Here is a 57,671-nt window from a genome sequence, read left to right as displayed (position 1 = left end):
CGATTTTACATTTGCATCAAACTCAAAAACCTTCGCAGACTTTCTTGGGTCTAATCCTGGCTTTTCAAGCTCTTTTATGATGTCTTTTAAAGTTAATAAACCGATTTCTGGTGTAATATATTTTTCGGCTTTAATTAAGGCGGTTTTCTCTTTGTTTGCAATTAAGTCGTTTACCGAAAGATTTAAATCTTTTGCCATTTTCTCCACAACCGGATAAGCTTCAGGATGTACTGCCGAATTATCCAGCGGATTTTTGGCATTCGAAATTCTAATAAAAGCCGCACCTTGCTGATACGCTTTATCGCCTAATCTAGGCACTTTTTTTAGCTGTTTTCTATCTTCAAACGGACCGTTTTCAGAACGATATTGTACAATATTTTCTGCTAGCTTCTCTCCTATTCCACTCACATAACTTAGCAAATGTTTACTAGCCGTATTGATATTAATTCCAACCGAGTTCACGCAGCGAATTACCGTATTGTCTAATTCTTCTTTTAGTTTAGTTTGATCAACGTCGTGTTGGTATTGGCCTACGCCAATAGCTTTAGGGTCAATTTTTACCAATTCGGCCAAAGGATCTGAAAGTCGTCGACCGATAGAAACCGAACCACGAACGGTAACATCGTAATTTGGGAATTCTTCACGCGCAATTTTTGACGCCGAATATACCGAAGCTCCAGCCTCAGAAACGATGAAAACCTGCAACGGTTTGTCGAACGCGATTTTTTTTATGAAAAATTCAGTTTCTCTGGAGGCCGTACCGTTTCCGATAGAAATGGCATCAATCTGATACGCATTTACCATCGAACGAATTTTTTTAATCGCCATTGCTTCCTCATTTTGAGGTGCATGCGGATAAATGGTTTCGTTGTATAATAAATCGCCTTTTTCATCCAGACAAACTACTTTACAACCGCTTCTAAATCCCGGGTCTATTGCCAGAATTCGTTTTTCGCCCAAAGGCGGCGCCAATAATAATTGACCTAAATTGTTCGCAAAAACCTGAATTGAGTTGGCATCGGCTTTGGCCTTTGCTTCTTGTAAAGTTTCGTTTCCAATCGCCGGATTCAATAATCGTTTGTAGCTATCTTCAATGGCCAATTGCAAATGCGCCGTTGTACTATTTTGTTTTTTAATGATTATTTCGTCAATAATATCATAAGCCTCATCAATATCAACATCAACTTTCATTTTTACAAAACCTTCATTTTCTGCACGAAGCATTGCTAATAATCGGTGAGATGGTGCTTTTGTCAACGGTTCTTCCCAATCAAAATACTGACTGAATTTTTGGGCTCCTTCTTCTTCGCTTTTCTTTTTAACAACTTTAGTTCCTATTGTTGCTTTTCTACTAAATAATCGTCGCAGTTGTTTACGAACATAAATGTTTTCATTAATCCATTCGGCGATAATATCACGTGCACCCTGCATTGCGGCTTCTTCATTAATGACATTTTCATTTAAATATTGTGTCGAAATAAAATCAACATCAACATCATTCTCAGACATGATTATTTTTGCCAACGGCTCTAAACCAAATTCGCGAGCTACATCTGCTTTTGTTTTTTTCTTCTTTTTAAAAGGTAAATAAAAATCTTCAATCTCTTGTAAATCAAAACTTTGTTCTATTTTTTGCTTCAATTCAGGTGTAAGTGCTTTTTGCTCTTCGATCGATTTTAAAACTGCTTCTTTACGTTTTACAATCGCTTCATATTCTTTATGAAGTTTTGCTATCTGCTCAATCTGAACTTCGTCAAGATTTCCGGTTGTATCTTTTCGATAACGGGAAATAAACGGAATCGTACAATCTTCTTCTAACAGTTTTACCGTGTTTTGAATGTTAATCGCTGCTGTTTGAACAGTCTTGGCAATGAATTGAATATTAGTCATAACTTTTAATGAAATAATTCTTAATTACAAAATGATATAATTTACTTGTTAAAATAAAGAAGCAAATTAATCAATAATTCTGCTAAAATAATATCTTTGTTTTTAATTTTAAGCCTATGGAAGTTTTATTCGCGTATTTTTTAATTATAACTTGTCTAACCTTTGTCATTGCAGGATATGACAAATATTTAGCCATTAAAAACAGATACCGAATTCCTGAAAATACATTATTTACAATCGCTTTTTTTGGAGGTTCAATCGGATTATTGTTAGCAATGTTATTGTTTAGACATAAAACGAGTAAATCTTCTTTTATTGTTAAATTTGGGATAATTCTTTTGCTTCAAATTGTATTGGTTTATCTGAAATTAACCCATAAAATATAAACATTTCCATTGTTAACAACTCGACAAAAAACTATTTATCAGGTAGTTAATTTATAAATTTTAAGCTTTTTAAATATAAAAACCGGATGAATTAAAAATCCGCCCGGTGTGTTTATTTATAGGTGCGTAGCACCCGATTTTTTTGACTTTTTATGAACAGGCGATTTTATTCACTCTGTTTTGGTGTCTTCCTCCTTCAAATGCAGTTGTTAAAAACGTTTCAACAATTTCTACTGCTTGTGGGATCGAGGTAAAACGTGCCGGAATACTCACGATATTGGCATCATTATGTAAACGTGTTAAATAAGCTATTTCTTTAGTCCAGCATAAACCAGCTCTTACTTTTGGATGTTTGTTAACGGTCATGGCAATTCCGTTTCCGCTTCCGCAGATGACAATTCCAAAATCAGCTTTTCCTTCAGACACATCATTTGCTACCGGATGTCCAAAATCAGGATAATCAACAGAATCTTCAGAATCTGTTCCGTAATTTGTTACTTCATATCCTTTTGCTTTAAGCATTGCAACGATTGCTTTTTTATAATCCGGTCCTGCGTGGTCGTTTCCTATCGAAATTTTCATTTTAAATACTATTAAGTTGTGTATTGCAAATTTACTTAATTAATAAATGGTTGCCACTAATTCAGCTAATTTTCACTAAATATTTTTCTTTTAAACCTTTTTAGAACACAATTTAACAAATCAATATAATTCGTGTACATTCGTGAAATTAGCGGTAAAAAAACTGAATTTATAACTTACTTCATATCAAAATCTTATACGTTATCAACAATTTCAATAACTTGTAATTATCTGTAAATCAGTTAAGAATATTTTACTTTTTTGTTAAAATTTTAGAATGTTAATACCAAAACCTAATTCGTTGATATTCAGTTAACTTTAAATTAACATTATTTGTTAATAAGTTAAGATAGAAAATTAGAAGTATTTTTTGGTTGTGTCGAAAAAAAACCTAATCCAAAACCGGAATCAAAAAACCTAATAAAGTTTGATCAATTTTTAGAAAAGTTATCAATATCAAAAATGCCATTTTCAACAAAAATCAACATATGAACTTATCTACAAATTGAATGTGTTTTTGGTTGTCAACCGTTGTTAATTAAAATACAAAAAGTCTTATAAATTAATCATTTAGCAAAATATAAGTATGTTGATAACTCTATATAACTAAGAGAAACTTCATTTCAATACATTTAAAAATAAATTTATTCGACATATTAACAAGCTATAATAACCATCAAAAATTAATTAAATTTAAAATTTCTTTTTTGTTGTATTTAATATATGTTGACAACTTTGAAATTTGAAAAGAGAAAAAAAATTTTTAAACTGAAAAAAAGAAACTGTCTAAACGATTTTAAGTGGGTTATTAAGATTGTCCAGAATTTGCTGAACTTCTTCGAAATCGTTTGGATGAACTTTAAGTTTAATTCCGCCGAGTGCAGAAGTATACATGGGAACAACAGAAAGTGTTATTTCGTTCTCAAAAAAATACGGAATTTCTTCTTGCTCTAATAAGTGTTTCAGAACCACTGTTTCGTGCTGATAATTAAATATTGCGATGGTTTTAAAGCTTTCCATAAAGTGTCTTTTTATAAAGATACGAAAGTTATATTTTTAATAATTTATTTGTTAAAATCTATAATGTGGTATCTTATTTGTAATTTTAACTTTTTAAGAAAAAGATTTATGAGTAAGAAAATTAGAAAGCCGATAAAAAATGAGAAGGATTTCTCGAGCAAAATAGTAAAAATTTTATCGCAAAGCCCAAATAAAGCATTCAATTATAAACAGATAGGAGCAAAGTTAGAACTTGATGATACAAAAAGCAGAAATCAGATTATAAAAGATTTAAAGATTCTGGCTGCTTCAAAGAAAATAATAGAGACTGAACCTGGTAAATATTTAGTAAAAGTCGAAAGCCAGGATTATTACGAAGGAACAATTGATATGACGAGTAGAAAAACGGCATATTTTATTTGTCCTGATTTTACCGAAGATGTTTTTATTCCGACCAATAATTTAAATCGTGCATTAGATAAAGACAAAGTAAAAGTTTACGTTTATAACAGAAGAAAAGGAAAAAGACCTGAAGGCGAAGTAATTGAAGTTATAGAAAGAAACAAAACTGAATTTGTTGGAGTAATTGATATTCAGGCAAATTTTGCATTTGTGTCTACTGCAAATCCTAAAATGTATACGGATATTTTTATTCCGAAAGATAAAATTGGAGAAGCAGAAAATGGTGATGTTGTTTTAGTTACAATTGAAGATTGGCCAAAAAGAGCTGATAGTCCGTTTGGATCTGTAATCAGGGTTTTAGGAAAACCAGGAGAACATAATACAGAGATTCACGCTATTTTGGCAGAATATGGTTTACCTGCAGATTTTCCGGTAGAAGTAGAGGTGTATGCTCAAAAAATAGATACTTCGATTCAGGAATCTGAAATTGCAAAACGTCGTGATATGCGTGATACGCTTACGTTTACGATAGATCCAAAAGATGCAAAAGATTTTGATGATGCCTTGTCTTTCAAAAAGTTAGAAAACGGAAACTACGAAATTGGTATTCATATTGCCGATGTTTCTTATTATTTAGAAGAAGGAACAATTTTAGATGATGAAGCTTATCAACGTGCAACTTCTGTTTATTTAGTAGATAGAGTAGTGCCGATGCTTCCTGAAGTTTTATCCAATTTTGCTTGTTCGCTGCGTCCAAATGAAGAGAAATATACATTCTCTGCCATATTTGAAGTTTCAGAAAATGCTCAGGTTATTAACCAATGGTTTGGAAGAACTGTAATTTATTCTGATCAGCGTTTTGCTTATGAAGAAGCACAATATATCATTGAAACAAAAGATAGTACGATTCCAGTTGATGTTTCTATTACAGGAGAATCTTATACAGTTTCGGATGAAATAAAAAATGCAACTCTAAAATTAGATGAATTAGCAAAGATTTTAAGAAAGAAAAGAATGGCCAATGGTGCTATTTCTTTTGATAAAGTAGAAGTAAAATTCAACTTAGATGCCGAAGGAGAACCAGAAGGAGTTTACTTTAAAGTTTCTAAAGATGCCAATCATTTGATTGAAGAATTCATGCTTTTGGCTAATAGAAAAGTGGCAGAATACATTGGAAAACAAAAGAAAACATTTGTTTACAGAATTCACGATGAACCAAACGAAGACAAATTAATTGCGATGCAAACTGTAATTGCTAAATTTGGTTATAAAATTGATTTCCGTAACAAAGGTGATATTTCGAAGTCTTTGAATGCATTGATGGAAGAAGTAAATGGTAAAAAAGAACAAAACTTAATTGATACTCTTGCAATTAGAAGTATGAGTAAAGCCAAATATTCAACAGATAATATTGGTCATTATGGTTTAGCTTTTGATTATTACAGTCATTTTACTTCGCCAATTCGTCGTTATCCTGACGTTATGGTACATCGTTTGCTACAATATTATCTGAATAATGGAGCTTCTGTAGATGATGAAGTTTATGAAACAAAATGTTTGCATTGTTCTAATATGGAAAGTTTAGCAACAAATGCTGAACGTGATAGTATTAAATACATGCAGGTTAAATATATGCAGGATCACCAGGACGAAGAATTTTTGGGAGTTATCTCAGGAGTTACAGAATGGGGAATTTATGTTGAAATTGTTTCTAACAAATGTGAAGGAATGGTAAGAATCAGAGAAATTAAAGATGATTATTATACTTTCGATGAAAAGCAATATGCTTTAGTTGGCGCAACTTCAAATAGTATATTGCAATTGGGAGATGAAATTTATGTTAAAGTAAAAAATGCAGATTTGGTTAAAAAACAACTGGATTTCCATTTTTTAAGAAGAGCAGAATAGTTGTTAAATTAAAAAAATAGAGAGATGAAAAAGTTATTAATAGGAGCTGCAATTTTTATTGCACAAATGTCTTTTGGTCAGGTTACTAAAGAATTAGGCGATTTTGATACAGTGAAAGTTTATGATAAATTAAGTGTAAAACTAGTTCAGTCTTCTGAAAATAAAGTTGTTATAAAAGGAGCAAGAGAAACAGAATTAGAAGCTGTTAATAAAAATGGTATTTTAAAAATAAGAATGCCTTTTCCAAAACTTCTTTCAGGAAATGATCTTGAAGTGACTTTGTATTATAAACACATTGAATTAATCGATGTGAATGAAGGTGCAGAAGTTACCAGCAAGGAAACATTGAAAGCAACTTCATTTAAAGTAAGTGCTCAGGAAGGTGGTAAAATTAATGTAGATTTGAATGTTGATAAGTTGAAAGTAAGTTCTGTTTCTGGCGGCGAAATCACTGCAACCGGTAAAGCAGATAACCTTGATGCAAGTTTAGGAGCCGGCGGATATTTCCTAGGAAGTAAATTAGCTACCTCTCAAACTAAAGTAAGCGTTTCTGCGGGAGGAAAAGCAGATGTGAATGCTTCTACTCTTGTTGATGCAAAAGTTAGCGCAGGAGGCTCTATTTACATTTACGGAAAACCAAAACAAATCAATCAAAAAACTGTTCTTGGTGGTAAGATTGAAGAAGTAAAATAAATCAATTTGTATTTGAATGATAAATGATATTTTAGCTGGGCTGCCATGGGGAATTTTCCTGAGTTTTATGGTAGGCCCGGTATTTTTTATACTATTAGAGACCAGTATTACAAAAGGGTTCAGAGCTGCAATTGTCTTTGATTTTGGTGTAGTATTAGGTGATATTTTTTTTATAGCAATTGCTTATTTAGGGAGTTACAGATTAATTCAGAGTTTAAAAGATAAACCGGCACTCTTTATTTTTGGTGGAATTATAATGGTGGCTTATGGAATTATTTCTTTCGTAAGATTAAGAAATGAAGAAAAAATTGACGACGAAGAAATAGATCGTGATATTATAAAAAGAAATTATGGTAGTTTGTTTATAAAAGGTTTTTTACTCAACGTTATTAACATTGGAGTTTTGGGTTTTTGGCTGGCAGTTATCATTTCTGTGGGACCAAAATTAGAAATGCAAAACTCAAGAATGTTTACTTTTTTTACTTCAGTTATTATTACTTATTTGCTAGTTGATTGTATTAAAATACTATTAGCCAAACAATTAAAATCTAAAATGACACCAAGAAATATTCTAAAAATTAAAAAAGTAATTAGTATTGTTTTAATGATTTTTGGATTGGTTTTAATAACACAAGGCTGGTTTCCAGGTGAAAAAGAAATGGTTAGAAATGCTTTTGAGAAGATTGAGAAGAAGTAGTTGTTAATAACTTAAAATATAAAATTAAACCTCTGAATTTCAGAGGTTTTTTTGTGTTCTAAATCTTTGTCAAAGTTTCAAACTTTGACAAAGATAATTGCGGGTTTGACGCAATCTTGTCATTTCTGAAATGACATAAAATGCGAAAAAAATAAGCACAAAAAAACTCCAAGTTTCCTTGAAGGTTTTAGAGGATTGTCCGGATTCGAACGTAAATCTTTATCTAATTTTTTCTAAAAATTAACCACAAAAAAACCTCCAAGTTTCCTTGAAGGTTTTAGAGGAATGTCCGGATTCGAACGTAAATCTTTATCTTATTTTTTCTAAAAAATAAGCACAAAAAACCTCCAAGTTTCCTTGAAGGTTTTAGAGGAATGTCCGGATTCGAACGTAAATCTTTATCTAATTTTTTCTAAAAATTAATCATAAAAAAACCTCCAAGTTTCCTTGAAGGTTTTAGAGGCATCGTCCGGATTCGAACCGGAGTAGGAGCTTTTGCAGAGCCCAGCCTAGCCGCTCGGCCACGACGCCGTAGTTGAACGGATGGCAAAAGTAACTAAAATCTTTAAAATTCAAAACTTTAAAAGTAACTATTTTAAAAAATTAGTTTTTTTGTCTGATAGAATTACTTTCTAATTTCAGTCATTTTTATAGTAACTGATTCAACATCACCACCAATAGGGGGATTTATTTTAGAAACCCAAACCGTTGTTTTTTCTATCATTTCTATTTCTGCAAGCACGCGAATATTGATTCTTTTGGCCACATGTTCTAATAAATGCGAACGAATTGCCATTTCTTCAGTAACAATTCTGTTCAAATGTACATAATCAACTGTGTCAGCTAAATGATCTGTTTGTGCTGATTTTTGTAAATTGGTTTTAATTTTTAGATCGACAGTGTAATCAGATCCAATTTTTCCTTCTTCAATTAAACATCCGTGGTAGGAGAAAGTTCGAATGTTTTTAAGTTTTATAACTCCCATTTTTATTATTTTATTCTTGTAATATTTGGATCTTGGTAATTGGATGTTAACGCTAGAATGAAAACTATTTTTTTGTTCTCATCAACTGTAAAATGAATAGTGTAAGGAAATTTTCTTAATGGTAATGTACGAACTGTTTTATATTTTTCCTCGAAAAAAGGAAATGTTATTAAAGTGTCTACATAATCTTGATATTCATTAAAGAATTTTGTTCCCAAGCCATTTGATAAAGATTCGTAATATTCAGCAGTCTCATCTACTTCTTGCTCAGCGCGTATGAGAATAATTATTTCATACATTTATTTATTCCATTTAGTGTTGAGTCTTTTTTTAGATTCTTCCCAGCTAATATAATCTTCTGGTTTAGCATTTTTCAATCGTTCTAAAACCATTTCCTGTTGCCATAGCGGAATTTCATTCGCAGTGTTTTCATCAATAGAAACATCAGGAACATGTTTAAAAAAACTAATAAAAGTTTCGTAAAAATCGTCTGGAATTGTAACAGTTAATTGTCTCATAACGCTTAATATTTATACAAAAATACTAATAAATTTAATTCAAAGTCTATGAACACTAAGTCCCTATCTATCATCTATTTTTTTATCTTTGCTAAAATTACTATAAAATAATGGCATCAGAAGAGAAATCACTCAATTTTATTGAACAAATCATAGAGGAAGATTTGAAATCAGGTCTTTCCAAAACTAAACTTCATTTTCGTTTTCCACCAGAACCAAATGGTTATTTGCATATTGGACATGCAAGTTCTATTGCTTTAAATTTTGGTTTAGGACTTGATTATCAGTCACCTGTAAATTTACGTTTTGACGATACGAATCCGGAAAAAGAAGAACAGGAATTTGTCGATGCTATTAAAAAAGATGTCGAATGGCTAGGGTATTCCTGGTCAGAAGAGCGTTATGCCTCTGATTATTTTCAACAATTGTATGACTGGGCAGTTTTATTAATTAAAAAGGATAAAGCCTATGTTGATAGTCAGTCTTCTGAAGATATGGCAATTCAAAAAGGAACTCCGTCTACTGTTGGAACTGATAGTCCATACAGAAATCGTTCTGTTGAAGAAAATTTAGATTTATTCGAAAGAATGAAAAATGGTGAATTTGAGGCTGGAACACATATTCTTCGCGCAAAAATAGACATGAAATCTACCAATATGCTGATGCGTGATCCTATCATGTACAGGATTTTACACAAACATCATCATAGAACAGGAGACGATTGGAAAATCTATCCAATGTACGATTGGGCACACGGGCAAAGTGATTATTTAGAAGAAATCTCACACTCATTTTGTACACTTGAATTTTTGCCTCACCGTGAATTATACGATTGGTTTTTAGACCAGATTATTGATGAAAATCAGATTCGTCCAAAGCAAAGAGAATTTGCAAGACGTAACCTTTCACATACTGTTGTTAGTAAAAGAAAATTACAGCAACTAGTTAAGGAAAAGCATGTTAACGGTTGGGATGATCCTAGAATGTCAACAATTTCAGGGTTAAGAAGACGTGGTTATACCGCTGCATCTTTACGGAATTTTGCCAACACAATTGGTATTGCAAAACGTGATAATTTGATAAATGTATCGGTTTTAGAATTTTGTATTCGTGAAGATTTAAACAAAATTGCACCTCGTGTAATGGCTGTTTTAGATCCTGTAAAATTGGTCATTACAAATTATCCTGAAGGAAAAGAAGAGTGGTTAGAAGCCGAAAATAATCAGGAAGATGAAAACGCAGGTTTTAGAAAAGTACCTTTTTCTCGTGAATTATACATTGAAAGAGAAGACTTTCTGGAAGAAGCTCCGGCGAAGTTTTTCCGTTTGACTTTAGGTAAAGAAGTACGTCTTAAAAATGCTTATATTATTAAAGGTGAAAGTGTTGTAAAAGATTCTGAAGGAAATATTACAGAAATTCACGTTACTTACGATACCGATTCTTTAAGCGGAAGCGGAACAGAAGCAAGTCAAAGAAAAGTATCCGGAACCTTGCATTGGGTTTCAATTTCTCATGCTATTGAAGCAGAAGTTCGTATGTACGATCGTTTGTTTACAGATGAAGCACCGGACAGTTATAAAGAGAAAAATTTCTTAGATTTTGTAAATCCAAATTCATTGGAAATCATCAAAGGATTTGTTGAACCAAGTTTGGCAACGGCTCAAAACGAGGATAAATTTCAGTTTCAACGTTTGGGATATTTTACTGTTGATAAAGACTCAACTCCTTCAAAATTAGTATTTAACAAAACTGTTGGATTGAAAGATGCCTGGGAAGAAAAAGGTAAAAAAGAAGAAAACAGCATCAATAATTCTTTAAAAGAAATCAATAAATATTTCAAAGTAGAATCTAAACCAGAACGTATTGCAATTGAAAGTGCAATAGGGGAGAGCATCAAAAATGTTTCGAGTTTTTCATTATTGCAAAATTCATTAAAGAAGAATATTAACAACAATAAAGCTTCGTTGTTATTTTCTCAATTTCTTTTGAAATATTCTAATTGGAAATCTACAGATTTTGAAGAAGACGATATTAAAAAATTATATACGATGTCTCTAAGAAGTGAATCGACTTACGTTCGATCAAAAGCACTTTTAAATTTAAGAGATATTGAGGAAGTAAATTTCAAAAATCAATTTGATGATGAAATTTTGAAATTATATTCAAATCCTCCAAAAAATGCTTCGGAAAGAGAAATTGAAATTCTTGCCGAAATGGTAAAAAAATAATATAATTAGAATCTATTAAAAAGCGCTTTATATAAGCGCTTTTTTTATTATTTATGTTTTCTATCAAAAACTAAAAACTAATAAATATTTTATATTAAAAATGGCTTTTATAAATTAATTTTAAGCTATTTTTTTAATTCTTTCATCTCAATTATCATCTTTTAAAAGTTAGTAGTTTAAAACGCTTTATTTTAAGTTTATCCCCTTATTTCATGCTACTTGACAGGTTATTAACAGTGAATTGTTTATAAGTACTAATCATGTAATTTTTACTTAAAATTGATTGAATTTTGCTTTTAAAATTTCATAAAATCCAAATTTATAATTTTTTGTATAAATCAATTTAATTGATTGACTTTGATATTTTGGTAACTTATGTTTATTATTTATTTTATCTATTTAAATATTATAATTAATAGTTTATGTAGATTAAAAGTGACCTTCATAAATTAATTTTAAGCTATTTTTTTGCACTAGCCGATATATTATTCATTTTTTGAATTATTGTTTATTATTGACCTTTATTTTAATTTTCACTGTTATTTTTATCAGTTTAACGGGTTATTAACATACAATTGTTTATAAAGTTGGTATTTTTATCCAAAGGTCAAATCTGAAATTTTATAATTTTAAAAATGACACTTTAAGAATCGAAATTGAGTTATTCTAAAATTTTAAAAATATAATTTTTTGTTTTAGAATTTATTCTAAGTCTGAATTCTGAAAATTGGTTTTATGGTCAATTTCTAATTATGATTTTGTTTTGATAATACTTCAATGTTTAAATAAGTATTTTTCAATTGCATTGCATAATTTTCAAATTTCATGAAATTAGTTTTGTGGTTTATTTAAATTTTGATTTTCATTTGAACTAAGAAATTTTTTAATCCTTAAATTTAATTATCATGAAAAATTTATTTTTTACACTAGCTATTTTATTTGCAAACATTGCAATTTCTCAAACTCATCAAATTACAAAACACAATGGTGAACAATTGGATGTAAACTTTATTAAAAACGAAAATGGTTTAATTTATTATTCTTTTAACGGAAGTGCAGAAGAACACAAAATTAGTAAATATGCTGTTTCACAAATTACCAATAAACAAACAAATCAAACTCAAAAAATATCTGATAAAGTTATAGTAGATTCAAAATCAGATTATTCAATGGTAACTGTTTTGTCTCAGGAAAAAACAATTGGATTAAAACAAGCGGCTAATTTTACCGGAGTCTCGACAAAGACAAAAGGAGAACCGCCAATGGCTAATAAAAATCATACTGCTATGAGAATCAAAACTAAGTCAGCATCAAATGGTTATCCTTTTGTAAGTATTATTGAAAAAGATGGTAAATACGAAGCTGTGGCTTATGTGTATTAATTTTATTGTTAATTATTGGTAAATATTTTTTAATCAATTATTTATCTTTCAAAAATACTGTATCTTTAGTATTCATTTAAATTTTAATATTATGTCAAATAATTCAAATACAATTGCGGCTATTTTAGCTGGTGCTGCAGTAGGGGCAGCAATCGGAATTTTATTGGCTCCGGATAAAGGTTCGAATACAAGAGCAAAACTTAAGGAAGGTTTTGATGATGCAAAAGGCAATATAAAAGATTCATTAGGAGCTACTTCTGATGTTCTTCGTGAAAAATTTGCTGGGGCAACACAAAATCTTGACGGAACTTTAGATGAGTTGCTATCGAATGTAAGCCATAAAACTGAAGAAGTTATCACCTTTTTAGAATCTAAGTTGGCTGATTTGAAAGCTCAAAACGCTAAACTTCAAAAATAAAATCGATACAAGAAGCACATAACTTTACTTATTTTTATAGGTAAGTTTTGTGCTTTTTTTATTTTAAAAAATTAAATATGGCTTTTGAAGAGTTAAAAGAAAACACAGAAAAAATTCAGGATCAGACTAAAGTTTATATTGACAGTCATTTGGCTTATTATAAGCTTTGGGGTTTTAAGGTTGCAATGAAGTTGACAACTTTAATTTTAAAGTTTACTTTGATTTTATTGTGTTTTACTATGGTTCTATTTTTTGGATCTTTTGCGGCAGCTTATGCTTTTGGAGATTTATTTGGAAGTAATGCTCTTGGATTTTTAGCAGTAGGAGGGATCTATCTTTTGTTTACAATATTACTTTTTCTTATAAAAGATAAGATTGTCGAAGGACCGATTTTAGAGAAATTTTCAGAAATATTTTTTAACGATTAAGAAATATGGAAAAGAAAAAATACTCATCTTATGCTGAAATCGACAGAGATTTAGTAATTCTGAAATTAGAAAAAGATATAAATTATCAGAAATTAGTTTTAAGTTTTCAGAAAACTAAAGAAGGCATTACACCACAAAAAATCGTAAATGGATTTGTTTCTTCATATACAGATTACTTTTCAGAATCCTATCCAAAAATTTTACAATCAATTTTACCATTTGTTTTCAATTGGTTTATAAATAAAAAAAGAGGCCATTAAGCCTCTTTTTCATTTTATTTATTGTTGTACATCTGGTTGAATGTCATCTTCATAACCAGATTGTGGTTGAATAGGTTTTGGTTTTTCTACTTTTTTATTGTTCTTTTTCATCATTTCACCAACTTGGTTTGAAGCTGTAAATGATGCAACCATATTATTTAACATGTCACTTCCTGCTTGTGGAGAATTTGGTAACAAGATTAAATTAGAATTTGCATCGGCACCAATTGCCTGCAAAGTATCATAATGTTGAGTTACTACAATTAAGGCAGAAGCTTCCTGAGAATTGATTCCAACATTATTCAAAACTTCAACACTTTCTACAAGACCTCTTGCAATTTCACGACGTTGATCTGCAATACCTTGACCTTGTAAACGTTTACTTTCGGCTTCAGCTTTTGCTTTTGCAACGATTCTAATTCTTGAACTTTCAGCTTCAAATTCTGCAGCCGTTTTTTCTCTGTCGGCAGCATTAATTCTGTTCATGGCATTTTTTACCTGAATATCCGGATCAATATCAGTAACCAAAGTATTGATAATATCATAACCATAAGTAGTCATGGCCTCGTTCAATTCTCTTTTTACTGCAATTGCAATATCATCTTTTCTTTCAAAAACATCATCCAATTTTAGTTTTGGAACTTCGGCACGAACCACATCAAATACATAAGCGGTAATTTGATCGTGTGGATATTCCAGTTTATAAAAAGCATCGTATACTTTTTCCTGGATAACTTTAAACTGAACCGAAACTTTCATTTTGATAAAAACGTTGTCTTTGGTTTTGGTTTCGATGATAACATCTAACTGTTGAATCTTCAAATTTACACGTCCTGCGATTCTGTCGACGATCGGAATTTTTAGTTGTAAACCTGAATTTCTTACGCTTAAAAATTTACCAAATCTTTCGATTACAACAGATGATTGTTGTTTTACGGTAAAAAATGAAGACATAAAAATGAAGAATCCAAATACTAAAAGGATAATTAAAGCTGTGTTCATGGTGATATTAATTTAGATTTTATTAATTTTTTAAAAATACGAATAATATAATGAGATTGAGTACTTATTAATTTCTTTACATGATTTTCTTTGTTAAATTTTATTCTACATTTGGTTCAAATTTTAAACCAAAAACAAAATTTATGAAAAGAATACTACTTAGTATTGTCTTATTTACTTCTGTTTATTTATCTGCCCAAACTGTTATAGTTGAGGAAAAATTTGAAGACAAAAATGAACCTATTACTTTTGAATACCTTCCAAATTCAAAGAAATTTGTTGTGTATAAAGGTTTTGGAATTACTATGACACTTTCTTACATCACTACAAACGCTTTAAGTTTTGATGTAGATGGAAAAAAAACAACTCTATTTGAAAACGAAAAATTAGTTAGCCCAACATTTTCCGTAACTGAGAACACTTATAAAGCATATGATGCTACAAAATTTATGCAGGCTAATTATAAATTTTTTCAGGATAAAAATGTTTTCCCTGTTAATCATGATGTACTTGAAGATTTAAATTCTAATTTCTTTGGGCGTTTTGATTATTACCATGTTTTGAATAATGTTACTAATAGATGGCCAAATGATTTTTTTAATGCTTCATTTAATGATGTTTATGATTTTGGATTTACTAATCAGAAACAAAAAGAAAAGATTGACTTCGAGAAAGATGATATATATCTTGAAACAATAGAAATTAAAAGTAAATTGAGGAAGAGAATTAAGATTGATAAACCTGACTTAGCTTTACTAAAAGGTGATGCGTATGCAAAAGCTGATCTTAAAACTTCTTTTAGTGCTAAACTGAATGGAAACGAAAATTTTGATATTATTACAAAATCTGTTTCAGCTGATTTTCAAACTTCAATATTGTATAAAACGACTTATGATTTTGAAGGAAAAAAGGTAAAGGAATTACCTCTTATTTTAAAGCTTAGTGATAAATTTTTTGTTACTTCAGACAATTATGGAGGACCTAAAGATTTTAATACTACTCCAGCAAACCCAAGTTATCCTTTTGCTATAGTTAGAGTTACTCTAGGTACAATGTCTGTAAATCATTATTTCATAGATAGAACAACTGAGGATATTTATGTCTATGGAATTTATAGTGAAAAAGCACCAAAAGAAATTAATGGTGGAGTTTATCCTAGAGGATTTTATGTGTTTAAGTTTGATAAAAACGGAACAAAACTATGGGAATCTGTTAATAAGATTGATGGAAAAGATTTTTTTGAAAAAATAAATACGACCTCTAGACTTCAGGTGAATTTATTGGAGTATAATAAAAATTTGAGTTTTTCAGTTTCAGTTAATGATTTTACTGAGTTTTCATATTCTACAACTGTTGATAAATCGACCGGATCTATTTCAAAAATCAATTTTATAGAATACAATAACAATACAAGTAATTTGAAAAGTAAAGCTTTTGTAAACAATAGTTATGTAAGTGATGAATTTAAAAATAAGGTTTTTTCTCAAATGACTTTTGTCGCTATGATTTTAAATCCAAACGTTATGAGTTATTTGAAAAGTGTATCAAAAGAAGGTAAGAAATTATATTATGAAAGTGTAATTTCTGATCAGGGAATTTGGTTAGTTCAAACGGATAATAAAGAAAATTATAAAATCCTTTTGTTTAAGGACTAAAAAAAGCTCCCAATTTGGGAGCTTTTTTGTTTTTATAAAGTTGCAATCGCTTTTTGAATTCTCGAAATAGTTTCTTCCTTTCCGATGATTTCAACAATGTCAAATAGGTGAGGACCTTTCAAAGCTCCAACCAAACTCAAACGGAATGGCTGCATAACTTTACCCATTCCAATTTCGTTTTTAGTTAACCAGTCTTTTACGATTGCTTCGATGTTTGCCGAATCAAAACCGTCAATATATTCAAGAGTCGAAATCAATTCCTGCATTAAAGCCGGGGTTTCTTCTTTCCAGTTTTTACTTGCTTTTTCATCGTAAGATGTTGGTGCCTGGAAAAAGAAATCAGTCAAATCCCAAAATTCAGAAACAAAATGTGCTCTTTCTTTAATCAAAGAAACAATTCTTGTAACGTCATATTTCGAAATATCAACACCTTTTTCAACCAAAATAGAAGAGAAGCTTTTCGCTAAATCAGCATCATTTTGTTTGATTAGATATTGGTGATTGAACCATTTGTTTTTCTCCGGATCAAATTTAGCTCCCGATTTATGAACTCTGTTTAAGTCAAAAGACTCTACAAGTTCTTCTAATGAAAATAATTCTTTATCCGTTCCGTCATTCCAACCTAATAAAGCAAGGAAGTTTATAACCGCTTCAGGGAAAAATCCGTTTTCTCTGTAACCAGATGAAACACCTTCTTCTGTTTTCCATTCTAATGGGAACACTGGGAAACCTAATTTATCACCATCTCTTTTAGATAATTTTCCGTTTCCAACCGGTTTTAAAATCAAAGGTAAATGTGCAAATTCCGGAGCATCCCAACCAAAAGCTTTGTATAATAAAACGTGAAGTGGCATAGATGGTAACCATTCTTCACCACGAATTACATGTGAAGTTTCCATCAAATGATCATCAACAATATTGGCTAAATGATACGTAGGCATTCCGTCACTTTTAAATAAAACTTTATCGTCAAGTAAACTTGTTTCAAATTTTACATCACCACGAATAATATCTTTTAAGTGTAAAGTTTCATGAACCGGAGTTTTAAAACGAATCACATAATGTTCTCCATTTGCAATTCTTTTAGAAACTTTATCAGCAGAAAGTACTAGAGAAGTATCCAACTTTTCGCGAATAGTATGATTGTAAATAAATGTTTTTCCTTCAGCTTCTTGTTCTTTTCTTAAAGCATCAAGTGCTTCTGGAGTATCAAAAGCATAATATGCCCAACCAGAATTGATCAGCTGATCTGCATAAGTTTGGTATAAATCTTTACGATCGCTTTGTCTGTACGGACCAAATTTTTCATTCTTGCCAACGGTTTCTTCAGGAGCAATTCCCAACCATTCCAATGCTTCCATAATATAAGCTTCGGCACCTGGAACGAAACGGGTTTGATCTGTATCTTCAATTCTTAGATAAAAAACACCATTGTTTTTTTTGGCAAATAAATAATTAAATAGGGCAGTACGTACTCCGCCAATATGTAATGGTCCAGTCGGACTTGGTGCAAAACGCACACGAACTTGCTTTGACATTTGTTTAAATTTTGATGCAAAGATACAATTCTAATTAGAGAATTAGAAAATGAGTTTTAATTAGATAATGCCTTGCTTGTAGCTTAATTGACTAATTTTCTCATTGAGAATTATCTAATTAAAATTACTACTTTTATGGGTTATAATTAAAAGAGATTTTATTTTGAAAACAACATCAGCTATATATTTAAAATTAGAAGCGTTTATTAAAAAATATTATATGAATGAATTGATAAAAGGAGGACTTCTTTTTATTGGTTTCGGATTATTGTACTTTCTGTTTACACTTTTTATTGAGTATTTCCTTTGGTTAAAACCATTAGGAAGAACCCTTTTATTTTGGATATTTATAGGAGTAGAAGTTTTTCTTTTGAGCCGATTTATTCTGTTTCCAATTTTTAAGTTGTTCAAACTTCAAAAAGGAATCGATTATAATCAGGCTTCGGCTATTATTGGAAATCATTTTACAGAAGTAAGTGATAAACTAACTAACTTTTTACAGCTTTCGGCTTCTGAGAATTCAGCAGAAAGTTCAGAGTTGATGTTAGCTTCAATAGAGCAAAAAGCAAATTCATTGCAGCCAATTCCGTTTGGTAATGCCATCAATTTTAAAACAAACAAAAAGTATTTGCCATTGGCGATTATTCCAATTTTACTTTTTGCTGTGTTTTATATTTCAGGAAATAGCAATATAATTTCTCAAAGTTTAAATAGAGTAGTGCATTTCAATGCTACATTCTTACCGCCGGCTCCTTTCAAATTTGTGGTTTTAAATCAGAATTTACAAACAGAACAAAACAAAGATTTCGTTATCAAAATGGAATCAATTGGAAATGTAGTTCCCGAAAATGTGATGATTCATATTGGAGATGAAAGTTATTTTATGGAATCATCTCAGCCAGGAAAGTTTGAATTCAAGATTGAAAAGCCAGTTGAAAATGTTTCGTTTTCTTTCGAAGGAAATTCAGTTTCATCTGAAGAATATGAATTAAAAGTAATCACAGTTCCATCAATTGCTAACTTCGAAATGGTGTTGAATTTTCCATCTTATCTAAAAAAGAAATCAGAAACGATTCAGGGAACCGGAAATGCAATCGTGCCAGAAGGAACTTTGGTAACTTGGAAAATGAATACGCAGTCGACTCAGGAGATTGTTTGGAAAGATGAAAAGGCAACTTTTAAGTTTAATAAAGTAGAAAACGAGTTTAAATTGGCTAAAAATATCAGTCAAAATACAGAATATCAAATTCTTACTTCTAATAATAAGGTCAAAAATTACGAAAAACTGGATTATCAGCTATCTGTTATCAAAGATCAGCATCCAACAATCACAGTTTCTCCTGCTCCGGATAGTTTAAAATTAGATAAAAATTATGTGTTAGGAAGATTGGGCGATGATTATGGTTTATCAAAATTACAGGTTGTTTACTACGAACGTAACAAACCTCAAACTGCAAAGCGTGGAACCATTCCGGTAAAGCCAGCCGTTTTTGATCAATTCGTTTTTAACTTCCCAAGTAATTTGGCTGTAGAAGAAGGAGTCTCTTATGAATACTATTTTGAAGTTTTTGATAATGATGCACCGCACGGTTTCAAGAGTACAAAGTCTTCTGTGTTTTCAGATCGTGTTTCCACAACAGATGAAATTCAGGATATGGAATTGCAACAGCAAAATGATAATATCAATAGTTTAGAAAAGTCTTTAAAAAATCAGAACAAACAATTTTCTGAAATGGATAAGATTCAGAAAACAGGAAAAGAAAAAGATAATTTAGAATTTAAAGATCAGCAAAAAGTGAGTGATTTTATCAAGCGTCAGAAACAACAAGACGAATTGATGAAACAATTTGCTGAGAAAATGAATAAGAATTTAGATAAGTTTCAATCTGAAAAGAAAGACAAAACAGCTGATGATTTGCAAAAGCGATTGGATAATGCCGAGAAAGATTTAGAGAAAAATCAAAAGTTGATGGATGAATTAAAGAACTTAAACGACAAATTACAAAGTGAAGAGTTGTTTGATAAGATGGAAAAATTCAAACAAATCAGCAAAAACCAATCTCGTAATTTAGAACAATTAGTTGAATTAACGAAGCGTTTTTATGTAGAAAAGAAAGCAGAGCAGGTTGCAGAAAAATTAAATAAACTTGCAGATGAGCAAGAAAAGCTTTCTAATAAAGAGGGAGAAAACACCAAAGAGAAACAAGACGATATTAATAAAGCCTTTGATAAAATTAAAGAAGATTTGAAAGATCTTAAAGAAGAAAACAAGTCTTTAAAATCCCCAATTGATATTCCTGCGGATGCTTCAAAAGAAAAAGATGTAGACTCTGATTTACAAAAAGCTTCTGAAGAATTGAGTAAAAAGAATACTTCATCGGCCAAGCCAAAACAAAAAAGTGCTGCAAAGAAAATGAAAAGCATGTCTCAGGAAATGCAGTCAAGTATGGAAGGCGGAGATCAGGAACAATTAGAAGAAGATGTTGCAATGCTTCGTCAGATTCTTGATAATCTTTTAGCCTATTCTTTATCTCAGGAAGATGTAATGAAACAATTTAAATCTATGAAATTAGGTTCTTCTGCTTACACGAAGAATATCAAGATTCAGCAGAATTTAAAACAACAGTTCAAACATGTCGACGATAGTTTGTTTGCATTATCATTACGTAATCCAAAAGTAGCAGAAGATGTAACCAAAGAAATCGGAAACGTACAATATAATATAGACAAAGCAATTGAAACCTTAACCGATGTTCAGGTTCCAAAAGGAGTTTCACACCAACAGTATGCTACTTCATCGGCAAATAAGTTAGCCGACTTTTTAAGTGATTTATTAAACAACATGCAAATGTCTATGTCTAAACCGGGAGCAGGAAAACCAAAACAAGGAGATGGACAAGGAATGCAATTGCCGGATATTATTCAAAAGCAAAAAGGTTTGGGTGATAAAATGAAAGAAGGAATGCAACAAGGACAAAAACCCGGAGAAGGAAAACAGGGCCAAAGTGGAGAAGGAAAACAAGGTCAGGGAAAAGACGGTAAAGATGGACAGGGAAAAGAAGGACAAGGAAAAGGAAGTCAGGGAAAGAATGGTGAAGGTAAAAATGGACAAGGAAATAAAAATGGAGGTGAAGGAAAAGATGGTGAAAACGGAGATGATGGAGAAGGAGATGCTGAAGCAATCATGGAAATATATAAGGAGCAAGTAAAACTTCGTGAAGCATTACAAAAAGAATTAGCCAAACAAGGATTAGATTCTCAGGGCAAATCTGTAATCGATCAGATGAAGGCTTCAGAAAAACAACTTTTAAATAAAGGTTTCAAGAATGAGAATTTGCAGCGCATTCTTAATATTCAGCAAGAATTATTAAAATTAAATAATGCAGTTCAACAACAAGGTCAGGATACGAAGCGTCAATCTGAAACAAACAAGGCTGAATTCTCTAATAAAACGAATGCTTTACCAAGCTCACTTTTAGAATATTTAAACAGTGTAGAGATTTTAAATAGACAATCGCTACCTTTGCGCTCGAATTTTAATCAAAAGGTTCAAGAATATTTTAATACAAAATGATCAATTTTAATTACGAAACCGAATTTACTTTAGACAACGAACAAGCCTTTTCCGATTGGTTGAGTGCTGTAATAGTTTCTGAAGGTAAGAACGAAGGAGAGATAAATTACATATTTTGCGATGATGAATATCTTCATAAGATAAATGTAGAATATCTAAATCACGATACACTAACAGATATTATCAGTTTTGATTATACAGTTGGAAACGAATTAAACGGAGATATTTTTGTTTCTGTAGAAAGAGTAGAAGACAATGCAAAGGATTTTAATGTTTCTTTTGAAGTAGAATTGAAACGAGTTCTTGCTCATGGTATATTACATTACTGTGGATATAAAGATAAAAGTGATAAAGATGCTGAGCTGATGCGCTCAAAAGAGGATGAAAAGATTGCGATGTTTCACGTGGAACAGTAATTAAACATCTTTTTATAATTTAAATTTTTGTGTTCCACGTGAAACATGTTAAGGTTTAAATTGATTTTTTAAAAAGTTTCACGTGGAACAAGTTTAAGTTTAGATCGTAAAGTGTTTCACGTGGAACGTTTCAGATTTAATCTTTTCAAGGGTTATAATTGAAATAATTTTGAAGCGAAAATCACATTGATGTTTCACGTGAAACATTAAGAGAAGTGTTGTTATTTGATTTTAATTTTGAGATTTCTGTATCTGTTCCACGTGGGATAGATATTGTTATAAGATTGGAGTTTTTGAGTTTTGATATTTGTATTTTATAATCGTTCCACGTGGAACAGATTTTTGAAGACGAGTTTGAAATTTGGGATTTCCAGATTGTAATCTGAATTTGAAAGATTTGAATTTTGAGTGCAAGCACCGTTCCACGTGGAACAAAAAGAGTAAAGAAGTTAATTCTGAGAACTGCCTTAAACGGTTTGCAGAGAATAATAAAACAAAATGTTTTTAGAAGAATACGATGTTATAGTAGTTGGTGCAGGTCATGCCGGATCTGAAGCTGCGGCAGCAGCTGCAAATTTGGGATCGAAAACTTTATTGGTTACGATGAGTCTGCAAAACATTGCACAGATGTCTTGTAATCCCGCGATGGGCGGAATTGCAAAAGGGCAAATTGTGAGAGAGATTGATGCGCTTGGTGGATACTCAGGAATTGTTTCCGACCGCACTGCAATTCAATTTAAGATGTTGAATAAATCAAAAGGACCTGCAATGTGGTCGCCAAGAGTTCAAAGTGATCGAATGCGTTTTGCCGAAGAATGGAGAATGATGTTGGAGGGAACTCCAAATTTGGATTTCTACCAAGAGATGGTAAAAGGTTTGATTATCGAAAACGGAAAGATAAAAGGAATCAGAACTTCGTTGGGAGTAGAGATTCGATCTAAATCTGTTGTCTTGACAAACGGAACTTTTTTAAATGGTTTGATTCATATCGGAGAAAAACAATTTGGAGGAGGAAGAGCAGGGGAAAGTGCCGCAACCGGAATTACCGAAGATTTAGTTCAAGCGGGTTTTGAATCTGGTAGAATGAAAACAGGAACACCGCCACGAGTTGATGGACGTTCTTTGGACTATTCGAAAATGAATGAAGAAAAAGGAGATGCAAAACCGGATAAGTTTTCTTATTCGGATTTAACCGTTCCGTTAACGCATCAAAGATCTTGTCACATGACATACACGTCGCTTGATGTTCATGATATTTTGAGAGAAGGTTTTGATCGTTCTCCAATGTTCAACGGAAGAATCAAAAGTCTAGGGCCAAGATATTGCCCTTCGATAGAAGATAAGATAAATCGTTTTGCAGATAAAGAACGTCACCAATTATTTGTTGAGCCGGAAGGATGGAATACTTGTGAAGTTTATGTAAACGGATTTTCGACTTCGTTGCCCGAAGATATTCAATTTAAAGCTTTGCGTTCGGTTGTGGGATTTGAGAATGTGAAATTCTTTAGACCTGGTTATGCAATCGAATATGATTATTTTCCGCCAACACAATTGAAACATACTTTGGAAACGAAGTTGGTTGAAGGTTTATATTTTGCGGGACAAATTAACGGAACAACAGGATATGAAGAAGCAGCTTCGCAAGGTTTGATGGCCGGAATAAATGCGCATTTAAAAGTACACGAAAAAGTGCCATTAATTTTAAAACGTGATGAAGCTTATATTGGAGTTTTAATTGATGACTTAATTACGAAAGGAACGGAAGAACCTTATCGTATGTTTACATCAAGAGCAGAGTATAGAACTTTGTTGCGTCAGGATAATGCTGATTTTAGATTAACGCCAATGTCTCACGAAATTGGTTTGGCTTCTGAAGCTCGTTTACGAAGAATGGAAAAGAAATTAAATGAGTCTGAAAAGATGGTTGCTTTCTTTAAAGAGACGAGTGTTTCGGTTGCCGAGACAAATCCGATTCTGGAAGCGAAAGAAACTGCTCCGATTACACAAGGTGATAAAATGTTTAAAGTTTTCTCACGTCCGCAAATTGATTTGGAGGATATGATGAAATTTGAAAAAGTAAAAGAATATATAGAAGCAAATGATGTTGATCAGGAAATTTTGGAGCAAGCCGAAATCCAGGTCAAATATTCTGGTTATATCGAGAAGGAAAGAAACAACGCGGATAAACTAACTCGTTTAGAAGAAGTAAAAATTCCAGAGAATTTTGATTACAACAAAATTAAATCAATGTCGATTGAAGCAAAACAAAAATTAAGCAAAATCCGACCAGTTACAATTTCTCAGGCATCAAGAATCAGCGGAGTGTCACCAAGTGATATTTCCGTATTGTTGATTTATATGGGGCGTTAGGAATTTTAGATTTCTGAGTTTAGATTTTAGATTGTTTGTTGGAATATGTAGTATGCATTTAGCTTGAATTGTTCCACGTGAAACTATTTCTAATTTATTTAGTTTTATGTTTGAAAATGATCTAAAATATAAACTAGAAATCTAAAATTATTTTTGTTCCACGTGAAACTAATTTGCTATACTTTGTCATTCCTCTTTCCTAGGAATGACAAAAGAGATGAAATCTAAATTTTTGTTTTATGAAGATCGTTGAAAAAGAAGTTTTATCATTAGAAGAAAAAGAAGTTTTAAGAGAACTTTGGAATAACGAATATCCGACAAGATTACATTTGAAAACTATCGAAGATTTTGAATTGTATTTGGCCGGACTTTCGAACACAAAACATTATTTACTGTTTGATGATTCAGATGAAATAATTGGATGGACATTTACTTTTTTGAGAGAAGGAGAAGATTGGTTTGCGATAATTCTGGATAGTAAAATTCAGGGAAAAGGAAATGGATCTCTTTTGATCAATGAAATTAAAAAGGAAAAAACGAGTTTGAATGGTTGGGTAATTGATCAGGAAAATGAAATAAAACAAAACAACGAATTGTATAAATCTCCAATGCCATTTTATATTAAAAATGGTTTTACAATTTTGACAGAAACAAGAATTGAAAATGAAAAAATGTCGGCTGTAAAAATAAATTGGAGGAGCTAAAAGAAAAATATAAATACTAAAATATCAAACCCTAAAAATTGAAATTTCACTTTTAGGGTTTTGCTATAACATTAAACCAAAATCCCGATAATTAAAAAATGGACGTTTTAAACAAAAAACATTTTCTTACTGTAAAAGACCATTCTGTATCTAAAGAAATTTTCGAATTGTATCACGACGAAACTTTAGACATGTTGATTACATCTCCGCAACCAGATTTGGAAAATCTTGGAAAATATTACGAAAGCGAAGATTATATTTCGCACACAGATAACAAACGTTCGATGTTTGAAAAAGCATATCACTTTGTGAAAAATATCGCTTTAAAAAACAAACTCAATTTGATTAATGCGGAACAATCTCAAAAAGGAAAAATTTTAGACATTGGTGCCGGAACCGGAGATTTTTTATTAACGGCAAAAAATGACGGTTGGGAAACGGTTGGAGTAGAACCAAGCGAAAGAGCAAAAAATATTGCGAAGCAAAAAGGAATTTCTTTTGTGGACGAAATTAGCGTTCTCGAAAATAATTCTTTTGACGTAATTACAATGTGGCACGTTTTAGAACACGTTCCAAATTTAGAACTTCAAATTCAGGAATTGAAGCGTTTGTTAAAACCAACTGGAACATTAATTGTTGCGGTTCCAAATTTCAAATCGTACGACGCAAAACATTACAAAGAATTTTGGGCAGCTTTTGATGTGCCAATTCATTTTTGGCATTTTTCAAAAAAAGCAATTCAGTCGCTTTTTGAAAAAGTAGATATGAAGTTAGAAAAAGTGCTTCCAATGAAATTTGATTCTTTTTACGTGAGCTTATTATCTGAAAAATACAAAACCGGAAAAATGAATTATATTAGCGCGTTTTTTGTTGGCTTAAAGTCAAATTTGAAAGCGGGCAGTACAAAAGAGTATTCATCTCACATTTACGTCCTAAAAAACAGCTAAAACGCAAAATAAGCGCGTTTCCAGCGCTTTTTCTGGCTGGGCGAGGAGAAATATCCTCTTTTTCGAGAAACAGGCTCTAATAACAGCTATAAAAGCCGCTTTTAATAGCGGTTTTTTATACTTTTAGACGGTTCCATAAATAAAAGCAATACCATAAAAAACGAGTGTTTTTTCAAATTTTACGCTGAATTTTCAAATTTCAAATTTGAAAATAGAATGATGTAAAAATTGCTGAAATTTTGTTTTTATGTCGAAGTTTTATTTTTGTGTTTTTCAAAGTAAAATTTCATAAATGATACTTTTTATTCGAATTTCTATTTCTGAAAATTGCAGAACAAAAAAAATGAAATTTTGATAATTTTTTGGACTGTGATCAATTTTAAAAATACAAGGCAGTAAAAATGATAAACGGATAGCGTTTTATGCTCAAAAAACGGCTGAAACGCTAAATAAGCCTATTTGCAGTGTTTTTTCAGGAAGAATGAGGGTTTGTGTTATTTTTTTTGAGAAAACGGCTCTAATAAAAGCTGTGGAAGTCATTTTTAATAATGATTTTTTATGCTAATGTTTTTCTTTATAAGTAAAACTAATATCATAAAATTCGAGCATTTTTTAAACTTTATGTTGATGCTATTTATTTTTTTATATTTTTGTCTTCAATACATTAAAAAAATTAGAAATTTAGAAAATGAAAAAAGCATTAGTAATTATCGCACTTTCAATTTCGGTTGTTTCGTGTAATAAAACAGCAGAAGTTAAGGAAGTAAAAACAGCTTACGTTGATACTTCGGTTTTAATGAAAGAGTACACTGAAGCGAAAGATCTTGAGGCAAAATACAAAGCTCAAGCTGAAGAAAAGGGAAGACAACTACAAGCGGAAATTACTCGTTTTAAACAAGACGCTGCTAATTTTCAAAGTCAGGCACAAGCAAACGGGCAAGCCTGGGCTCAACAAAGAGGTGCGGAGTTGCAAAAAAGAGAGCAACAATTGGGTTACGCTCAGCAAGCATTATCTCAACAATTACAACAAGAAAGTGGTGTTGAAATGGATTCTCTTGTAAGTGGAGTTAAAAAATTCATTAAAGAATACGGTAAGAAGAACGGTTACTCTTATATCTACGGTACTGGTGATGCTGCAACAGTATTATATGCTGAAGATAAGTATGATATCACAAAAGATATTATTAAAGCTTTGAATGATAAATACAAAGATTCTCCAAAAGCAGAAGCTAAGCCTGCAGCAAAAGAAGGCGAAGCTGCTAAAAAATAATACCACACCAACGAAATAATTAAAAAACCTAAATCTACCGGATTTAGGTTTTTTCTTTTATAAAAATAAGATACTTTTAGTTCTTCAATTATTGCCCAATGCAAAACGTTTCAGAAGCTGCTGCTTACACTTTACAATTCATCAATCAAACGCAAAAATCTATATTTCTTACTGGTAAAGCTGGTACAGGAAAAACTACGCTTTTGCGCGAAATTATCGCTACAACGCACAAAAACACTGTTGTGGTAGCTCCCACGGGAATTGCTGCCTTAAACGCGGGTGGAGTAACTATTCATTCGATGTTTCAATTGCCTTTTTCGGCCTTTATTCCATCGTACGATGAAGCATCAAAATTTACTGAAACGGTGAAGTTTGAGAATAAAGAAACGCTTCGCAGACACTTTAAAATGAATAATGTAAAGCGAAATGTGATTCGAAATATGGAATTGCTGATTATTGACGAAGTAAGTATGCTGCGAGCTGATTTACTGGATGCTATTGATTTTATGATGCAGACCGTTCGCAGAAATTCACGCTCTTTTGGCGGTGTTCAGGTGCTTTTTATTGGCGATTTGCTGCAATTACCGCCTGTAATCAGGGATGAAGAATGGCGAACTTTACGCAATTATTACAAAGGGAAATTTTTCTTTCATTCGCATGTAATCCAGCAAAATCCGCCACTTTACATCGAATTATCCAAGATTTATCGCCAGACAGACGACACTTTTATTTCTGTTTTAAATAATCTTCGTAATAACCAGATTACACCTCAGGATATTCAGGTTTTGAACGAATATGTAAAACCCGATTTCGACCTAAAAAACAATCCCGGTTATATTACGCTCACAACTCATAACGCAAAAGCCGATTCAATTAATGAACAGGCTATTAATGATTTAGCGGGAAATGAATTTGCTTTTCAGCCCTTTATTGTTGGAGATTTTCCCGAGAAAATATTTCCGGTAGAGGAAAATCTGAAATTGAAAGTAGGAGCACAAGTTATGTTTGTGAAGAATGATATTTCTTTTGAAAAGCGCTATTTCAACGGAAAAATGGGCATTATAAAATCGCTTTCGCCTGAAGAAATCTTCGTTCATTTTCCTGAAGAGAATAAAACCATTGAAGTTGAGAAATACGAGTGGAAAAACATTCGCTATAAAGTAAACGAGCTCACAAAAGAGGTTGAAGAAGAGGTTTTGGGCACATTTGCACATTATCCCCTTAAATTGGCTTGGGCAATTACAGTTCACAAAAGTCAGGGTTTGACATTTGAGAAAGCTGCGCTCGATGTATCGCAAGTTTTTTTACCCGGACAGGCATATGTAGCATTATCTCGTTTAACTTCTTTAAACGGGCTTATTTTGCTTTCTCCATTGCAAATGAATGGCATTTCTAACGATCAGGACGTAATGGATTATTCTTTGAACAAAGCAACGGAAGAAGTTTTAAAGAACTCTTTGCATTTTGAAACCAAAAATTTTATTCATAACTATTTGATTAACAGTTTTAACTGGACCGATTTAGCACAAGAATGGCGCAATCACCGTTTTAGTTATAATGAAAATGCAGTGAATTCTGAAAAAGCGAAACATTCTGTCTGGGCGGCAAAGCGTTTGGAAACTATTGAGTTGCTTTTAGATCCGTCCCAAAAATTCATCCATCAGCTCAATAAAATTTTCAATAAAGAAACTGTTGATTTATTCTTTGTGCAGGAAAGGGTAGTGGCCGCTTACGATTATTTTTTCAAGCCGATGGACAAACTGGTGACAGATCTTTTGCAGAAAATGGCTGAAATTCAGAAATATAAAAAAGTAAAAGAGTTTTACGAAGAATTAGCTTTTTTAGATGACTTGCAAACAAAGGCCGTTTTGCGCTTAATGAAAGCTAAATTATTAATTGAAATTGTTGTTGCCGGAGAGACTATTTGCAAAGAAAAATTAAGCTCTTCAGCGATTAAAAATTACAAATTAGACAAGATTGCAAAGATTCGCGAGGAATTAAACATGACGAATACCGATATCTTCAAAACTGAAGAACCTGTTGTTCGTTATACAGCAAGGAAATTAGATAAAAATGAACCTAAAGCTGCTAAAAAAACTACTATAGAAGAAACTCATGATTTGTGGCTGGAGAAAAATTCAATTGCAGATATAGCGCGCATTCGTAAGCTAACTGTGCAAACTGTTGAAACGCATTTTGTTAAACTAATTCAGGCTAAGAAGGTTAATATTTCGGATGTCCTGCCGTACGATAAAATTCTGGCTTTGCGTGAAGCTTTTGAGTTCTATCAGGAAGAATCTTTAAATCCATTAAAAGAAAAATACGGCGATGAATTTACCTGGGATGAGCTTAAAATGTTCAAAGCAAGTATTAATTGATTTTTAGATTTTGCTAATTAACATTATGTAAAATAGAAAAATTACAAATTATTTTAAGACTTTTTAATTGTTCCACGTTAAACATATAATACTGATTTTTAATAATGTAGAAGCTGTAATGTTCGAATAAAACATTAATTTGCTAACTTTATAGTTATCAGATTTATAATTAATAAAATGATTTATAGATGAAAATTAGAATAATATACCTCATTATTTTTTGCAGTCAATTGACTTTTAGCCAGGATTTAAAACCACAATATCAAAAGTTTATCAAAAGCTTTATTGCCAATGTAAAAAGCAATAACAAAGAGGGAGTTGCGGCTTTTATTTCTTTTCCGCTTGGAAGAGATTATCCAATTCCGAACGTTAAAAACAAAGCTGATTTTATAAAGAAATACGATCAGATTTTTGATGTGACGTTGAAAAATGAAATCATTAAATCAAATCCCGCAAAAGATTGGTCGGAAGTTGGCTGGCGAGGAATTATGCTGAATCAAGGCACTTTATGGATTGATACTGATGGAAAAATTATTAGTATTAATTATCAATCTCAGGCTGAGAAAAATCTTAGTAATAAATTGATTGCGGCCGAGAAAGCAAAACTGCATCCGTCAATCGCAAAATTTAAAGCTCCGGAATATATTCTGGAATCGTCAAAATTCAGAATTAGAATTGATGATTTAGGAAATAATAATTACCGTTATGCTTCTTGGTCTCTCAAACAAAAAATGAGTGAAAAGCCTGATTTAGTTATTACTAACGGAAAATGGATTCCCGACGGAAGTGGAGGAAATAGCTATTTCGATTTTAAAAAAGGTGATTATCTGTATCGATGTTACATCATCGTTTTAGGGACAAATGATTCACCGCCTGCGACTTTGACCATTTATCAGAACAATAAAAAGATTCTGGAGCAAGATGCTATTATTGTAAAATAATATTTATTTTAAAAACCTTGTTTATAGGTTTAATAGTGTTAAAATATTAATTAATTGTCTAGTATTCAATATTTAAGGTTATTTTTATAAAGCATTTAAATGCATAAAATCTTATAAATAAGCTTTTCTAACTATTAATTTTTTTAACCTTAAAACCTATTTAACTATGACAAACAATCCATTTTTGGCCGCTCCAAAGTATGCAATTACTCATTTTGATTCTGCTCAAACCGACAATTTTCCAAATGAAGTTCCGCGAGATATTAAAAATGTAACATCAGTTTTGCCATTGCTTACACCTTTACCACAAGTTGCAGGCGGACCCATTAACATCATGACATTAGCCTCTACAGATCCGGATTATATGTGGGGAGTTTCACTTACAGATGTTTCTTATATCAGAGTTTCAAATGATAATTTTACGCCGCTTTACAGATTACCACTTCCCGGCGCCCCAACTATTGTAACATCACTTTTGGCATCTGTTTTAAATCAGCCGTTTGCATCAATTACTGCAATTCAAACTGCATTAAGCGCACTTGGACTTGGCGGAGGAAGCGGTTTTGGACTTTTTGGAGGCGTTTATAGTGTTGTAGATAATAATAATGATGTATACGTGAACTATTTAGGAGCAATAAATGCCATAAATTTAAAATCATCAGTTTTATTTCCGGGAATTGAAGTTAAACGAAGCATACAGACGTCTACAGTTCTCCCGAGCGGCGAATCGGTTGCGGGATTATCGATGACATTTGACGGACGTTTGATTGTTGTTGGCGGACGCTCTATTACAATCTTAAACAGAAATCTAACAGCTCCTGCTTTAGCGCAGTATACTTTTAGCCCAACAGAAACAATTTCTAATTCTGTAGCAGTAGATGAAGATGGAGGAATTTATGTTGTTACCGATAAAAAAATGTATAAATTGGTTTGGACAGGAACCATAATTTCCTCTAATCCGGCAGATGGTGCTTGGGAATCTGCTTATCCTACAGGCGATACTTTCCCGACTCTTTTTGGTTCCGGCTCTGGAGCAACACCAACTTTAATGGGGTTTGGAAATGATGCAGATAAACTCGTCGTTATCACAGACGGGCTGAAAAGAATGGGCTTGATCGCCTTTTGGCGAAATGAGATTCCGGTTGGTTTTACAGATAGAATTGCAGGACAGATACAAGTAACTTGCGGCTTACCATTGACAACAGAATTTATACAAACAGATCAATCTGTAGCAGTAAGCGGATATGGCGCTTTTGTTGTAAATAATGTTAGTCTGACAGATGACCAGCTAACCGGAGCAGTTCTTGTAGATGCTCTTGCCCGGGGACCAATTTTAGATGCTCCCTTTGGAGTAGAAAGGTTTGAATGGAATCCCGTTACACATTCATGGAGTTCTGTCTGGACTCGCGGAGATGTTTCAGATGTAAGTATGGTTCCGGGAATTAGTACAGGATCTAATATCGTTTTTGTAAATGGATATTATAAAACAGCAGGAACAGGATGGGAAATTACCGGTTTGGATTGGCTAACAGGCGATACTGTACACAAGAGAATTTTTGGAAATAATATTTTTGGAAATGGTTTTTATGCCCTTATTCAATATATTGGCAATGGAGATTTAATTATGAATAGTCTTATCGGGCATGGCCGTGTACAGCAAAATGGAGTTGTTTACCTGACATAGAGCAAAGATAATTATGAGATAAAAAAAATCCTGTTCCACATGAAACAGGATTTTTATTTTTATATCTGCGCTTGCGCTTTATCTAAAGCCTTTTGCTGATCAATTTGCTTTACTTTAAGTTTTTGAATTTCAAGCTCATTCTTTTTTATTTTCAATTGTTGTTTTTGAGATTCTTCATCAGAAAGGGAACCTAGTTTTGAATTTATTTTTTGATTCTCCGATTCTAATTTAGCAACTTTCTTTTTACTGGTAGCTAAATCTTTTTCAGAATTTTTCAAATCCTTTTGATGTTTCTCGACTTGTTTTTTCTCCTTTTCTACTCGCTTTTGTTCCTTTTTTAATTTTGCCTGTTCGTCATTAAGTTTCGCATGATATTCATCAGATGCTTTTTTAGCGTCTTTTTCGGCCTTCTGGTTGATGATTTGCTGCTGTTTGTCACTAGTCACTATTTTCTGTGCAAAAAACGCCTGAGAACTCAACATTAGCATTAATGCCAAAGTAAATTTAATTGTAGTATTCATTAATGTTTATTTTTAAAATTTACCAGCAAAAATAAACGGTGAATTATCTGCATGACGACTGCAGACGATTTTTAAAGGACAAAATAGGGCAAAAAAAAATCCAATTCTGCAGAATTGGATTTTCTTAATTTTTATAAAGATTCGATTAAAATCCAGGCATCCGGATTTTCGCCTTTCTGAATTTCTTTTTGTGCTTTTTCAGCTTCTGCCATTGTTGCATAACTTCCGTACAAAACCGGAAATAAACCATGCTTGTTTTCACCAAGCATTCTCGCACTGTAACCGTCTTTAATCAACTGATCATATGCTTTTTTGGCATTTTGTTCACTTCTAAAAGCTCCTGCCATAATATGATAAGGCATTTTTTTGGTTTCTACAGTTTCTGTTTTTGAAGAATCCACAGAAAGTGTAACTGCCGGCAACGGATTTTGAATAAAAAAAGTTGCTTCTTGTATTTTGTTTTCTACCTTTTTCTGAACTGCACTTTCAACGATAAGTGTTTGTGTTGCAATTTGGTTTTGGTAAATAGGATATCCAATACTTCCTGTAATACCAAGGCCTAAAACGAATATTGCAGCATATCTTAAATATGATTTTGAAGATTTAATTTCATCTTCATCTTCGTTTAAGGCGATAGCTTCTCTTTCTTCAAGTTCCGCCACTTTTTTCTCAAACATTTCTCTTTTTACAACAGGAGAAACAAACGGACTTAGTCCGAAAGAGCTTGTTAGATAGTTATGTTGATCGTTTGGTGAGAAAACCATATTTTGATCTGCATTCAAACGGATATCACCAATATTTTTTAATTGCAAAGAGCCATATTCTTCTAATACTTTTTTCCAGTTTAAAACCTCGTGGGCAATAGCACTCACAGCAAAACCGTATGATGTGTTTTCTGCCTGAGCAATATGATTTGCTAATAGTCCGTCATTGTTTTTTAACAGACCATTGAATGAGATTGTTTTTTTTGGTGGAAAAAACGAATTTGTGCTCTCATTCACCTGAGCCGGCTGAATTTCTGTTAGAAATGCTCCAAATCCGGGAACCGTTACACACTGATAACGATACAATAATTGCGCGATGTAAGTTTCGATTTTCATAGTAACAAAGTTATGCATCCAATATAGTTATCAAAATTTTATTCACAATTTTTATTAACAATCAGAATTGTTTTACATGTTGTTCTTTTTCAACGATTTAAATATAATTAGTTTTTTGATAATAATTATAATAAGGTTTAAATATTTTATTTTAGCAGGAAATTACTTCTGTTTTATATCTTTGTTCTTCTTAAAAGTAGTCGGGATGTTATTGTTTTAAAGATTTTTTCTACTTCTTAAAAATTAAATTTTATTATGTCAGAACAAGATTTGTTTTATTTGTTAGCCTTACTAAAAGTAGAAGGTGTTGGTGATATTATGGCCAAAAAATTACTGACTCATTTTGGAAAGGCAGAAACGGTTTTTACAACAAAAACAAATCAAATTGCTGCCATTGATGGAGTTGGTGCTGTTTTATTAAAAAATTTGAAAGACAAATCCATCTTTGAAAAAGCGAGTAAAGAACTTGATTTTATTAAATCTAATGATATAAAAGTTTCTTTCTTTCAGGACGAAAATTATCCGGAACGCCTGAAACATTGTTTTGATTCGCCTGTTTTGATCTTTTCTGCAGGAAATATGAATTTAAAAAACAAAAGAACAATCAGTATTGTGGGTACGCGCCAGATTACTTCCTACGGAACGGATTTTTGTAGAAAACTAATTGAAGATTTGGCACCTCTTGATCCCGTAATAGTAAGCGGTTTTGCTTACGGAGTTGATATTGTAGCCCACCAAATTGCGATGGAAAATAATTTGCAAACCATTGGTGTTCTGGCACATGGTTTAAATCAGATTTATCCAAAAACGCACAAAAAATATGTTGCAAAGATGGAGGAGAACGGTGGCTTTATTACTGAATTCTGGAGTTCGTCAAATCCGGATAAAGAAAATTTCGTGCGCCGAAATCGCATTGTGGCCGGAATGACGGAAGCTACAATTGTCATTGAATCTGCTGATAAAGGAGGATCATTGATTACCGCAAATCTTGCCAATGATTATAATCGGGATGTTTTTGCGGTTCCGGGCCGGGTTACTGATAAGTACAGTCAGGGCTGCAATGATTTGATTAAAACACAAAAAGCAAATGTTCTGTCGAGCGCTGCAGATTTGATTTATATGCTCAATTGGGACATTGAAAAAAAAGTCAAATCAATTCAAAAATCATTGTTTGTTGATCTCGAACCTGATGAGCAAAAAGTGTATGATTTTTTAATAAAAAATGGCAAAGAATTGCTGGATATTATTGCCTTGCAGTGCGATTTCCCGATTTTTAAAATCTCAGGGGTTTTGTTAAATATGGAACTTAAAGGGGTAATTAGACCATTGCCAGGCAAATTATTTGAAGCTATTTAACGAGTAATTACTGAATTAAAATTATTTTTTTCCTTTAAAATGTCTGTATAATTGATACAAGACAATAATCAAAATAATGGCAAATACAACATTCAGAATCTGAAATAAATAGGGTGGAACATCATAATCTTCTACGAACTTATTCATCTTATTTGGTTTTGATTATACTTGAAAGTATTGATTTTGATGAAATTACGAATTATTTATTAAAGTTTCTACATTCTGAAATAAAAAAACCTCCTGCGTAAACAAGAGGTTATATCTATTTTTGAAAAGCTATTATTTTCCGAAACCAAGAACTTCGCGAACCTTTGTCAAAACACCATCCGCAACAACAGAAGCTTTTGAGGCTCCTTTTTTCAATAGTGCATCCACTTCTTCAAGGTTGTTGATATAGTAATTGTATTTTTCTCTTTCGGTTTTAAATTTTTCTGTAATTAATTCAAAAAGAGCTTGTTTGGCATGACCGTAACCATAATTTCCGCCTAAATAATTGGCTCTCATTTCGGCAATTTGAGTTTCATTTGCCAGTAAAGAATAAATCGCAAAAGCGTTGCAGGTATCCGGATTTTTCGGTTCTTCAAGAGGTGTACTATCAGTTTCGATACTCATAACCTGCTTGCGAAGCGTTTTATCATCCAGGAAAATATTGATAATATTATTGGCAGATTTACTCATTTTTCCGCCATTAGTTCCGGGAATCAGCATACTGTCTTCCTGAATTTTAGCTTCAGGGATTACAAAAGTTTCTCCCATTTGGTGGTTGAAACGGGAAGCCACATCACGTGTGATTTCCAAATGCTGTAATTGGTCTTTTCCAACCGGTACAAATTCTGCATCATACAGCAAAATATCTGCCGCCATTAACATCGGATAAGTAAAAAGTCCCGCGTTTACATCATCTAAGCGATCAGCTTTATCCTTGAAAGAATGCGCTAAAGTCAAACGTTGAAACGGAAAAAAGCAGCTTAAATACCAGGTTAATTCAGCAGTTTGAGTCACATCAGATTGTCTGTAAAATGTAACTTTATCAGGATTTAGTCCACACGCAAGCCATGCCGCTGCGGTGCTATACGTATTTTCTCTTAATGTTTTACCATCTTTAATTTGCGTAATCGAGTGTAAATCAGCAATAAACAAATATGATTCATTTGCAGGATTGTTTGATAATTCGATTGCAGGAATAATTGCTCCTAATAAATTGCCTAAGTGTGGCGTTCCAGTACTCTGAACACCGGTTAGTATTTTTGCCATTCTCGTTTTTTCTTATTACTAAACGCAAAGTTCGTTTTTTTACGGCAAACTGTGTAATTTTTTAATTGTAAATGTTTTTTCTCGGAATGTTTAATTTTTTACCACGGAGAACACGAAGTTTTTCACAGAGGGAAGAAGTTTTTAAGTTTGCAGATAAAATAAATTTTATTGAGAGCACAAGTTAAGTGTATTGTTAATCGTTGATCACTCTTCTGACTCCATTTTTTAATAAAATTTCATTGAAATTTATAAGTAATCCTAGTTTATAATTACCAAGTTTTAAGTAAGTCAACGTTTGAGCTAAATGAATTGTAGTTAAAGATTCTACGCTTTTAATTTCTACTATAAATTTGTTTTCAACCAATAAATCGATACGGTAACCACAATCTAATTTTACTTCTTCAAATATTACTGGCATCAGCTTTTCCTTTTCTACTAAAAGTCCTCTCTGTTTGATTTTGTAGTAGAGACATTCTTGATAAGCATTTTCTAACAAACCAGGTCCTAAAGCTTTATGGACCTGAATTGCTAATCCAATTATGATAGTTGATATTTCATTTTCTGTCATATAGTAATTTATATTTTTAACGCATATTTTCGTATAAAAATAATAATTTTTTTGCCACATGGAGCATAAAATTTTCGCAAGGTGACGAAGTATTTGCTAATAAATTGAAAATCAAAAGAATTTTTGAAGATAGGGACAAAGTATAAAACTCCGTGATCTTATTGCTTGCAATTAAGTTTCAATCCTACTTCTTTTCTCTGTGAAAAAACTTTGTGTTCTCTGTGGTAAAAAACATTCCAGTTTTATTAACACCAAAAATTCTTTTATTAAAATTCACTTCTGATTTCTTACATTTGAAACCATGAAAGGAATTAAAATTATTTTTTGGGTTTTGTGGCGCATTTGGTTTTACATTTTAATGGCCATTCCGATATTGATTATGCTGCCGTTTTTGCTAATTTCTATTATTTCGGAAAGCGGATACCCCTATTTTTTTAAAATGGCCCGCATTTGGGCTAAATTTATCCTTTTCGGGATGGGTTTTTATTATATGATCGAACGTTTGCAGAAACTTGAGAAGGGAAAGAGTTACATGATCGTCGCAAATCATACTTCAATGACAGATATTATGCTGATGTTGGCTATAGTTCGAAATCCGTTTGTATTTGTTGGAAAAAAAGAGCTTTCAAAAATTCCGTTATTTGGATTTTTCTATAAAAGAACTTGTATTCTGGTTGACAGAAATTCATCGAGAAGCAAAAATGAAGTTTTTAAAAGGGCACAAGACAGACTTAGTCAAGGACTTAGTATTTGTATTTTTCCTGAAGGCGGGGTTCCTGACGATGAAACTATTTTGTTGGATGAATTTAAAGACGGCGCTTTTCGTTTGGCAATAGATCATCAAATTCCGATTGTACCCATTGTTTTTGCCGATAATAAAGAGCGATTCTCCTATACATTTTTGAGCGGCAGTCCGGGAAAAATGAGAATAAAGGTTTTGCCATTTATAGAAACCAAAGGCTTAACAAGTGAAAACAGGAAAGATCTAAGAGATCAGGTAAGACAATTGATTTATAAAGGATTACTTGAATTTAAAAAGAAAAAGAACCAGAGTACTTAAAATAATAAACCCGGCAAACTGTAAAAGCTTGCCGGGTTTTATTTTGAATTAAAACCCCTTTTATATTCAAAATTTATCGATGTATTATTTTCTCAGAAATAAAACGTAATACTTTCTTAATTTTTAATTTGGTTTTTCTACGGTTTTTATTCAACAACACTTCTAGTTTCTCTTTCATGGTTACAAATCTTAAGGGTTGATAATAAAGAGTTTGATTAAAACTCAAGTTAACGTCACAATTAATAGATTCTAAAAAATGAAAAAGGTTGCGTTTAAACGTAAAATATTTCTTAAAAAAGAATAAAAACCCGTTAGCACCAAAAAAAACTAACGGATCTTTATAAACAATAAACAACCAAATTTATTCTAAAAACAAACTTTTGATTAAGGTATTTATGGCAGTAAATACCGTGTAAAATCTTGAGTCTCTTTATAAGATGTAATTGTTTTAAAAGGGTTGCGTCAGTTTTTTGTTTTTTTTGAAATAAAAAAACCCGACAAGTTTTTTAAAACTGTCGGGTTTGAATTATAAACGCTGCAATTAGCAGATATTTAATATTTTATGCGTTAGCCAATTCTTTGATGTGAGCTTTTATTTTAAGTTCTAATTCATCAGCTAATTCCGGATTATCTTTAATTAATGCTTTTACAGCATCACGACCTTGTCCTAATTTTGTATCTCCGTAGCTAAACCATGAACCTGCTTTTTTAACAATGTCAAACTCCACAGCCAAATCTAAAATTTCACCTGTTTTAGAAACTCCTTCTCCGTACATAATGTCGAATTCAGCAGTTTTAAAAGGTGGTGCTACTTTGTTTTTAACCACTTTTACTTTAGTTCTGTTTCCGATAACATTTTCACCATCTTTAATTTGAGAGGAACGACGAATATCTAAACGTACTGAAGCATAGAATTTTAAGGCGTTACCACCGGTTGTAGTTTCAGGGTTACCAAACATTACACCAATTTTCTCTCTCAACTGGTTGATGAAGAAAACGGTACAATTTGTTTTGCTGATAGTTCCGGTAAGTTTTCTCAAAGCCTGAGACATCAAACGCGCGTGAAGACCCATTTTAGAATCTCCCATTTCACCTTCGATTTCACTTTTTGGAGTCAACGCAGCAACCGAGTCAATAACAACAATATCAATTGCTCCTGAACGAATTAAGTTTTCGGCAATTTCTAAAGCTTGTTCTCCGTTATCTGGTTGAGAGATGATCAGGTTTTCGATATCTACGCCTAATTTCTCGGCATAATTTCTATCAAAAGCGTGCTCTGCATCTATAAAAGCAGCAATTCCTCCGGCTTTTTGAGCTTCGGCAATTGCGTGTAAAGTTAATGTTGTTTTACCAGAAGATTCCGGTCCGTATATTTCGATAATTCTTCCTTTTGGGTAACCGTTTACTCCAAGTGCTAAATCAACACCAAGAGAACCTGAAGAAATTGTTTCAACTTCTACAATGGCTTTATCTCCCATTTTCATTACAGTTCCTTTACCGTAAGTCTTATCTAGTTTGTCAAGCGTAAGTTGGAGCGCTTTTAATTTGGCTTCTTTTTCTGAACTCATCTTTTCTTTTTCTTTTACTTCTTTTACTTTTTCTTTCATCTATATTTTTATAATTCTTTCATTCTCAAAATAAACCTGAATTTAAATAGCTTCCTGATTTAGATTTTTCATGGGCATGTAATTTTGTAAAATTACTTCTTTTTTTGAAGTTTCATTGTTCCAAATTGTATCAAATTTTCACAAAAATTGTCCTATAAAAATAAAGCCTTTAATTCTGTAGCTTCTGACGGTTTTATTTTTCCGGCAAGCAGTAAACTTAGTTGTTTACGACGAAGTGCGGCGTCAAAACGTTGTATTTCAAGTTCAGTTTCCGGTATAATTGCCGGCACTTCAACAGGTCTTCCGCTATCATCCACCGCGACAAAAGTATAAATAGCTTCGTTGGCTTTGGTTCTGCTTCCCGACTCACGGTCTTCTACCCAAACATCAATAAAAACTTCCATAGAACTTTTAAAAGATCTTGAAACTTTTGCTTCTATTGTCACTACGGCTCCAAGGGGAATAGCTCTATTAAAAGCAACGTGATTTACAGATGCCGTAACTACAATTCGGCGGGAATGTCTGCGTGCCGCAATACTTGCCGCGCGGTCCATTCTGGCTAATAATTCGCCGCCAAAAAGGTTGTTTAAAGGATTAGTTTCGCTCGGTAAAACTAAATCGGTTAAAATAGTTAGAGATTCTGAAGGGTGTTTTGGATTCATTTTTTTAATGTAAAATTATTTTTTGCTGTTCGCTAAAGCGAACAATTTATTTTTTGCCACAAATTTCAGATTATCAGATTTTTAATCATTTTAATTTGAAATCTGTGGCATATTTTTTAATTCAGCCAATAAACAGCCATAATGGCCGGAACAAAATAAATAACAATGGTTCTTGCTCCATCGTAATCTTTGGCCAATCGTTGTCCAAAAAGCATCATTAACAATGAGATACATGAAAAAACGGCACCGTAAAAACCAAATTCACGACCACTGTTTGTTACTAATTGTATAGCACCAACGACACATAAAATTCCGGAAATTAATTCTAAAATTAAGAGGTGAAGAAGCGCGAGTGGCACTTGGTTTTTTAGTGGGGTTTTTGCAAAATGTTCTTTTAGCCAGGTAACATTATCTTTCCAGTAAAAAATTTTCTCGTAGCCTGATTGTAAAAATGTTAAGGCCAAAAAAATCAAAAGTAAAATAGAGGCAACATTATTCATTTGAAATTATTTTTTATGAATTAAACGAGTCAGTTTTATAGATAAATCTGTTAAAATTATTTTTGCATTTCCGTTTCTTTCAATATGGTACATCGCATCTGAAAGTTCTTTGAAAATGTCATGAATGTTGTTTCCGTTTACAAATGGTGCAAAATTTTCTAATTTGAATTTATCAACTTTCGGTTCTATATAGACCAAAGACGGCGCTTCATAATTAAGTAAAAGTGCCTGACGAAACATTTCGATACAAAACTGAATGAATTTTTTCTGGCTTTCGCGACCCAGGCCTGCAATTTCTTCACTCCAGGAAATTAAATCCTGAATGGCGGCGGCATTGCCTTTGGCTCTAAAAGCAGCGCGAACCCAATTTACAAACCATTGCTCAAAAGGAAATTCAGAATCATCTTCTTTTAGTAAAGAAACTGCTTTGTTGAAATTTCCCTGTGCCTGATGGGCAATTTTTTTGGCTAAGTTGGAATCTATATTTTCTTGAGAAACCAAGGCTTCTGCAATTACTTTTTCGGGTAAACCGTTAAAGTGAATTACCTGACAACGAGATCGTATGGTTTGAATAATATCTTCTTCGTTTTCAGAAATCAGAATAAAAATGGTTTTATCGGAAGGTTCTTCTAAAAGTTTTAAAAGTTTGTTTGAAGCGGCGATATTCATTTTATCGGCCATCCAGATGATCATAATTTTATAACCGCCTTCGTATGATTTTAACGAAAGTGATTTTAAAACTTCCTGAGCATCTTCGACACGTATTTCTCCTTGTTTGTTTTGAACGCCGAGAATTTTATACCAGTCAAACAAACCTCCGTAGGGCATTTCGTTAATGAAATTTCGCCAGTCCTGAATGAAATCTAAACTTTTGGGTTTTGTTTTTACATCTTCTGTAGTTACGGTTGGATAAATAAAATGCAAATCAGGATGCGAAAGGTTTTGGAATTTAAGATTGCAGGAATCGTTTCCATTTGAATTTTCGTCGCCTGTGTTATTGCATAAAATATATTGCGCATAGGCAATAGCTGTTGATAAAGTACCACTTCCTTCTGGCCCAATGAATAATTGTGCATGTGGAATTCGCCCGGAAGCCGCACTTTTTATCAAGTGACTTTTGATGTAATCCTGACCTAAAATTTGTGAAAATTGCATGAAGCAAAGATATAAGAAAATGATGTAGGCAAAAATTTTCAGTAAAAAGTTTAATTCTGTAGGTTCATTTTTGTATTTATGAAATGTTTTTTAACTGAATTGTTGATTTATTTCTTCTTAAGTTTTATCAATACTGAGATGATTTGAATAGATATTAAGATTTTTTTGTTAATAGTTTTTGCAAAAATGTTTAAATCAGATGTCTTTTTTGAGTACAATAATGCGTAAAGAGTTAATTTACTTAAACTATTTCTTACAGGAAAAAATTTTAACAAAATTAACAAAATCTTCGGCAAAACGCATATTTTCTCGACCTACGACCCTTTTTTAAGGTTATTTTAAGGTGAATTTTCGAAAAAAAAAAACATTAAAGTTGCGATTTAACATAATTTATATATTTTTGTTTTCATCAACAACCAATTTTTAATAAGAATTTATGAAAGGGAAAATTATTTTTTTAAGCTTATTTTTTATTTTGACAACTGCGGCAGCATCAGCTCAAGCTAAGAACGCTCCCAGAAGTATTATTAGTACAACAGCTCTTATTCGTAAATACCACGATCAAAAAGAATTGAGCGGTATGCAAAAAGGAGAACTTTTAGAGTTGTACATTGAACGAATTAAAGTATTAGTTAAGACTCTCCCTTACATTGCATTGGTGACAAAACCAGGTGTGACGATGGCAGACTTAGGTATTCCGGACGATTCTGAGCACAAAAAAGTTTTAGACAATCAGGCTGTAGGTACATCAGCATTCTTAGACGTAACTGTAGAGTTTCAAAGAAAAATGATGCCATACTCTGATAAAGGAAACTTAATTGCAGCTATTTTATTTTACGAAAGCACATTAAAATCATTACACGAGTTCAATGAATTGAACGAAATGTAATAAAAATAAAATTTTTTAAAACTTTCTTTGAAGTGTTTACGTAAATGAACTCGAACATCTAAAAGAAGTTAAAAAATATTAACTCGTTCTCGATGTGTTCTGATAGCTTTCAGGAAAATCGAGATGAGTTTTTATCATATTACGCATACCCAAATTTATTATTAACCTAATACCCTTTTATCATGAAAAAATTACTCAAATTATCTGCGTTCTTTTGACAGTTACGAGTATGAGTGCTCAACAAGAAAAAGGAATTATGGGCTACAACAACTGGTTGAACAACTGGACTGAATTTAAGCCTAACAAAGTTGACTATGGTGAAGCAAACCAAATTTTAGCAGGAAACATTTCTGTTAATACTAAATTGCTTAAAAGAAACATTTATGTTTTGCAAGGAAACGTTTATGTTACAAACAATGCCGTTTTAACAATTGAACCGGGAACTTTAATTATTGGTGATTTCGAAACAAAAGGAACATTGGTAGTTACAAAAGGTGCGCAACTTGTTGCAGATGGTTTAGAAACAGATCCAATTGTATTTACATCAAACCGCAGCCAGAAAAAAGCTGGTGACTGGGGTGGACTTGTAATTCTTGGTGATGCGCCAATTAACAAATTTGGAAATGTTGGTTCTTACAATCTAGATCTTGATCCTACACTTACTACTTACGGTGGTGACAATGTAGCTGGTAACTCAGGTATTTTAAGATATGTTAGAATCGAGTTTGCAGGTAAAAAAGTTAAAGGTATGGATACTTTCAATGGTTTAACTATTGCAGGTGTTGGAAACAAAACTATTCTTGAAAACGTTATGGTAAGCTACTCTGGTGGTGACTCATTTGCTTTTTACGGTGGTGATGTAAATGCTAGTAAATTAGTATCATACAAATCAATCAACGACGATTATAAATTTACTCAAGGTATTCAATGTCGTTTATACAATTCATTAGCGGTAAGATCTTCTTATTTATCAAGTAATAAAGATGGTTCTCGTTGCATGGAAGTAAAATCATACGAAAAGAAAAGCGAAACTGATTTTACTAAAAAACAAACTCTTGTTGCTGCAACAAACATTACAATGCTTAATGATAGCGAAAACATCAATGCTGATATTCAGGCTGGTTTAGTAAAAGAAGCAATTTATGTTGCTGAAAATGCTTCTCTTGAGATGAAAAGAAGTGTAATCTCTGGATTTAATCCTGCTGTTTTACTAGATAGCAAAACTGAGATTAACGATGCCAACCTTAAAAAAATCAAATTTGAAGAAATGTATTTCAACCTATGTAAAGGAAACATCTTTACTGAATACAATTCTAACAACGAAGATTTAGAGAGCTGGTATGGTAATACTGTTTTCTTTAATGTTAAATCTCAAAGTGACAACAAAGAGACATTCATTGATATCTATAACCCTAAGAAACCAGATTTCAGATTACAATTAGGAAAAATTACAGCATCTAGCGGAAACAGATAGATAGATTTAGATTTTTATTTCAGAGCGTAAATTTTATTAATAAAGTCCCCAGACACAATTTATGTGTATTCGTCTCAACGGACCCAAATAAAGATCAAAATATAATGGCCCCGATAAAAAGATATTTTACTTGTATAATATTTTTGATTTCGCCTGTAACGTCATGTCTGTATGCACAGAATACAATAGAAAAACCTACAGTTTCTGTTGTTTCTGATTGCGAGATGACTTCGTGTACACTTAATCAAAAGAATGATATAGCTGATAAACGTATCAGCAAATTAGATAATTCTAATCAGTTTATAGTAGGGCTATCCATCCCCAAGGATAGCCTTGCTATGGCAGCTGATGTAGAGAATCAAACTACTTCAGGATGTGACGAAAATTCAGTAATTGCTGGTTCTTATTCAGTTCTTGCAAAAGACATTATTGAGAACTACAAATATGATTTTTCTGAAACATTCATTGATATTTTGTTTTTTGAAGATATAGATTTAGCAAGAAAACGCACTATATGATTCGAAAAATTACTCTCTCTTTTACTAAATACTTTTTTTTATTTAGCTTTTTATTTATTGCTAAATCAAACCTGCATGCTCAGGCACCAATCATAGTTCCACAACAACTAGAAGCTGGTCTTGACAGATTTTGTGCGGGTGCGAGTTTCAACGAATACAAAGCAACTTTTACTTATCTGGATTTTCCGGCTGGAACAACTTTTCAAATTGAATTTTCAGATCCTTCCGGAAGCTTTACACAAAACACTATGATTGCCCGAGAGATCAGCGTTAGTGATCCAGGCGCAACGCAAAAGACGATTCGATTTGCTGTGCCAGAAGAACTAATAGGCTCTGATACTTATAGCATGAGGGTAAAAAGTTCTACAGGAGTAGTAAGTCAGAGAATTAAAAACTCAGTAGGTGAAACTTCTTTTGGAGTGTTTTTTAAAAGTTATGAGGGTGCTTTTTATATCAATAATAAAAATACAGAAGCTACTATCTGCGCAGGCAGTAGTATGACACTGACAGTTTTTAACGAAACACCCAATGTTAAAACTTCATCTCCCGCAAATTATCCTAATCTTAAATATAAATGGTTTAAAGACAATGTTCTTATTGCCGGACAAACAGGTTTATCGTTAGTAATAAATGCGCCAGGTGAATATTATTCACAAATAGAATATGGAGTTTGTACGGAACCGAATACGAGTTCAAACCGTGTTAATGTTGTTTCTTCCGGTTCAGGCTCTGCAGCGGTAATTAATTCAAGTCTTGGAAACCCTTTTTGCGCCAATGGCAGTGGTACAGTTTTAACTGCTACTTCTGGAAACAGCTATGTTTGGAAAAGAAATGGTCAGGCCATTCCGGGTTCTACAAGAAGTATTACAGCAAATGAATCCGGTTTATATACAGTTGATGTAGATTTTGGCGGGTGTATAGCTACAGGAAGTATAGATTTAAAAAGTAACGGTTTTAACGCAAGTATTGATGTTCCGGTAAGTCCGGAAATCAATCGTATTGAAGAGGGAGAAACTTTAAATGTATCAGTTACAACGGATGCAACAAGCCCAACTTTTGAATGGTATTTTAATGGAACTTTAATTAATGGAGCAACTACGAATTCGTATTTAGTTGCAGTTACAGGAAATTATAAAGTTAAGATCTCTCAAAGTTCAGGATGTCTTGCTTCAACAGAATTTGAGTTTAGAGTTTCCGGGCCTTCGGCGCCATCAACGGTTATTCCGAATATTATTAAGTTAAGTGGTTTAAATCCATATTGGAATATCCCAAATGAATATAAAAATACAAACACCAAAGTAATGATAATAAGTTCAAATGGTGATATGGTTTTGGACGTTGTCGATTATCAGGGCGATTGGCCACAAACCTCAATAGATTTTAAAAATGTCAATCCAGTTTATTACTATGTCATTAAAGGCGACGCAGGTGAAAAAAAAGGATCAATAACTGTGATTAAATAATGAAGAAAATTTTACTATTCATAACTTTATTTTACGGTTTTTCAAATGTACTCTATTCCCAGACTTCTGAGAATGGAGTTGTTTCGTTTTCATTACCAATTAGAAATTCTTTAAAGTTTAATAGATATTTAATTAACCCTGCATTTAGTTTCGTTCGTGAACAAAATGCTTATGTAAGTTTTTATAATAAAAGGCAATGGGTGCAGTTTGAAGATGCCCCAAACACTTATTTATTTGGTTACTCAGGTCGTTTTAGAGAAAATGAAGCTTTTGCTTTTGGTTTATTTCAACAAAACTATGGTTTAATGACTGTGTTTGGTGGAGTTGGTAACTTTGCACATAATATCGTTTTGAACCAGGATAGTAATTTAACTTTCGGTTTAAACGTTGGTGCTTATCAAAGTGGTTTAAACAAAGGAAAAATTATATCTGACGACACAACTATTTTAGATGGAGATTATCCATCAAATACAATGCTTACTGTAAATCCGGGTATTAACTACGGAACAGCATTTCTTGATTTTGGAGTTTCTGTAAACAATTTAATTCTTTACAACTTTGGTTCAGGGGTTGTAAAAGACGATCCCGAAAGAGCAATCGAATTGCATGCAATGTATACAGGATATATTGATAGTTATGGTTTTTTCGAACAAAGTAAATTCTCAGGAATTGTAAAAACAGAAATTAAACAAGATAAAGCAGTCATTTCAGGACTTGCCATGATTTCTGTTCCAAAAGGAGTTTGGGCACAAGCAGGATACAATACTTTATACGGAGTTTCAGCAGGACTTGGATTTAATATTACGCCAAGTATTGCTATAGAATATAATTATGAAAGAGGAATGGGGAATTTTACCAATTTAGGTGGTTCCCATGAATTTGCTATCGCTTACAAATTCAAAAACAGAAGTTACTATTACGGAGATGATGAAGATGGTGCTCTTATAGACCCAGCCAGATCTAAACCAGTAATTGCTAAAAAAACAACATCTACGACTCCTGTTACAAGAACAAATGGAGCTGAAAAAGCAAAACTTGCAGCCGATGCAAAAGCACAAGCTGATGCCGATGCAAAAGCACAAGCTGATGCCGATGCACAAAAAATACGACTTGCAGCTGCAGAAAAAGCCAAGGCTGATGCCGAAGCCGCTGCAAAAGCAAAACTAGAAGCCGACAACAAAGCTAAAGCAGACGCTGAAGCATTAAAAATAAGATTAGCTGCCGATGCAAAAGCAAAAGCAGATGCACAAGCTGCTGAAAAAGCGAGATTAGCTGCAGATAATAAAACCAAAGCCGATGCACAGGCTGCAGAAAGAGCAAGATTAGCAGCTGATACCAAAGCGAAAGCTGATGCACAAGCAGCAGAAAAAGCAAGACTAGCTGCAGATAATAAAGCAAAAGCTGATGCACAAGCTGCGGAAAGAGTAAGATTAGCCGCTGATGCAAAAACGAAAGCCGATGCCCAAGCTGCAGAGAGAGCAAGACTAGCTGCAGATGCAAAAACGAAAGCCGATGCCCAAGCTGCAGAGAGAGCAAGATTAGCTGCCGATGCAAAAGCCAAAGCAGATGCACAAGGTACAGCCAAAACACAAATAGCTGCAACCAACCAACCAGCAACAGCTACAGAAAAAACAGCTGCACAATTGGCTGCTGATAAATCAAAAGCCGATGCACAAGCTGCAGAAAGAGCCAGATTAACTGCTGGAAATAAAACAAATGCGGATGCACAGGCAGTAGAAAGAGCAAGATTAGCCGCAGATAATAAAACGAAAGCTGATGCACAAGCAGAGCAAAGAGCAAAATTAGCTGCAGATAATAAAACGAAAGCTGATGCACAAGCTGCACAAAGAGCAAGATTGCTAGCAGACAATAAAGCAAAAGCTGATGCACAAGCTGCAGAGAGAGCAAGAATTGCTGCAGATAATAAGGCAAAAGCTGATGCACAGGATGCAGAAAGAGCAAAACTAGCTGCAGAAAATAAAGCCAGAGTAGATGCCCAGATTGCAGAAAGAGCCAGATTAGCCGCTGCAAAAGGAAAAGTTGATGCCGAAGGAGTGACTAAAACGCCAGCTGTCACAGAAACGCCAGCTGTTGCAGAAACACCAGCTGTTACTGAAAAAGTAGCTGAGCCACAAAAAACAGCTGCAGAATTAGCTGCAGAAAAAGCAAAAGCAGATGCAGAAGCATTAAAAATAAAATTAGCTGCTGATGCTCAGGCAAAAGCAGATGCTGCAGAAGCTAAACGTAAAGCTGATGCCAAAGCGAAAGCTGAAGCGGCAGATTTACAATCAATCCTAGCGGCTGACGCCAAAGCAAAAGCAGATTCAGATGCTCTTCAGGCTAGGTTAGCTGCCGAAGCAAAAGCAAAAGCGGCTGCTGCTGCAAAAACTAAAGTAAGTATTGATGCTGCCAATAGAGCTAAATTAGCTGCCGAAGCAAAAGAAAAAGCTGCACAAGAAGCTGCATTAAAAGAAAAAGCTGCAGCAGAAGCAAAAGCAAAAGCTGATGAAGAAGCTAGACAATCCAGACTTGCTTCTGAAGCAAAAGCGAAAGCCGACGCTGAGGCATTAAAAATAAAATTAGCTGCAGAAGCAAAAGCAAAAGCAGATGCTGAAGCTCAGGCAAAATTAGCTGCAGAAGCAAAAGCGAAAGCTGATGCAGAAGCGCTTCAGGCAAAACTTGTTGCAGATGCAAAGGCCAAAGCAGATGCTGAAGCTCAGGCAAAATTAGCTGCAGAAGCAAAAGCGAAAGCTGATGCAGAAGCACTTCAGGCAAAACTTGTTGCAGATGCAAAGGCCAAAGCAGATGCTGAAGCTCAGGCAAAATTAGCTGCCGAAGCAAAAGCAAAAGCTGATGCTGAAGCACAACAAGCAAAACTAGCTGCAGAAGCAAAAGCAAAAGCTGATGCTGAAGCATTAAAAATAAAACTAGCTGAAGAAGCAAAAGCGAAGGCTGACGCCGAAGCTGAACAAAAGAGATTAGCTGCCGAAGCAAAAGTGAAAGCAGATGCAGAAGCACAACAAGCAAAACTAGCTGACGAGGCAAAAGCAAAAGCAGATGCTGAAGCATTAAAAATAAAATTAGCTGAAGAGGCAAAAGCGAAAGCCGACGCCGAAGCTGAACAAAAAAGATTAGCTGCTGATGCCAAAGCGAAAGCTGAAGCAGAAGCTCGTGAAGCAAAACTAGCTGCGGAAAATAAAGCAAAAGCCGACGCTGAAGCACAACAAGCTAAACTAGCCGCTGATGCAAAAGCTAAAGCCGATATGGCAGCTTTACAAGCGAAATTATTAGCAGATGCAAGAGTAAAAGCTGATGCAGAAGCGACTGAAAGACTAAAAGCAGAACAAGAGTCTAAAAAATTACAAGAAGAAGAAGAACGTCAAGCTAAATTAGCTGCAGAAGCAAAAGCCAAAGCAGATGCAGAAGCTCAACAAGCAAAATTAGCTGCAGAAGCAAAAGCAAAAGCCGACGCTGAAGCACAACAAGCTAAACTTGCTGCAGAAGCAAAAGCGAAAGCCGATGCAGAAGCTCAACAAGCTAAACTTGCAGCTGAAAATAAAGCGAAAGCCGATGCGGAAGCACAACAAGCTAAACTTGCTGCAGAAGCAAAAGCGAAAGCCGATGCAGAAGCTCAACAAGCTAAACTTGCAGCTGAAAATAAAGCCAAAGCCGACGCAGAAGCTCAACAAGCTAAACTTGCTGCAGAAGCAAAAGCGAAAGCCGATGCAGAAGCTCAACAAGCTAAACTTGCAGCTGAAAATAAAGCCAAAGCCGACGCAGAAGCTCAACAAGCTAAACTTGCTGCAGAAGCAAAAGCGAAAGCCGATGCAGAAGCTCAACAAGCTAAACTTGCAGCTGAAAATAAAGCCAAAGCCGACGCAGAAGCTCAACAAGCTAAACTTGCAGCTGAAAATAAAGCCAAAGCCGACGCAGAAGCTCAACAAGCTAAATTGGCTGCAGAAGCAAAAGCGAAAGCCGACGCAGAAGCGCAACAAGCTAAATTAGCTGCTGAAAATAAAGCAAAAGCAGATGCCGATGCACAACAAGCTAAATTGGCTGCAGAAGCAAAAGCGAAAGCCGATGCAGACGCACAACAAGCAAAATTAGCTGCAGATGCAAAAGCCAAAGCTGATATGGCCGCTGAACAAGCTAGATTATTGGCTGATCAAAGAGCGAAAGCTGATGCAGAAGCAAATGAAAAACTGAAAGCCGAAGAAGAAGTAAGACAATTAAGACTTGCTGAAGAAGCACAACAAGCCAAGTTGCTTGCAGACGCTAAAGCAAAAGCTGATGCAGATGCACTTGCAAGAGCAGCTGCTACAGACGAGGCAGGAAAGGCAATTGATAATTTAGCACTTTCATTAGATGAATCTGCTAAAACTCAAGATGATTTATTAACACAGTTTAATGCTACTGTGGCAAATAAACAGAAAGATCTTGATGACTTAAAAGAAGAAAACGATTTAAGTGATAAAGGAATTTACAAAGAGCCAAAACCTTTCAAAAGCGTTGCAGCTGAAAACAGTCAGATAGAAGCTTTAAAATTACAAATAGCTGAAGCAAACAGAATTCAGAAAGATGAAATTGCAAGGCTAACTAATTTATATAACGAAAGACTTAAAAAATTCCCTAATAAAAATGATGCTACAAACAGGGCTTATTTAGAAAAAATAAACCAATTGAAAGCGGCACAATTAAAAATGGAAGCAGATAGTGCAGCATTACTTGCGAATTTAGAACGCATTAAAGCTGAAACTGAAATTGAAAAGAAACGTAGAATTAAGCAGGCAGCATATGAGAATGATCAGGGAAGATATGCACAGGATTTAGCAGCTCTTAAACGTATAAAAGAAACTACAAAACCAAGTAGTACGCCGTTAACTGCAAGTGATTTTGATTTTGGTGAAGACCAGTCGAACATGCAGATTATAAAAAATATTAAAAATGCTGACAGCGGTTTTTATTTAATTATTGCAGTTCACAGCAGTGTTGAAAAAAGAGATGAATTCTTAACTAAAGCGGTAGCCGCGGGACGTACAGATGTTAATTTCTTCTACAACGTAACAACAAGTAAATATTACATCTATTACGAAAAAGTCGATGGATTACAAGAAGCTCAAAAAGCAATGGAATCTAAAGGAAATGCGCCATACAACGGGAAAATGGCCATCGTAAAAGTGGAAAATTAAAGATAAATAAAAAGTATAGGCAGCTCTTCATTAAAAGAGTAAATACTAAAGATTAAATGTTTATAAGTGCTAATTATTTTGCTTTCTGATGCCCCTCAGGAACTGAAGTGTAAGTAAAAACAAATAGAATGATTATGAAAAAACCTACTATTTTAAGAACGCTGATTTTTGCTTTGGCTTTGTTATTAAATTTTGTATCCTACTCGCAAAATTTGATAGCATTTAATGCAAAAATTAATCATGAAGGAAATAAAAACTTATTCCTTCAGGCGAATAATCAATTTATTAATAAAATTGGTTTTACTGCGAAAAGTGATACTGTTGCTAAGGGATTAGCGGCTGCTATTACGCATCCGGTTATTAAGTATGCTACAGGTACTTATGCTGGTACAGTTGCAGAATGTCCTATTGACGGAAGTTTTCTCCCAAAATTATTTTTGTGTGGAGATAACGACTCAAGATTAATCCAGACAACTATTGCCAATGCTACCAAAATTGTATGGCAACGACGTACAGGAGGATGTACCCCTATTAGTAACGGAAACTGTCCGAATGTAGCTGCGAACTGTTCTTGGGCAGGTGTTGCAGAGGGAGCAGATTATAATGCAAATAGTGCGGGTGAATTTAGAGTAATCATTAGATTTTCAGATAATACTGAAAGCACATTTTATTTTAATGTTTATAAAACAGAAGTAGATCCGACAGGAATTATAAAAAGTGATATAATTACCGGTAGCACTGCTTGTGTTATTCCCGGTAAAATTATGGCTGTAAGTTTTCCTACAGGTTCCGGGTATGAGTATAGTTTTACGACAAACCCTACGCCTAATACATGGCAGGACAGTAATACTTTTGAAACTACTACTCCAGATACTTATAATGTATTTATGAGATTGAAAGGTATTACGGGTGGCTGTATTTATAGTGTCAAAAATATAGTAGTTAGCAGATTCAGGCTTTCTACTTCACTAGCGGCGACACAACCTGGTTGTGTTGGTCAAAAGGGGAGTATTAAAGTTACCGCGAATGGTGTTAACAATGATTATACTTATGCAATATTCAAAAACCCAAGTAATACTGCACTTACTACTACACCAACTAAATCTGTTCCTGAACATGAATTTACAGGTTTGGATGCCGGTACTTATACTGTAGTAACAACGATAAAGGGAACTAATTGTAACGTTACAGATACTCAGACAACTACCATTACAGCAGCAAACCAGCTAAATAATACATCTTATATTTCTACTTCATTAAGCTCATGTAATACAGGAGTTATTCAGGGTAGAGCTAATGGAGGAGCTGGAGGAACTTACCGTTATTTTGTAAATTACAACAATACGGGTTTCGTTGACGTTCCAACTACAAGAGTTATTGTAGACAAAGCAGGAACTTATATAATGCGTGTTGAGGATTTAAATGGCTGTACTGCCGATTTAACAATTAACGTAAGTGGAAACAATGTAGTAAAGCCGGTATATAGTGTTGATACTGCCCTTAGTGGAAATTGTAATCCAACGGGAACTATTACTGTAAACGTGACCAATACAAATGGTTATGCGTATATAGAATATAGTAAAGACAATGGTACAACTTGGCAGAGTAGTAACGTTTTTTCAAATTTGCCTGCCGGAGATTATAATATTACTGTAAGATATAAAGTACGTAATAGAGATGACTGGTGTACAGATGCTTTTACTACAAAAACAATTGGTACAACAACTGCGTTAACTGCTTCGGCTGGTGTTGCGGCATTACCAGGTTGTCGTACAGGTGATGACCTAGGAATTGTAAGAATTACAAATCCACAAGGAGGGACACCTCCTTACGAATACTTTTTCAGTAATGCAGCTGTTAATCATAATGGATGGTCGACATATAACGAAGGTTATCTAGCTGCCGGAGGACCATATACTGTGCGTATTAGAGATTCAAAAGGTTGTACTTATGACATGACCGGTATTACAATCGATACTAAACCAACTCCTCCTAGTATTACTTACGGACCCTTGGTTTACAATTGTGATGGTACAGGTTCACAAACAGTTAGTATAAATAATGGTGCAGGTGATCCAAGATATAATTTTACTTATTATCTGGATGGGAATCCTAATCCTAATACTGCAAATCCAAATGTGTTCTTAAATATTCCTACAGGAACACATATCATTTCTGTTGATTATAATGTAAAGTCTGCTTCTACATATAGCAATTTATTAGATGAAAGTTTTGGAAGCGGTGCAAACACAACTTCACCAGGTATTAATACTTTCTATTATTGTTTTGAAAGACAATTAGCAAACCAACCAGCTACATGGTGTAATGGTGCTTATGCGATAAATGACGGAGATTATTCTGTTACAAGTTCTATAAATCAAGCAGCAACGAATGGTTGGAATTGGAGATATCCAATAGACCATACTTCAGGAACGGCAGCTTTGCAAGGTAGATTCCTTGCTGTTAATATTGGTGACCAGATACCGGTAACCACTATTTTGTATGAAAAACAAATTAATGATGTGATTCCAAATCAGCCTATCATGTTTGAGTTTTATGCAATGAACTTGATGATGCCTAATGCTGGTAAAGCAGATGCTAACTTAAGAATTGCTTTGGTTGACGCCAGTGGAACAGAAATATCCTGGTTCGCTACAGGAAATATTCCAAGATCGAGCTCAGGGAATGATTGGAAAAAATATCCACAAACAGCTATTACTCTTGATCCGGGAAATAATACTTCATTGCGACTTATTGTTCGTTCAAATGTACAGGCAACAGAAGGTAATGACGTTGCTATAGATGATATTAAAGTATTTCAGGTGCCAAGGGTATGTGGAGCACAATTTCAATATCAGGTAACCGTTACTCCACCACCGCCATTTATTCCTCATATTCAAAATTTAAAAGGAGAATCATGTGCTGGTGCGGGAGACGGATCTTTTGAAATTTTTGGAGAGAATTTTACAGGAGAATTTTATTATTCTATAAATAATCAGGAACCATTCATAAGATCGACTGTTAATCCAGTTAAAATTGGACCGTTAGCAGCTGCTACATATAGTGTTAGAGTTCGTCGTGATCCAACTTCACAAGGTTGTGATTTTGATATTCCTACTACAATTACTGCGCCGGCAAAATTTACAATAGACGCAACTGCGACGGTAGCTACTTGTAATACTACGTCTGTAGTTACAGCTATTATCGGCGGAGGAACTGCACCTTATAATATTTCACTTACGAGAGTTTCAGATGGAAAAGTTTTCCCTTTTGTTCTGGATTCTGACGGTAAGTACAAAGTAAAGGATACTGACATTACTCCTGGATCTTATAAAGTTTCCGGAGTTGATGGAGGTCCTTGTTCAGCCAGTAAAGCAACCGATTTAATAATTAGCGGTTCAACACCTCCTACTGTTACTATTGAATCAACTTCAAATTTATGTTTTAATGAAACTGCAGGTGCTGACATTGTGGTTAGGATTGCAGGTGGAAAAGGTCCATTTAGTTATAGAGTAAAACTTAACCCAGGTACTTATGGAGCCTGGAGTACAACTTTTGCAGGACCTACTTTTACTCATCATGTTACTACATCAGGCACCTATGATTTTGAAATCATGGATGCTAACAGTTGTTCGGCTCAGGTAATAAGCCAACAAATTGATCCAAAATTAACAGCGAAAAGTGCTGTTACAACTTCAATAAGCTGTAAAGCAACTGGTACAGATGCAATTATTCAGGTAACAATAACCGGAGGTACTGCACCATATACTTATGTTATTAAAAACAGTTTAGGTACAGTTTTACCTGGTGGAGGAACTACTACAAATCCTATCTTTACTTATTCTACTGGTATTTCAGATACATATACTTTTGAAATTCAGGATGCTAATAAATGTCCAATTTCAATTACTCAAAAAGTTAATGCATTAGTGGCGGTAACAGCTGAATCGAAAACACATGATGCTAAATGTATCGGGCAGCCAAATGGTTCTGTTGATCTTGAAGGATTAACTGGTACTGCACCTTTTACATTTCAGTTTAATGGTACAGGCGCTTTTACAAGTACTACTCATTATGATGGTTTAGCAGGTTCTGCTGCCGGTACTGATTATAGCTTCACTGTTAAAGATGCTAATGATTGTGTTAGAACTTATACATTTAAAATTTTCGAGCCAGCTATTATAGAAGGTGTAGCAACTATAGCTCCAACATATAATTGCGAGCAACCGGCAACAATTACAGTTTCTGGAGTTAAAGGAGGAACGCCTGCCTATAAATATACCTTATTAAAAGACGGTGTTATAGTAGCAGGACCCCAGGATGGTGCTGTGTTTAGTAACATAACTGTTGCAGGTGTTTATACTGTAACTATTTCTGATGCTAACTCTTGTAGTCAAACTATAGCTGCAGGAACAATCAACGCATTGAACCCTCCTACGGGAATGACAATTACTACTACTACAGCTGCAACTTGTCCTACTAATAAAGGAAGCGTTACGATAACAAATGTTGTAAATGCTGCAGGTGTTGCAGTACCAACTGCAGGTTTAGAATACAGAATCTCATTACCAGCGTCTGCTACAACTGCATTCCAGTCAAGCAATGTGTTTAACGGTCTTGATGCAAATGTTTTATATACTTTTGAAGTAAGAGATGCTAATAAATGTATTACTTCTAAAACTCATACTATTGCGCTACCAGCTACTTTTAGTGTTGGCGGTACTCCAAAAAATATTACTTGTTTTGGACTTTCAGATGGTTCGATTACATGGACAGTTACAGGTATTGCAACTGGAGGAAATTACAGTTATATAGTAGATTCCGGAGCAGTTCAAACAGGAACTTCAACAGGAAATCCATTTACCATTGTTAGTCCGTCTTTAGCGGCAGGATCTCATAGTATTACTGTAACAAGTACAACTACAAATTGTCCTGTAACTGCAAATGCAACTGTTGGTGGTCCAACGGCTGCTTTAGCTTTAAACCCTCCAACTCTTACACATGTTACTTGTTTGGTAAAAGGGACAGCAGAAATAAATGCTGTAAATGGTACAGGAACTTATACCTATACAGTTACGCCAACTGCTCCGGCAGGTACAGCAATAGTTCAGGCTAATAATAACTTGTTCACTAATTTAGGAGCAGGAACATATAGTGTATCTGTAACTGATTTAGGAGGATGTACTTTTGCAGGACAAAGTTTTACAATTAATGATAAAGTATTGCCTCTAGCACAAATTAGTGCGACATCTGATTTTTGTGCAGATGGTGGAGCTACTTTAATAGCTGAGCCAGTTACAGCGCCACAGCCAAATTATGAATACAGCATTAACGGTGGCACTAATTACTTTGCGTCAGGAACTTTCGCAGGATTAACTCCTGGAAATTATACTATTATAGTTAGAGATAAAGTAACAGGGTGTACAACATCTTTAACAGCACAGACAATTGCAGCTCAAGTTGCGGCAAATGCTCAGATTACAAAGGACTTAGATTGTACAACAACTACACCAACGTCTGCGAATGCTATTATAAAAGTTGATATTTCTAGTGGTTATCCTGATTATAGATATAGAGTAAATACTACAGGTGCTCCATTTAGCGGAGCTTATACAACTGTTGGAGCAGGTTTAGTTACTTTCAACTATTCAGCTGCAACGGCTGCTACTTATTATTTTGAAATTACTGACAGCAAAGGTTGTACAACAGTAGTTTCAAGAACTGTAGATGCAAAAGTATTACCTGATTTTACAGCAGAACCGGATCATGTACTTTGTAAAGGTGCGTCTACTGGAAGTATTACTGTAAACGGTATTCCTTCTACAGGGACTTATGAATATATTTTGAAACCAATTTCTCCGGCAGGTGCAACAGTAACTCAAACTACTAATAAATTTGAGAATCTGCCTGCAGGATCATATGAAATCACAATTGTTGATGCTAAAAAATGTGTATCGGCGCCTAAAACAGTTAGTATTAATGAACCAACAAATGGTTTAAGTGCTACTGCAGCTGTTACAACTAAATTAACATGTGATGCATCAAATACTGCTCAGTCTGCTACAATTACTGTAACTGCAACTGGCGGAACGCCGTTTGC

Annotated in this window: 44 protein-coding genes and 1 tRNA gene (2 of these 45 only partly in view); 27 read left to right on the top strand and 18 right to left on the bottom strand. The window is 33.5% G+C overall.

The annotated features are described in order from the left end of the window. Positions 1 to 1,890 carry the 5' portion of a Tex family protein gene (locus BUE22_RS07570; RefSeq protein ID WP_073394445.1) on the bottom strand. The gene continues 234 nt to the left of window position 1, outside the view, so the window shows 1,890 of its 2,124 coding nt (coding positions 1–1,890); its start codon is at positions 1,888 to 1,890; the stop codon falls past the left edge of the window. Between the two features lie 116 nt (positions 1,891 to 2,006). Between BUE22_RS07570 and BUE22_RS07565 the strand changes: the two genes are divergently transcribed. Further along, positions 2,007 to 2,276 (top strand): DUF1294 domain-containing protein, encoded by a 270-nt coding sequence (locus BUE22_RS07565; protein ID WP_073394444.1) that lies wholly within the window; start codon positions 2,007 to 2,009, stop codon positions 2,274 to 2,276. 150 nt (positions 2,277 to 2,426) lie between these two features. On the opposite strand, the gene rpiB is transcribed toward BUE22_RS07565, so the two are convergent. Together rpiB and BUE22_RS07555 are read right to left on the bottom strand one after the other, a co-directional pair. Next, on the bottom strand, positions 2,427 to 2,858 hold the full coding sequence (rpiB, locus tag BUE22_RS07560) for a ribose 5-phosphate isomerase B (RefSeq protein ID WP_029271350.1): 432 nt from the start codon (positions 2,856 to 2,858) through the stop codon (positions 2,427 to 2,429). A 786-nt stretch (positions 2,859 to 3,644) separates the two neighbouring features. Further along, the gene (locus BUE22_RS07555; protein ID WP_042564903.1) at positions 3,645 to 3,878 is read right to left on the bottom strand and encodes a putative signal transducing protein; all 234 of its coding nucleotides are present in this window, start codon (positions 3,876 to 3,878) and stop codon (positions 3,645 to 3,647) included. Positions 3,879 to 3,986: 108 nt separating this feature from the next. Here BUE22_RS07555 and rnr point away from each other — a divergent pair, with 108 nt between their 5' ends. Genes rnr through BUE22_RS07540 form a run of 3 tightly spaced genes read left to right on the top strand, consistent with a single transcriptional unit; the run spans position 3,987 to position 7,557 of the window. Continuing rightward, a complete protein-coding gene (gene rnr, locus BUE22_RS07550; protein WP_073394443.1) occupies positions 3,987 to 6,167 on the top strand; it encodes a ribonuclease R in 2,181 nt (726 codons plus the stop codon). 24 nt (positions 6,168 to 6,191) lie between these two features. Then, the gene (locus BUE22_RS07545) at positions 6,192 to 6,860 is read left to right on the top strand and encodes a head GIN domain-containing protein (protein WP_042564905.1); all 669 of its coding nucleotides are present in this window, start codon (positions 6,192 to 6,194) and stop codon (positions 6,858 to 6,860) included. Positions 6,861 to 6,876: 16 nt separating this feature from the next. Next, the gene (locus BUE22_RS07540) at positions 6,877 to 7,557 is read left to right on the top strand and encodes a LysE family translocator (RefSeq protein WP_042564906.1); all 681 of its coding nucleotides are present in this window, start codon (positions 6,877 to 6,879) and stop codon (positions 7,555 to 7,557) included. A gap of 460 nt (positions 7,558 to 8,017) precedes the next feature. Here the strand turns inward: BUE22_RS07540 and BUE22_RS23705 are convergent. From BUE22_RS23705 to BUE22_RS07525, 4 genes are all read right to left on the bottom strand, one after another. After that, positions 8,018 to 8,088: transfer RNA gene (locus tag BUE22_RS23705), tRNA-Cys, on the bottom strand. A 94-nt stretch (positions 8,089 to 8,182) separates the two neighbouring features. After that, a complete protein-coding gene (folB, locus tag BUE22_RS07535) occupies positions 8,183 to 8,542 on the bottom strand; it encodes a dihydroneopterin aldolase (protein WP_042564907.1) in 360 nt (119 codons plus the stop codon). A 5-nt stretch (positions 8,543 to 8,547) separates the two neighbouring features. Continuing rightward, positions 8,548 to 8,841, bottom strand: a complete 294-nt coding sequence (locus BUE22_RS07530; protein WP_073394442.1) for a type II toxin-antitoxin system RelE/ParE family toxin — start codon at positions 8,839 to 8,841, stop codon at positions 8,548 to 8,550. Then, positions 8,842 to 9,060, bottom strand: a complete 219-nt coding sequence (locus BUE22_RS07525; RefSeq protein WP_042564909.1) for a hypothetical protein — start codon at positions 9,058 to 9,060, stop codon at positions 8,842 to 8,844. A gap of 110 nt (positions 9,061 to 9,170) precedes the next feature. Here BUE22_RS07525 and BUE22_RS07520 point away from each other — a divergent pair, with 110 nt between their 5' ends. From BUE22_RS07520 to BUE22_RS07500, 5 genes are all read left to right on the top strand, one after another. Continuing rightward, the gene (locus BUE22_RS07520) at positions 9,171 to 11,288 is read left to right on the top strand and encodes a glutamine--tRNA ligase/YqeY domain fusion protein (protein WP_073394441.1); all 2,118 of its coding nucleotides are present in this window, start codon (positions 9,171 to 9,173) and stop codon (positions 11,286 to 11,288) included. A 905-nt stretch (positions 11,289 to 12,193) separates the two neighbouring features. Next, positions 12,194 to 12,670, top strand: coding sequence for a hypothetical protein (locus BUE22_RS07515; protein WP_073394440.1), 477 nt, complete (start codon positions 12,194 to 12,196; stop codon positions 12,668 to 12,670). 91 nt (positions 12,671 to 12,761) lie between these two features. Further along, positions 12,762 to 13,088 carry a YtxH domain-containing protein gene (locus BUE22_RS07510; RefSeq protein ID WP_042564912.1) on the top strand — a complete coding sequence of 109 codons (327 nt, stop codon included), beginning with the start codon at positions 12,762 to 12,764 and terminating at the stop codon, positions 13,086 to 13,088. A 77-nt stretch (positions 13,089 to 13,165) separates the two neighbouring features. Further along, positions 13,166 to 13,516 carry a competence protein gene (locus BUE22_RS07505; protein ID WP_073394439.1) on the top strand — a complete coding sequence of 117 codons (351 nt, stop codon included), beginning with the start codon at positions 13,166 to 13,168 and terminating at the stop codon, positions 13,514 to 13,516. 5 nt (positions 13,517 to 13,521) lie between these two features. Then, positions 13,522 to 13,776: a DUF6327 family protein gene (locus BUE22_RS07500; RefSeq protein ID WP_073394438.1), complete on the top strand. Its 255-nt coding sequence runs from the start codon at positions 13,522 to 13,524 to the stop codon at positions 13,774 to 13,776. A gap of 18 nt (positions 13,777 to 13,794) precedes the next feature. Here the strand turns inward: BUE22_RS07500 and BUE22_RS07495 are convergent, their stop codons facing one another. After that, entirely contained in the window at positions 13,795 to 14,778 is a 984-nt protein-coding gene (locus BUE22_RS07495; protein WP_042564915.1) for an SPFH domain-containing protein, read from the bottom strand. A 143-nt stretch (positions 14,779 to 14,921) separates the two neighbouring features. Between BUE22_RS07495 and BUE22_RS07490 the strand changes: the two genes are divergently transcribed. Further along, on the top strand, positions 14,922 to 16,433 hold the full coding sequence (locus BUE22_RS07490) for a hypothetical protein (protein WP_124020525.1): 1,512 nt from the start codon (positions 14,922 to 14,924) through the stop codon (positions 16,431 to 16,433). Between the two features lie 32 nt (positions 16,434 to 16,465). On the opposite strand, the gene gltX is transcribed toward BUE22_RS07490, so the two are convergent. Further along, entirely contained in the window at positions 16,466 to 17,971 is a 1,506-nt protein-coding gene (gene gltX, locus BUE22_RS07485) for a glutamate--tRNA ligase (protein ID WP_073394436.1), read from the bottom strand. A gap of 163 nt (positions 17,972 to 18,134) precedes the next feature. On the opposite strand from gltX, the gene BUE22_RS07480 reads away from it, so the two are divergent. The 9 genes from BUE22_RS07480 (at position 18,135) to BUE22_RS07440 (ending at position 32,255) form a co-directional block, all read left to right on the top strand. Next, entirely contained in the window at positions 18,135 to 21,545 is a 3,411-nt protein-coding gene (locus BUE22_RS07480; protein WP_073394435.1) for an O-antigen polymerase, read from the top strand. Next, entirely contained in the window at positions 21,542 to 21,961 is a 420-nt protein-coding gene (ybeY, locus tag BUE22_RS07475; protein ID WP_073394434.1) for an rRNA maturation RNase YbeY, read from the top strand. The genes BUE22_RS07480 and ybeY overlap by 4 nt, the downstream gene beginning before the upstream one ends. A 498-nt stretch (positions 21,962 to 22,459) precedes the next feature. Beyond that, positions 22,460 to 24,331 carry a tRNA uridine-5-carboxymethylaminomethyl(34) synthesis enzyme MnmG gene (mnmG, locus tag BUE22_RS07470; protein ID WP_073394433.1) on the top strand — a complete coding sequence of 624 codons (1,872 nt, stop codon included), beginning with the start codon at positions 22,460 to 22,462 and terminating at the stop codon, positions 24,329 to 24,331. Positions 24,332 to 24,570: 239 nt separating this feature from the next. Beyond that, positions 24,571 to 25,035: a GNAT family N-acetyltransferase gene (locus BUE22_RS07465; protein WP_073394432.1), complete on the top strand. Its 465-nt coding sequence runs from the start codon at positions 24,571 to 24,573 to the stop codon at positions 25,033 to 25,035. A gap of 98 nt (positions 25,036 to 25,133) precedes the next feature. Continuing rightward, positions 25,134 to 25,982: a class I SAM-dependent methyltransferase gene (locus BUE22_RS07460; protein ID WP_073394431.1), complete on the top strand. Its 849-nt coding sequence runs from the start codon at positions 25,134 to 25,136 to the stop codon at positions 25,980 to 25,982. Between the two features lie 688 nt (positions 25,983 to 26,670). Continuing rightward, entirely contained in the window at positions 26,671 to 27,252 is a 582-nt protein-coding gene (locus BUE22_RS07455; RefSeq protein ID WP_042564922.1) for an OmpH/Skp family outer membrane protein, read from the top strand. A 98-nt stretch (positions 27,253 to 27,350) separates the two neighbouring features. Continuing rightward, the gene (locus BUE22_RS07450) at positions 27,351 to 29,630 is read left to right on the top strand and encodes a helix-turn-helix domain-containing protein (protein WP_073394430.1); all 2,280 of its coding nucleotides are present in this window, start codon (positions 27,351 to 27,353) and stop codon (positions 29,628 to 29,630) included. Between the two features lie 188 nt (positions 29,631 to 29,818). Beyond that, the gene (locus BUE22_RS07445; protein ID WP_073394429.1) at positions 29,819 to 30,571 is read left to right on the top strand and encodes a hypothetical protein; all 753 of its coding nucleotides are present in this window, start codon (positions 29,819 to 29,821) and stop codon (positions 30,569 to 30,571) included. A gap of 166 nt (positions 30,572 to 30,737) precedes the next feature. Further along, positions 30,738 to 32,255 carry a hypothetical protein gene (locus BUE22_RS07440; RefSeq protein ID WP_073394428.1) on the top strand — a complete coding sequence of 506 codons (1,518 nt, stop codon included), beginning with the start codon at positions 30,738 to 30,740 and terminating at the stop codon, positions 32,253 to 32,255. A gap of 59 nt (positions 32,256 to 32,314) precedes the next feature. Here the strand turns inward: BUE22_RS07440 and BUE22_RS07435 are convergent, their stop codons facing one another. Continuing rightward, complete coding sequence (locus BUE22_RS07435) at positions 32,315 to 32,776, bottom strand: hypothetical protein (protein WP_073394427.1); 462 nt, start codon at positions 32,774 to 32,776, stop codon at positions 32,315 to 32,317. 131 nt (positions 32,777 to 32,907) lie between these two features. Next, positions 32,908 to 33,876: an HU domain-containing protein gene (locus tag BUE22_RS07430; RefSeq protein ID WP_073394426.1), complete on the bottom strand. Its 969-nt coding sequence runs from the start codon at positions 33,874 to 33,876 to the stop codon at positions 32,908 to 32,910. Between the two features lie 255 nt (positions 33,877 to 34,131). Between BUE22_RS07430 and dprA the strand changes: the two genes are divergently transcribed. Then, the gene (gene dprA / locus BUE22_RS07425) at positions 34,132 to 35,232 is read left to right on the top strand and encodes a DNA-processing protein DprA (RefSeq protein ID WP_073394425.1); all 1,101 of its coding nucleotides are present in this window, start codon (positions 34,132 to 34,134) and stop codon (positions 35,230 to 35,232) included. Between the two features lie 21 nt (positions 35,233 to 35,253). On the opposite strand, the gene BUE22_RS23830 is transcribed toward dprA, so the two are convergent. From BUE22_RS23830 to BUE22_RS07415, 3 genes are all read right to left on the bottom strand, one after another. Beyond that, positions 35,254 to 35,379, bottom strand: coding sequence for a FeoB-associated Cys-rich membrane protein (locus BUE22_RS23830; protein WP_207384887.1), 126 nt, complete (start codon positions 35,377 to 35,379; stop codon positions 35,254 to 35,256). A gap of 132 nt (positions 35,380 to 35,511) precedes the next feature. Beyond that, on the bottom strand, positions 35,512 to 36,486 hold the full coding sequence (trpS, locus tag BUE22_RS07420) for a tryptophan--tRNA ligase (protein ID WP_073394424.1): 975 nt from the start codon (positions 36,484 to 36,486) through the stop codon (positions 35,512 to 35,514). Between the two features lie 193 nt (positions 36,487 to 36,679). After that, complete coding sequence (locus BUE22_RS07415; protein WP_073395009.1) at positions 36,680 to 37,054, bottom strand: GxxExxY protein; 375 nt, start codon at positions 37,052 to 37,054, stop codon at positions 36,680 to 36,682. A gap of 301 nt (positions 37,055 to 37,355) precedes the next feature. Between BUE22_RS07415 and BUE22_RS07410 the strand changes: the two genes are divergently transcribed. Next, positions 37,356 to 38,114, top strand: coding sequence for a lysophospholipid acyltransferase family protein (locus tag BUE22_RS07410; protein ID WP_073394423.1), 759 nt, complete (start codon positions 37,356 to 37,358; stop codon positions 38,112 to 38,114). Between the two features lie 560 nt (positions 38,115 to 38,674). Here BUE22_RS07410 and recA read toward each other — a convergent pair. The 4 genes from recA to BUE22_RS07385 all read right to left on the bottom strand — a co-directional run bounded on the left by recA (position 38,675) and on the right by BUE22_RS07385 (position 42,038). After that, positions 38,675 to 39,682, bottom strand: a complete 1,008-nt coding sequence (gene recA, locus BUE22_RS07400) for a recombinase RecA (RefSeq protein WP_042564963.1) — start codon at positions 39,680 to 39,682, stop codon at positions 38,675 to 38,677. A 191-nt stretch (positions 39,683 to 39,873) separates the two neighbouring features. After that, the gene (locus BUE22_RS07395) at positions 39,874 to 40,383 is read right to left on the bottom strand and encodes an acyl-CoA thioesterase (RefSeq protein WP_042564932.1); all 510 of its coding nucleotides are present in this window, start codon (positions 40,381 to 40,383) and stop codon (positions 39,874 to 39,876) included. A 116-nt stretch (positions 40,384 to 40,499) separates the two neighbouring features. Continuing rightward, positions 40,500 to 40,883, bottom strand: a complete 384-nt coding sequence (locus tag BUE22_RS07390) for a DoxX family membrane protein (protein ID WP_042564933.1) — start codon at positions 40,881 to 40,883, stop codon at positions 40,500 to 40,502. A gap of 6 nt (positions 40,884 to 40,889) precedes the next feature. Further along, positions 40,890 to 42,038 (bottom strand): DNA polymerase III subunit, encoded by a 1,149-nt coding sequence (locus BUE22_RS07385; RefSeq protein WP_073394421.1) that lies wholly within the window; start codon positions 42,036 to 42,038, stop codon positions 40,890 to 40,892. Positions 42,039 to 42,474: 436 nt separating this feature from the next. Here BUE22_RS07385 and BUE22_RS07380 point away from each other — a divergent pair, with 436 nt between their 5' ends. The 6 genes from BUE22_RS07380 to BUE22_RS07355 form a co-directional block, all read left to right on the top strand. Continuing rightward, the gene (locus BUE22_RS07380) at positions 42,475 to 42,927 is read left to right on the top strand and encodes a hypothetical protein (RefSeq protein WP_042564935.1); all 453 of its coding nucleotides are present in this window, start codon (positions 42,475 to 42,477) and stop codon (positions 42,925 to 42,927) included. A 229-nt stretch (positions 42,928 to 43,156) separates the two neighbouring features. Beyond that, positions 43,157 to 44,401: a hypothetical protein gene (locus BUE22_RS07375; protein ID WP_073394420.1), complete on the top strand. Its 1,245-nt coding sequence runs from the start codon at positions 43,157 to 43,159 to the stop codon at positions 44,399 to 44,401. A 104-nt stretch (positions 44,402 to 44,505) separates the two neighbouring features. Beyond that, the gene (locus tag BUE22_RS07370; protein WP_073394419.1) at positions 44,506 to 44,919 is read left to right on the top strand and encodes a hypothetical protein; all 414 of its coding nucleotides are present in this window, start codon (positions 44,506 to 44,508) and stop codon (positions 44,917 to 44,919) included. After that, on the top strand, positions 44,916 to 46,382 hold the full coding sequence (gene sprC, locus BUE22_RS07365) for a gliding motility protein SprC (protein ID WP_073394418.1): 1,467 nt from the start codon (positions 44,916 to 44,918) through the stop codon (positions 46,380 to 46,382). Before BUE22_RS07370 ends, sprC begins: the two co-directional genes overlap by 4 nt. Next, positions 46,382 to 51,571 (top strand): PorP/SprF family type IX secretion system membrane protein, encoded by a 5,190-nt coding sequence (locus tag BUE22_RS24005; protein WP_073394417.1) that lies wholly within the window; start codon positions 46,382 to 46,384, stop codon positions 51,569 to 51,571. Before sprC ends, BUE22_RS24005 begins: the two co-directional genes overlap by 1 nt. 134 nt (positions 51,572 to 51,705) lie before the next feature. Beyond that, positions 51,706 to 57,671, top strand: the beginning of a protein-coding gene (locus BUE22_RS07355; RefSeq protein WP_073394416.1) for a T9SS type B sorting domain-containing protein. 10,324 nt of this gene lie beyond the right edge of the window; the window shows 5,966 of its 16,290 coding nt (coding positions 1–5,966); its start codon is at positions 51,706 to 51,708; its stop codon lies beyond the right edge, outside the window.

The sequence above is a fragment of the Flavobacterium pectinovorum genome (genome assembly GCF_900142715.1).
Taxonomy (GTDB): domain Bacteria; phylum Bacteroidota; class Bacteroidia; order Flavobacteriales; family Flavobacteriaceae; genus Flavobacterium; species Flavobacterium pectinovorum.
Note: the sequence above shows the minus strand (reverse complement) of the source record. Positions and strands in the feature narration are given on the sequence as shown.

Coding starts and splice junctions, on each gene's coding strand:
- BUE22_RS07565 (WP_073394444.1), top strand. CDS start 2,007: ATGGAAGTTTTATTCGCGTATTTTTTAATTATAACTTGTCTAACCTTT.
- rpiB (WP_029271350.1), bottom strand. CDS start 2,858: ATGAAAATTTCGATAGGAAACGACCACGCAGGACCGGATTATAAAAAA.
- BUE22_RS07555 (WP_042564903.1), bottom strand. CDS start 3,878: ATGGAAAGCTTTAAAACCATCGCAATATTTAATTATCAGCACGAAACA.
- rnr (WP_073394443.1), top strand. CDS start 3,987: ATGAGTAAGAAAATTAGAAAGCCGATAAAAAATGAGAAGGATTTCTCG.
- BUE22_RS07545 (WP_042564905.1), top strand. CDS start 6,192: ATGAAAAAGTTATTAATAGGAGCTGCAATTTTTATTGCACAAATGTCT.
- BUE22_RS07540 (WP_042564906.1), top strand. CDS start 6,877: ATGATAAATGATATTTTAGCTGGGCTGCCATGGGGAATTTTCCTGAGT.
- folB (WP_042564907.1), bottom strand. CDS start 8,542: ATGGGAGTTATAAAACTTAAAAACATTCGAACTTTCTCCTACCACGGA.
- BUE22_RS07530 (WP_073394442.1), bottom strand. CDS start 8,841: ATGTATGAAATAATTATTCTCATACGCGCTGAGCAAGAAGTAGATGAG.
- BUE22_RS07525 (WP_042564909.1), bottom strand. CDS start 9,060: ATGAGACAATTAACTGTTACAATTCCAGACGATTTTTACGAAACTTTT.
- BUE22_RS07520 (WP_073394441.1), top strand. CDS start 9,171: ATGGCATCAGAAGAGAAATCACTCAATTTTATTGAACAAATCATAGAG.
- BUE22_RS07515 (WP_073394440.1), top strand. CDS start 12,194: ATGAAAAATTTATTTTTTACACTAGCTATTTTATTTGCAAACATTGCA.
- BUE22_RS07510 (WP_042564912.1), top strand. CDS start 12,762: ATGTCAAATAATTCAAATACAATTGCGGCTATTTTAGCTGGTGCTGCA.
- BUE22_RS07505 (WP_073394439.1), top strand. CDS start 13,166: ATGGCTTTTGAAGAGTTAAAAGAAAACACAGAAAAAATTCAGGATCAG.
- BUE22_RS07500 (WP_073394438.1), top strand. CDS start 13,522: ATGGAAAAGAAAAAATACTCATCTTATGCTGAAATCGACAGAGATTTA.
- BUE22_RS07495 (WP_042564915.1), bottom strand. CDS start 14,778: ATGAACACAGCTTTAATTATCCTTTTAGTATTTGGATTCTTCATTTTT.
- BUE22_RS07490 (WP_124020525.1), top strand. CDS start 14,922: ATGAAAAGAATACTACTTAGTATTGTCTTATTTACTTCTGTTTATTTA.
- gltX (WP_073394436.1), bottom strand. CDS start 17,971: ATGTCAAAGCAAGTTCGTGTGCGTTTTGCACCAAGTCCGACTGGACCA.
- ybeY (WP_073394434.1), top strand. CDS start 21,542: ATGATCAATTTTAATTACGAAACCGAATTTACTTTAGACAACGAACAA.
- mnmG (WP_073394433.1), top strand. CDS start 22,460: ATGTTTTTAGAAGAATACGATGTTATAGTAGTTGGTGCAGGTCATGCC.
- BUE22_RS07465 (WP_073394432.1), top strand. CDS start 24,571: ATGAAGATCGTTGAAAAAGAAGTTTTATCATTAGAAGAAAAAGAAGTT.
- BUE22_RS07460 (WP_073394431.1), top strand. CDS start 25,134: ATGGACGTTTTAAACAAAAAACATTTTCTTACTGTAAAAGACCATTCT.
- BUE22_RS07455 (WP_042564922.1), top strand. CDS start 26,671: ATGAAAAAAGCATTAGTAATTATCGCACTTTCAATTTCGGTTGTTTCG.
- BUE22_RS07450 (WP_073394430.1), top strand. CDS start 27,351: ATGCAAAACGTTTCAGAAGCTGCTGCTTACACTTTACAATTCATCAAT.
- BUE22_RS07445 (WP_073394429.1), top strand. CDS start 29,819: ATGAAAATTAGAATAATATACCTCATTATTTTTTGCAGTCAATTGACT.
- BUE22_RS07440 (WP_073394428.1), top strand. CDS start 30,738: ATGACAAACAATCCATTTTTGGCCGCTCCAAAGTATGCAATTACTCAT.
- BUE22_RS07435 (WP_073394427.1), bottom strand. CDS start 32,776: ATGAATACTACAATTAAATTTACTTTGGCATTAATGCTAATGTTGAGT.
- BUE22_RS07430 (WP_073394426.1), bottom strand. CDS start 33,876: ATGAAAATCGAAACTTACATCGCGCAATTATTGTATCGTTATCAGTGT.
- dprA (WP_073394425.1), top strand. CDS start 34,132: ATGTCAGAACAAGATTTGTTTTATTTGTTAGCCTTACTAAAAGTAGAA.
- BUE22_RS23830 (WP_207384887.1), bottom strand. CDS start 35,379: ATGAATAAGTTCGTAGAAGATTATGATGTTCCACCCTATTTATTTCAG.
- trpS (WP_073394424.1), bottom strand. CDS start 36,486: ATGGCAAAAATACTAACCGGTGTTCAGAGTACTGGAACGCCACACTTA.
- BUE22_RS07415 (WP_073395009.1), bottom strand. CDS start 37,054: ATGACAGAAAATGAAATATCAACTATCATAATTGGATTAGCAATTCAG.
- BUE22_RS07410 (WP_073394423.1), top strand. CDS start 37,356: ATGAAAGGAATTAAAATTATTTTTTGGGTTTTGTGGCGCATTTGGTTT.
- recA (WP_042564963.1), bottom strand. CDS start 39,682: ATGAGTTCAGAAAAAGAAGCCAAATTAAAAGCGCTCCAACTTACGCTT.
- BUE22_RS07395 (WP_042564932.1), bottom strand. CDS start 40,383: ATGAATCCAAAACACCCTTCAGAATCTCTAACTATTTTAACCGATTTA.
- BUE22_RS07390 (WP_042564933.1), bottom strand. CDS start 40,883: ATGAATAATGTTGCCTCTATTTTACTTTTGATTTTTTTGGCCTTAACA.
- BUE22_RS07385 (WP_073394421.1), bottom strand. CDS start 42,038: ATGCAATTTTCACAAATTTTAGGTCAGGATTACATCAAAAGTCACTTG.
- BUE22_RS07380 (WP_042564935.1), top strand. CDS start 42,475: ATGAAAGGGAAAATTATTTTTTTAAGCTTATTTTTTATTTTGACAACT.
- BUE22_RS07375 (WP_073394420.1), top strand. CDS start 43,157: ATGAGTGCTCAACAAGAAAAAGGAATTATGGGCTACAACAACTGGTTG.
- BUE22_RS07370 (WP_073394419.1), top strand. CDS start 44,506: ATGGCCCCGATAAAAAGATATTTTACTTGTATAATATTTTTGATTTCG.
- sprC (WP_073394418.1), top strand. CDS start 44,916: ATGATTCGAAAAATTACTCTCTCTTTTACTAAATACTTTTTTTTATTT.
- BUE22_RS24005 (WP_073394417.1), top strand. CDS start 46,382: ATGAAGAAAATTTTACTATTCATAACTTTATTTTACGGTTTTTCAAAT.